At 32.0% G+C, this 57671-nt stretch carries 39 protein-coding genes and 1 riboswitch (1 of these 40 running past the window's edge); of the genes, 3 read left to right on the forward strand and 36 right to left on the reverse strand.

Going from position 1 to position 57671, the window contains the following annotated elements:
• Nucleotides 1-92 precede the first annotated feature (92 nt).
• The 15 genes from JHL18_RS07420 to JHL18_RS07490 all read right to left on the reverse strand — a co-directional run bounded on the left by JHL18_RS07420 (nucleotide 93) and on the right by JHL18_RS07490 (nucleotide 20766).
• Nucleotides 93-464: a transposase gene (locus JHL18_RS07420; protein WP_243277823.1), complete on the reverse strand. Its 372-nt coding sequence runs from the start codon at nucleotides 462-464 to the stop codon at nucleotides 93-95.
• 212 nt (nucleotides 465-676) lie between these two features.
• Complete coding sequence (locus JHL18_RS07425) at nucleotides 677-949, reverse strand: hypothetical protein (RefSeq protein ID WP_200267676.1); 273 nt, start codon at nucleotides 947-949, stop codon at nucleotides 677-679.
• Between the two features lies 1 nt (nucleotide 950).
• On the reverse strand, nucleotides 951-2945 hold the full coding sequence (gene ligA / locus JHL18_RS07430) for an NAD-dependent DNA ligase LigA (protein WP_200267678.1): 1995 nt from the start codon (nucleotides 2943-2945) through the stop codon (nucleotides 951-953).
• 110 nt (nucleotides 2946-3055) lie between these two features.
• Nucleotides 3056-5359, reverse strand: a complete 2304-nt coding sequence (gene pcrA, locus JHL18_RS07435) for a DNA helicase PcrA (protein WP_200267680.1) — start codon at nucleotides 5357-5359, stop codon at nucleotides 3056-3058.
• A gap of 829 nt (nucleotides 5360-6188) precedes the next feature.
• Nucleotides 6189-6905: a pseudouridine synthase gene (locus JHL18_RS07440; protein ID WP_200267682.1), complete on the reverse strand. Its 717-nt coding sequence runs from the start codon at nucleotides 6903-6905 to the stop codon at nucleotides 6189-6191.
• A 72-nt stretch (nucleotides 6906-6977) separates the two neighbouring features.
• Entirely contained in the window at nucleotides 6978-7733 is a 756-nt protein-coding gene (locus JHL18_RS07445) for a lytic transglycosylase domain-containing protein (RefSeq protein ID WP_243277824.1), read from the reverse strand.
• A gap of 438 nt (nucleotides 7734-8171) precedes the next feature.
• Nucleotides 8172-10178 carry a triple tyrosine motif-containing protein gene (locus JHL18_RS07450; RefSeq protein ID WP_200267685.1) on the reverse strand — a complete coding sequence of 669 codons (2007 nt, stop codon included), beginning with the start codon at nucleotides 10176-10178 and terminating at the stop codon, nucleotides 8172-8174.
• A 435-nt stretch (nucleotides 10179-10613) separates the two neighbouring features.
• Nucleotides 10614-11057, reverse strand: coding sequence for a YaiI/YqxD family protein (locus tag JHL18_RS07455; RefSeq protein ID WP_200267687.1), 444 nt, complete (start codon nucleotides 11055-11057; stop codon nucleotides 10614-10616).
• Between the two features lie 378 nt (nucleotides 11058-11435).
• Nucleotides 11436-12785, reverse strand: coding sequence for a glucose-6-phosphate isomerase (locus JHL18_RS07460; protein WP_200267689.1), 1350 nt, complete (start codon nucleotides 12783-12785; stop codon nucleotides 11436-11438).
• Nucleotides 12786-12958: 173 nt separating this feature from the next.
• Nucleotides 12959-13174: a hypothetical protein gene (locus JHL18_RS07465; protein WP_200267911.1), complete on the reverse strand. Its 216-nt coding sequence runs from the start codon at nucleotides 13172-13174 to the stop codon at nucleotides 12959-12961.
• Between the two features lie 190 nt (nucleotides 13175-13364).
• A complete protein-coding gene (locus JHL18_RS07470) occupies nucleotides 13365-14336 on the reverse strand; it encodes an ABC transporter ATP-binding protein (RefSeq protein WP_200267691.1) in 972 nt (323 codons plus the stop codon).
• Nucleotide 14337: 1 nt separating this feature from the next.
• Nucleotides 14338-15318, reverse strand: coding sequence for an ABC transporter ATP-binding protein (locus tag JHL18_RS07475; protein ID WP_200267693.1), 981 nt, complete (start codon nucleotides 15316-15318; stop codon nucleotides 14338-14340).
• Between the two features lie 12 nt (nucleotides 15319-15330).
• A complete protein-coding gene (gene opp4C / locus JHL18_RS07480) occupies nucleotides 15331-16275 on the reverse strand; it encodes an oligopeptide ABC transporter permease (RefSeq protein ID WP_200267695.1) in 945 nt (314 codons plus the stop codon).
• A gap of 12 nt (nucleotides 16276-16287) precedes the next feature.
• Nucleotides 16288-17253 (reverse strand): ABC transporter permease, encoded by a 966-nt coding sequence (locus JHL18_RS07485; RefSeq protein WP_200267697.1) that lies wholly within the window; start codon nucleotides 17251-17253, stop codon nucleotides 16288-16290.
• A 1518-nt stretch (nucleotides 17254-18771) separates the two neighbouring features.
• Nucleotides 18772-20766: an acyltransferase family protein gene (locus tag JHL18_RS07490; protein WP_200267699.1), complete on the reverse strand. Its 1995-nt coding sequence runs from the start codon at nucleotides 20764-20766 to the stop codon at nucleotides 18772-18774.
• Between the two features lie 196 nt (nucleotides 20767-20962).
• On the opposite strand from JHL18_RS07490, the gene JHL18_RS07495 reads away from it, so the two are divergent.
• Nucleotides 20963-22189, forward strand: a complete 1227-nt coding sequence (locus JHL18_RS07495; protein ID WP_200267701.1) for a glycosyl hydrolase family 8 — start codon at nucleotides 20963-20965, stop codon at nucleotides 22187-22189.
• Nucleotides 22190-22295: 106 nt separating this feature from the next.
• On the opposite strand, the gene JHL18_RS07500 is transcribed toward JHL18_RS07495, so the two are convergent.
• Genes JHL18_RS07500 through JHL18_RS07525 form a run of 6 tightly spaced genes read right to left on the reverse strand, consistent with a single transcriptional unit; the run spans nucleotide 22296 to nucleotide 28910 of the window.
• Nucleotides 22296-23315 carry a protein-glutamate methylesterase/protein-glutamine glutaminase gene (locus tag JHL18_RS07500; RefSeq protein ID WP_200267703.1) on the reverse strand — a complete coding sequence of 340 codons (1020 nt, stop codon included), beginning with the start codon at nucleotides 23313-23315 and terminating at the stop codon, nucleotides 22296-22298.
• Nucleotides 23316-23321: 6 nt separating this feature from the next.
• Entirely contained in the window at nucleotides 23322-24137 is an 816-nt protein-coding gene (locus JHL18_RS07505) for a CheR family methyltransferase (RefSeq protein WP_200267704.1), read from the reverse strand.
• 45 nt (nucleotides 24138-24182) lie between these two features.
• Nucleotides 24183-24671: a chemotaxis protein CheW gene (locus tag JHL18_RS07510; RefSeq protein ID WP_200267706.1), complete on the reverse strand. Its 489-nt coding sequence runs from the start codon at nucleotides 24669-24671 to the stop codon at nucleotides 24183-24185.
• Between the two features lie 14 nt (nucleotides 24672-24685).
• The gene (locus JHL18_RS07515) at nucleotides 24686-26773 is read right to left on the reverse strand and encodes a chemotaxis protein CheA (protein WP_200267708.1); all 2088 of its coding nucleotides are present in this window, start codon (nucleotides 26771-26773) and stop codon (nucleotides 24686-24688) included.
• Nucleotides 26774-26800: 27 nt separating this feature from the next.
• Nucleotides 26801-27163 (reverse strand): response regulator, encoded by a 363-nt coding sequence (locus JHL18_RS07520; protein ID WP_200267710.1) that lies wholly within the window; start codon nucleotides 27161-27163, stop codon nucleotides 26801-26803.
• 34 nt (nucleotides 27164-27197) lie between these two features.
• Nucleotides 27198-28910: a methyl-accepting chemotaxis protein gene (locus tag JHL18_RS07525; protein WP_200267712.1), complete on the reverse strand. Its 1713-nt coding sequence runs from the start codon at nucleotides 28908-28910 to the stop codon at nucleotides 27198-27200.
• A 788-nt stretch (nucleotides 28911-29698) separates the two neighbouring features.
• Between JHL18_RS07525 and JHL18_RS07530 the strand changes: the two genes are divergently transcribed.
• Entirely contained in the window at nucleotides 29699-30961 is a 1263-nt protein-coding gene (locus JHL18_RS07530) for a polysaccharide lyase family 7 protein (protein ID WP_200267714.1), read from the forward strand.
• Nucleotides 30962-31025: 64 nt separating this feature from the next.
• On the opposite strand, the gene JHL18_RS25715 is transcribed toward JHL18_RS07530, so the two are convergent.
• The 5 genes from JHL18_RS25715 to JHL18_RS07555 form a co-directional block, all read right to left on the reverse strand.
• Nucleotides 31026-33350 carry a DUF7743 domain-containing protein gene (locus tag JHL18_RS25715; protein ID WP_207752984.1) on the reverse strand — a complete coding sequence of 775 codons (2325 nt, stop codon included), beginning with the start codon at nucleotides 33348-33350 and terminating at the stop codon, nucleotides 31026-31028.
• A gap of 432 nt (nucleotides 33351-33782) precedes the next feature.
• A complete protein-coding gene (locus JHL18_RS07540) occupies nucleotides 33783-36536 on the reverse strand; it encodes a GH36-type glycosyl hydrolase domain-containing protein (protein WP_200267716.1) in 2754 nt (917 codons plus the stop codon).
• Nucleotides 36537-36560: 24 nt separating this feature from the next.
• Nucleotides 36561-37430, reverse strand: a complete 870-nt coding sequence (locus tag JHL18_RS07545; protein WP_338025455.1) for a glycoside hydrolase family 16 protein — start codon at nucleotides 37428-37430, stop codon at nucleotides 36561-36563.
• Nucleotides 37431-37814: 384 nt separating this feature from the next.
• A complete protein-coding gene (locus JHL18_RS07550; RefSeq protein WP_200267720.1) occupies nucleotides 37815-39584 on the reverse strand; it encodes an ABC transporter ATP-binding protein in 1770 nt (589 codons plus the stop codon).
• Nucleotides 39581-41311, reverse strand: a complete 1731-nt coding sequence (locus JHL18_RS07555) for an ABC transporter ATP-binding protein (protein WP_200267721.1) — start codon at nucleotides 41309-41311, stop codon at nucleotides 39581-39583. The genes JHL18_RS07550 and JHL18_RS07555 overlap by 4 nt, the downstream gene beginning before the upstream one ends.
• A gap of 111 nt (nucleotides 41312-41422) precedes the next feature.
• On the opposite strand from JHL18_RS07555, the gene JHL18_RS26450 reads away from it, so the two are divergent.
• On the forward strand, nucleotides 41423-42250 hold the full coding sequence (locus JHL18_RS26450; RefSeq protein ID WP_200267723.1) for a MerR family transcriptional regulator: 828 nt from the start codon (nucleotides 41423-41425) through the stop codon (nucleotides 42248-42250).
• 91 nt (nucleotides 42251-42341) lie between these two features.
• Here JHL18_RS26450 and JHL18_RS07565 read toward each other — a convergent pair whose 3' ends face one another.
• The 10 genes from JHL18_RS07565 to JHL18_RS07610 form a co-directional block, all read right to left on the reverse strand.
• Nucleotides 42342-42662, reverse strand: a complete 321-nt coding sequence (locus tag JHL18_RS07565) for a hypothetical protein (RefSeq protein ID WP_200267725.1) — start codon at nucleotides 42660-42662, stop codon at nucleotides 42342-42344.
• Between the two features lie 143 nt (nucleotides 42663-42805).
• Nucleotides 42806-44719 (reverse strand): dockerin type I domain-containing protein, encoded by a 1914-nt coding sequence (locus tag JHL18_RS07570; protein ID WP_207752985.1) that lies wholly within the window; start codon nucleotides 44717-44719, stop codon nucleotides 42806-42808.
• Nucleotides 44720-44973: 254 nt separating this feature from the next.
• Nucleotides 44974-46506 (reverse strand): glutamine-hydrolyzing GMP synthase, encoded by a 1533-nt coding sequence (gene guaA, locus JHL18_RS07575; RefSeq protein ID WP_200267729.1) that lies wholly within the window; start codon nucleotides 46504-46506, stop codon nucleotides 44974-44976.
• A 372-nt stretch (nucleotides 46507-46878) separates the two neighbouring features.
• Complete coding sequence (gene guaB, locus JHL18_RS07580; RefSeq protein ID WP_200267731.1) at nucleotides 46879-48333, reverse strand: IMP dehydrogenase; 1455 nt, start codon at nucleotides 48331-48333, stop codon at nucleotides 46879-46881.
• Between the two features lie 152 nt (nucleotides 48334-48485).
• A riboswitch (purine riboswitch) is annotated at nucleotides 48486-48583 on the reverse strand.
• Between the two features lie 324 nt (nucleotides 48584-48907).
• Nucleotides 48908-52252 (reverse strand): DUF5057 domain-containing protein, encoded by a 3345-nt coding sequence (locus JHL18_RS07585; RefSeq protein WP_200267733.1) that lies wholly within the window; start codon nucleotides 52250-52252, stop codon nucleotides 48908-48910.
• An 84-nt stretch (nucleotides 52253-52336) separates the two neighbouring features.
• Nucleotides 52337-52888, reverse strand: coding sequence for a PulJ/GspJ family protein (locus tag JHL18_RS07590; RefSeq protein WP_200267735.1), 552 nt, complete (start codon nucleotides 52886-52888; stop codon nucleotides 52337-52339).
• Between the two features lie 14 nt (nucleotides 52889-52902).
• The gene (locus JHL18_RS07595; RefSeq protein WP_200267737.1) at nucleotides 52903-55239 is read right to left on the reverse strand and encodes a hypothetical protein; all 2337 of its coding nucleotides are present in this window, start codon (nucleotides 55237-55239) and stop codon (nucleotides 52903-52905) included.
• A 13-nt stretch (nucleotides 55240-55252) separates the two neighbouring features.
• Nucleotides 55253-56113 carry a prepilin-type N-terminal cleavage/methylation domain-containing protein gene (locus JHL18_RS07600; protein WP_200267739.1) on the reverse strand — a complete coding sequence of 287 codons (861 nt, stop codon included), beginning with the start codon at nucleotides 56111-56113 and terminating at the stop codon, nucleotides 55253-55255.
• Between the two features lie 12 nt (nucleotides 56114-56125).
• Nucleotides 56126-57352 (reverse strand): hypothetical protein, encoded by a 1227-nt coding sequence (locus tag JHL18_RS07605; RefSeq protein WP_200267741.1) that lies wholly within the window; start codon nucleotides 57350-57352, stop codon nucleotides 56126-56128.
• Nucleotides 57339-57671, reverse strand: partial view of a PilN domain-containing protein gene (locus JHL18_RS07610; RefSeq protein ID WP_200267743.1) — the 3' portion only. Its footprint extends 237 nt past the window's final position; the window shows 333 of its 570 coding nt (coding positions 238-570); the start codon falls outside the window, past its right edge; it ends in the stop codon at nucleotides 57339-57341. The genes JHL18_RS07605 and JHL18_RS07610 overlap by 14 nt, the downstream gene beginning before the upstream one ends.

Here is a 57671-nt window from a genome sequence, read left to right on the forward strand (position 1 = left end):
CTGTCTTAATTTCCATTTATAGTACCCGGAACGGTTAACTTGCATTAATCTACAAAGATCCTTAAGAGAATATTTAGCTTTTAAGCTATCTATTATTTCGTACTCACATCTTTTGTAGTAACGAATTCCTTTTTTGCACCAACTCCTTTCACTATGTATCCTTTTTTTAATCTTTCAATTTCGATTTCTTGCTTTGCTACAATTAAACGAAGTCGGTCGAGTTCATTCATTGATTTGTTTGTATGCAATGCAGCAAACTTATTCCCTGGCTTCTTTTTGTTTTCTAAACCAGCTTCGCCGTCGTTTAAGTATTTGTGAATCCAAGTTGCAATCATACCACTTGAAATTCCTTCTTCCTTTGCTAGAGTTGGTCGGCCTATGCCTTCATCAAAATATTTACGAACAATACGGAGTTTTTCTTCCTTAGTCCATGTTCTATTTGAACCACCTTTTGTTCTACTCATCATAATCACATCCTTATATATAAATTCTAACACGAAAAAAGTAGACATGCTTTTTTTTATGTCTACTTTTATCTTACAACTTCAGGTGAAATCTAACCATCTGTTTTTTATTAAATCATCATACGAAATTAAGTGGTTATGCACCTTATGCTTTAATGAGCATCTCCTCCACAACCACTTAATTTCAATAATATTCTTAAACAAATACTTAATTATCTTACATACATACTCATAAAAAATATTGAAATTGAGGCAATCAAAAAACATATCGCAGGATAAGTTATCTTTTTGCTCCCTTTCTCAAACAGATAAAACCTTATACCCCATAAGATCATAGTTGCACATAGTCCTACCTGTATTGGATAATATGAGTTAAAAATCTCAGATATATAAATGAACTGATAGGTTGTAAGAAGAGTAAGAATTATATTTATGCTCGTAAATACTGCAGCCAAAGGGCTCAATATAGTTATAACTCTTTTCATCTTAGCCTCCTATAAGACCGTTAAAGTCGTCCTCTGATAATATAGCCAATCCTAATTCTAAAGCCTTGGTATACTTTGAACCAGCATCTTCTCCAACTATAACATAGTCGGTCTTTTTACTAACACTTCCTGAAACTTTTGCTCCTAGTGATTCTAATTTTTCTTTTATTTCTGTTCTGCTATATGAAGTTAGAGATCCGGTAACAACAACAGTTTTACCTTCAAAAGGATTTTCCTTGACTTCCGACTCCTCAAACCTAGGTTTTACACCTAGTGTAAGCAGCTCGTTTATAGTTGTTATAACCTTTTCTTCTGAAAAGAAATCTATTATGCTCTTAGCAACTATACCACCTATATCACTAACACTAATAAGATCTTCATAAGTTGCTTTCTCAATGTTTTCTATGTTTTTAAATCTCTTAACAAGATCCTTTGCAGTTTTAACCCCTACATTTGGTATACCTAATGCATATATGAATGAATGAAGCTTACAATCTTTACTTTTTTCCACAGCATTAAGTAAATTTTGAGCCTTTTTATCCCCAAACTTCTCTAGAGTTAGTAGACCTTCTTTTTCAAGCTTATATAAATCAGTTATAGCTTTTATATCAAGCTTTTCGAATAATTGCTCTGCTGTTTTTTCTGAAAATCCCTCAATATTCATTGCTTCTCTTGAAGCATAATGAACTATAGTCTTAACCATTTGTGGTTTGCAAGATAAAGTATTATCACAGAAATAATGCGCCCCATTAAGCATTATGTGACTTCCACAAGCAGGACAAGTAGTTGGAGGTATAATTTCTTTTGTATCTTCATTAAGCTCCCCAGCAACTCCCATTATCTCTGGAATTACATCATTAGATCTTCTAACAAATACTTCAGCTCCTATACGTACTCCTTTTCTTCTTACATCGTCCATATTATTAAGCGTGGCCCTCTTTACTGTAACTCCTGCTAATTCTACTGGTTCTAGCAGTGCAGTTGGACTAACTCTTCCACTTCTTCCTACATTCCATTCTACATCCAATAGCTTTGTTGTTGCTTCTTGTGCTTCAAACTTAAAAGCAATTGCCCACTTAGGAAACTTAATTGTATATCCAAGCAATTCTCTGGTCCTCATATCATCAATGGCAACAACTGCTCCATCTATATCATAATTAAGTTCAAATCTTATATCTTTTATATATTCTATTTCTTTTTCTATCTCCTCCATGTTATGACATATCTTCATATATTCATCCATAGGGAAACCTTTTTCTTTTATGAAGTTCATCATTTCCTCATATGTCTTGAAAGGATTTCCTTCTTTATAGCCTACATCATAGAAAAAAGCCGATAGATTTCTTTTTGCAGTTTCTTTTATATTAAGATTTCTAAGTGCTCCAGCTGCGCCATTTCTTAAATTCTTTAAAGGAACTTCTGATATTTGATTATACTTATCAAAAGCTTCTTTAGTCATTATTGCTTCGCCGTGAATCTCCAAAACATCATTACAGCTTATCTTAAGAGGAAGAGACTTTATGGTTTTTGTTTGTGCCGTAACATCCTCACCTATTTCTCCAGTACCTCTAGTAGCCGCCTTTATAAGAACACCATTGTTATCGTAAGTACAGTTTATGGTTAAACCATCAAACTTTTTTGTAACTATATATCTTATAGCTGGAAGTTTATCCTCATGGGTTCTATTATAATCCTCAATAAACTTAATATTTCTATTATTCCACTCTCTAAGTTCATCTACAGTTTGAGCTTTATCTAAGCTCCATAACCTTGCTTTATGAGTATATTTAGAAAACTCCGCAAGAGCAGTATCTCCAACTCTTTGGCTTGGAGAATATGGAAGTATATAAGAAGTTTCTTTTTCAAGAGTAACTAATTCATCATATTTTTTATCATAGTCTTTGTCTGATACAGAAGGATTACTTAAAGTATAGTATTCATATGCATACCTATTTAGCTCTTCTACTAGCTCATCTATTCTCTTTATTTTATCCATGTAAGCACCTCTCAATCTAACTGAGCTTTAAATTATAGGATTCTCTCGTTCAAAATTAATATCCTACAATCAAAAATTTATCTCATATTTAAATAACTTTTCAACTATTCTTATAAAAGTTCTAAAGGAGCGAAACTTAATAATAAAGTTTTTAAACCTTGGCTATCAAAAGCTATTGTAAGCTTAAGATCGTCACCTTCATTTATTGTTTTTATAATAGTTCCTATTCCAAACTTAGGATGCCTTATCTTTCTTCCCATAGTAGCTTCATTCTTTGTTAGCAAGCCCCCTGAGCTGCTATCTAGTGTTTCCTTTAATTTTCTAGCTGCATCAAGCATTGTTTCCTTTGAGCCGCCTCTATTTGAAGAATTGTTATTGCTATAATCACTTCTTAAGCTATGAGGATTTCTGTTAAAATCCCTTCCTCCATAGCTTGGTGAAGCCATCATTGAACTTCTTGTAGAAAGCCCTGCACTTGTATTACCTTTTACAAAATCCTTCAATTCTTTAGGAATCTCAGCTATAAAATCAGATTGCGGATATGCCACAGTTCTTCCGAAAACTTTTCTAACTTCTGCTGAAGTCATATAAAGCACATTTCTAGCTCTAGTTATTCCAACATAACATAACCTTCTTGATTCTTCCATTTCACTTTCTGAATCAAAAGATGCTGTACCCGGGAATATTCCATTTTCCATCCCAACCATAAATACTACTGGGAACTCTAACCCCTTTGCTGAGTGTACAGTCATCATAACCAAAGTGTCTGCATTTTCATCCATATTATCTACATCCTGAACTAATGCAACCTTTTCCAAAAATGCACTAAGAGATTTATCTTCTTCATTGCTCTTTTCAAAATCTACTGCTGCTGAAACTAATTCTTTTAAGTTTTCAACTCTGCTTTGATCTTCTGGCTCCTTAGAATCCTTAAGTTCTTTCATATATCCACTTTTATCTAAAATATATTCTATAAGCATTGAAACAGGAATCTGCTCAGACATATCCATTAAGTTTTCCATAAGATCTGTAAACTTTCTTATTGAGGATATATTTCTAGGTGATAAAGTTGATATATTTTCACAGTCTAGCAGAGAATTATAAAGACTATCATCAAACTCATTTGCAAAATCCATAACTTTAGATACAGTTGCATCACCTATATTTCTCTTAGGTACATTTACTATTCTTCTAAGACTTATTGAATCAGCTGGATTATTTATTACTTTAAGGTATCCCATTATATCTTTGATTTCTTTTCTATCGTAGAACTTAAGTCCTCCAATTATTCTATATGGAATATCTCTTTTGATAAAGCAATCTTCAAATATACGTGATTGAGCATTGGTTCTATATAAAATAGCAAAATCTTTATATTTTAAGTCTTTCTCTTCCATGAATTTCTTTATCTCTGAAGCTATAAATTGAGCTTCGTCATTATCAGAAAATGCTCTGTAAATTCTAATTTTTTCTCCATTTTCTGCTTCAGTTCTAAGTACTTTTGATTTTCTATTACTATTAAACTTAATGACATTGTTTGCAGCATCAAGTATATTAGCTTTTGATCTATAATTTTGTTCTAGTTTTACAACCTTAGCACCTGGATAATCTTTTTCGAAGTCTAATATATTTCTTATATCAGCACCTCTCCAAGCATAAATACACTGATCATCATCACCAACTACACATATGTTTTTATGTTTTGAAGCTAGAAGCTTTACAAACTCATACTGACATCTGTTAGTATCCTGATACTCATCTATCATTACATATTTAAATTTATTTTGATAAAAATCAAGTACTTCAGGATTGTTCTGAAATAACTCAACAGTTTTAAAAATTAGATCATCAAAGTCTAAAGCATTGTTATCTTTTAGCCTTTTTTGGTACATTATATATAAATCTGCAATTTTATTTCCTCGGAAATCACTCTCATTTTGTCTTTTATATTGAGCTGGAGTAATTAAGTTATCTTTTGCTTTACCAATCTTCGATATAACTTCTTGTTCTGTGATGTCTTTATCATTTATATTAAGTTGCTTAATACATTCTTTCACTAAAGCTTTTTGATCATAACTATCATATATGGTAAAGTCTTTTTTATAACCAAGCTTTTCTATCTCGCGTCTTAATATCTTTACACAAGATGAGTGAAATGTTGAAATCCACATACTATCTGCTCTATCTCCGATTAAGGATTTAACTCTTTCTCTCATTTCTTGAGCAGCTTTGTTAGTAAAAGTTATAGCCAAAATATTATATGGTTGTATAGCTTTTTCCTCTAACATATATGCTATTCTATAAGTTAAAACCCTCGTCTTACCAGAGCCTGCACCTGCAAGTATAAGTAACTGTCCATCTACAGTAGTAGCTGCTTCATATTGTTCCTTATTCAAAAGATTTTTCAAATCCATATAATCACTCCTTAAATATTAAAAATCGTTTAGGTTATAACCCCTTGATTTTCCCTGCATCTTACCCTCTAATCTTATGTGATTAAAAATTGACGGTATAATCAACTTTCGTTTTGTTTCCAGCTAAAAGTTATAGCAAAACTATAACATCTATAAGTTTCACCACCAAGATGTTATAGTTTTACAAATGCAAAAAGAGGAATATTATTCCTCTCTTTATTATAGTCAAGTATGGTTATATTATATCATAATTATCACTGTTATTGGTATATAAAGATATACCATTTAAAGATGTACCACTTCGCTCCGAAATCAAGTTGTGTAAGTCATTAGAATTTTTCAGATATACTTTATACATAAATAACAACTTAATGATATATACTATATATTGATTTATATTCAAAATGCAATTTTCCCGTAGCTACATGATTTATTTCTTGCATACATATTGTTACACAAATAAAAAAAATCGCTTAAGCGACCTTCTTAAGTGAGCTTTTTTACGCATCTGCTTTTCCGAATGTGTATGAGAAAAATCTGGCAGGAGAATAAGTTCTACTTTTTTATTATTTAATCTATATTATGTCTTAAGTCTGTTGGTATAACTAGCCACAGATCTCATTGAATTATAATTTTATAAAAAATAAAAAAACGCAACCCTTGGGGCTAGGTTGCGCTTCAGCAATAAGCAATAAATAAAAAGGGGGCTATTTATTCCTTTTATTTATCCTTGCAGAATTATTATATATAATTGTTTTTTAAAATGCAAGTCTATTTTGAAAAAAATATTGTAAATAATATATTACTATGAATGAAAAAAATTCATATTTTAGCAATTTATTAACACATTTAACTCTTCTTCTGTCAATTCTCTATATTCGCCTTCCTCTAAACTTTCATCCAATGGTAAGTTTCCAAACTTTATTCTTCTAAGATATACTACCTTTTTTCCTACTGCTTCAAACATTCTTTTAACTTGATGATACTTTCCTTCTTGCACAGTAACCAAAACCTTAGAGCCTTCTTCTGTAGCTTCCTGTATCTCAAGCTTAGCACTCATACATTCATAGCCGTCATCAAGTACTATACCTTTTTCAAAAGCTTTTATATCTTGTTCATTAACAGCTTTATCGATTTCAGCGTAATATACCTTATCAACATGCCATTTAGGGGATATCAGTTTGTGGTTTAGCTCCCCATCGTTAGTTATAAGTAATAACCCTACAGTATCTTTATCAAGTCTTCCTACCGGAAAAGGTTCAAAAACCTGATGTTCATGATAAAGAAGATCAATAACAGTTTCATCCCTATTATCAAAAGTCGCAGAGATTACACCATCTGGCTTGTTCATCATTAAATATATGTATTTTCTATAGAATATTTCTTCACCATTAATAACTATCTTAGATTTTTCTGGATCTAATTGTAATCCATTGTCCTTAACAACCTTATCATCTACAACCACTCCACCAGCTTTTACTAACGCCTTTATCTCTTTTCTTGAACCATAACCTAAATTTGAAAGAATTTTATCAAGTCTCTCCAAAATAACACTCCTTTTTAAATATATTGCAATTGGCTAACTTAAAAGACTGCACTCAAAAGTACAGCCTTCTTATTATACACCATTTTTAAAATAATTCATTACCTTACCTACATAATGTACTGTTTCACGAGGCATTTTATATATTTCACTTGGTGAACCTACACCTCTTCTTTGCATAGTTCCCGGACCACCATTATATGCAGCTAAAGCCATTTCTGTATTTCCATTATACTTATCCAAATATCCTTTTAGAAGCTTAGTACCACCGTTTATATTCTGCTCTATATTAAAAGGATCTGTAATTCCTAATGATTTAAAGTTTGCAGGCATAATCTGCATGATACCTGTAGCTCCAGCACTTGAAACAGAATAAGGATTAAATCCAGACTCTTGTTTTATTATAGATCTTATCAAATCTTGATTAACTCCATATTTTTGAGAGGCTGATGCTATAGCATTATCAATTCTAGCCATATCACTTCCACTTGTACTTGAACTTTTAGAGGTTAACTTTAAAACTGCATTTGAATAAGGATTTAACTTATTTAAATCCAGCTGCTTATCACCATCATAGCTATCAAGAGAAGTTTGCCCTAATTTACTAAGATCAGTTCCAGCTAAAACATTTTGATCTACTGTGGTGCCATCATCAGATGATCCCCCGCCAGTTAAAGCGCTTAATATATTACTCCCACTGTTATCCTCTGTCAGATTTTTCATAAGACTTTCCATAACCATATCAAAAGCTGGAGAATCGCCCATGGCCTGCTTCATATATGTAGAAAGCATCTGAATTCCTAACATCTGTTCTGTTTTATCTATTTTCATTAACTCACATCCTAAAGCTTAATTATACAACCAGTTTATATGTAAAAATTTTATGATAAAAACAAAAATATCCATCCTTCTTATTATCGCTATAATTATTTTATCACTTTAGAGATTTAATTGTATATTTATTATTTTTTATTTACTTTTGCAATAGCACTAGTATTTAATATAGTTCTACTTTCATTTATATTATTCACTTTTAATTCACAGTTATTCTTAATAAAGTATTCCTATATCGAAACTTAAGTTATACTTGTTCAATAATCCCTCACCTGTGTTTTTTAGTATTTATAAATTAATATTTGAGCATAAGACTTATATATTTTTTATATTTAATCAATATGTTTATAACAAGTTAGTTGCGATTATAATATCTATAAAGCTAAACAAATAAAGCTGCTATCAAAATCAAATGATAGCAGCCTCAATTAAATTCTATGCTTCAACTTTAAATTCTACAATATCATAATCTTCATAAGCACATTTCTTATAATAACTTTTTGCAAGAACCAATATTCTGTATGAACCTTCTATAAATGGCATCAAAGTGTAGTAACTTTTTCTTGAATACTTCTGTACCAATATCCAATTTCCTTTTTCCATTAGATAGAATTCATAACAAACCTCTTTTCCACCACAACTTTCCACATTGAAGTTTATTTCATCACTAATCTTATAAGAGGTCTTATTGCATAGTATCTTAGTTCCAGTTACCGGTGGCGCTTCATTTACATAAATGGTAATGGATTTTTTGCTATCAAACCCTTCGATGCATTTTTTATTTTTCGCATACATCTCTACCATATACTTACCAGCTCTTTTTGGCTTAAAAGTAAACTTTTTATTGGTTATAAAATCTGTCTCTTCAACTGTATGACCATCAATTGATATCTCATACTTTACTAAGGTATCCTTAGTATTTTGGCTTATTACCTCAAATTCAACATCATCATCTATAAGATAATACTCTTTAGATGGTAGAAGCACATAATCTATATTCCCTTCAACGTACTCTTTAACATTAAAATATATAAATTGATGGCTATCATATTCTTTATCTGAATATTTATCTTTCACCTTAATCTCAAGTTCGTATTCTCCAGAGATCTCAGGTGTAAAGTTAACCCAGTTAGCATTTCCATAGCTTACTCTTTCTTTTTCTTTTTTATCCTTATAAACTACAAAGCTATACTTTGGATCTATACCACCTTCAGTTATAACCTTTATATTTATTGGCTCATTTATTATATAGTGATTATTTCTATCCACAACTATATCAGTTATTTTTACAACCTTTTGTCTTTTTTTCTCCACAAAGAACTCTAGACTCTTCTTATCTTCATATTCACCTGTAAAAGATTCATCTCTAACAAACAAAGTAATTCTATATTGCCCTTCATATTTAGGTTCCCACAGAAAACTGCTTGTCCTTATATATCCTGAATCTTCACCATAATTACCATCAATTTTAAACTTGTATAACAAGTGCTTTCCACCTTCAACTACAGCTCTAAGTAAAATCTTACTTCCTTCTGCTTGAGGTGAGTTAAGATCAGTAGTAAAGCTCTTTATATTTATAGCATGATACGGCTTTACCTCATACACCATTACAGCCCTATCATCATATTCTCTCTCCGAATACATATCTCTTGCTAAACATAATATCTTATAACTTCCAGGTATCTTTTCACAAAAACTTACCATTCTCCTTGAAGAATAATCTTGTATACAAACCGTCTTACCCTCTGGATTGATCTTCAAAAACTTATATAAGGTTGTTCTAGTATCATCTTGCCTTGTATATACTTGAAATATCAGTTCTTCTTCAACTAGAAGATCACTAGTAAGACATTTAAAATCTACAATCTCAGGTCTTGCTATATCTTTAACTCTAAAAGATACTGTCTTAAAGTCATCAAAATTATCTTTTGACTCAGGAACCTTACATTCAACCAATATATCATGTTTGCCCACTTCAGTAGCAGTGAAAGACAAGGTATTTTCTGTGCAATAATCTTTTATTAGTTCCCAACCATCTTTTCCACTAATCCAATATTTATACATAGATGGAGCACTGTTAGTTTCAACCTGAATAGTTATCTTTTTTCCTATTTCAATTTCTTCACTTTCTATATATACCTCTTTAATGAGATTTTCCGGTTTTTCACCAATGAGAAAATCACTTCTTACTATAAAATCAAAAGGCTTTTTAGACCCTTCTTTTTTAACTTGTACCATTATAAAATACTTACCATCATTCTTTGGTATCCAAGTACAGCTAGTATCTTTTGAAAAGTCCTTAATCTCATCCCATATACCATCTTTCCCCACTAAAAACTTAAAAAAATACTCTTCCCCTGAATAATTACCTATACTTATACCTATTGATGTATCTTTTTCTTGAGGACTATTTTTGTCAAATACTAGAACTAACTCTTCCATAAAATCTCAGCACCTCTTGTTTATTATTTTCACCCTTTAGTACACAATCTAATTAAATGCTATATTTTCAGTAAAAGTTATTAATATATAAGTCTACATTAATAACTTTATCTATATTTGCCAACTACATATCAAAATAATTATATTACATTTCCCATTAATTGTAAAACCATTGTTTTATTTTTGCATACTTAATTTGTATCTTTCAGAAAACTCTTACTTTTCATGATAAGACATAGAGTATTAAATAACAAGCTAAAGATTCCAATATTATCTATAAGCGATATACTAATTATCAATTTAACAGTACTATTAAAGCTATGTTTTAGAATATTATTAAAATCATATTAATTCTTTGCATAAGCTCATTAAAGCATAGGATTCATAACCACTAAATTTCATAAAGTTAAAATAAAAGGCTTGAAAGATGTTTTATCATTCTTTCAAGCCTTTTTCTATTAACCTCTTTAAGGATGTATATAGCCTTACATCATCTTCTTCAGTTCTTTTCTTATGAGTTCCAGTCCTTCCACCACTTCTTCTAACTTTTTGAGATATATGCCTTTCAAAAAGCAATCTGTCAATATTTTTATCATCATATATACTACCTTTTGGATTTAATGCATAACAACCTCTTCCTAAAACCATGGCTGCCACCCCGTAATCTTGAGTTATTATTATATCACCTTTCTTAGCGTTGTTTATTATATACATATCTACACTTTGAAACCCACTCTCCACAATAACGACCCTGCTATAATCTGATGATATTAAATGATGCATATCACAATATATATCAACTTCTATATTATGTTCCTTAGCTGCTTTTTCTATATACAATTTACCGGGACAACCATCACCATCTACAATTATTTTCATACTTTTCTCCTTCTTAATTTTTAACTCCTTAATATATAGATACTTCACCTCTTATCAGTAAAACTTAGTTACTAATTCTACCAACCATTAATAAGAAATAATTACTTAGCCAAATTTTATTTGAAATTGATTTATACTAAGTCTTTCCTTTAATATCATACACAATTTAATATTATTATTTCAATTAAGATACTTCCATTATACTCTTTTGATACTCCTATAAAAAAATATGTGTAACAATATTGTTAAAATCATATTAATTCTTTGCGTAAGCTCATTAAAGCATTTGATGTATAACCATTTAATTTCAACACAGTGCTTTAACAAATACTGAAATTAATAGAAACTCAGCACTAATGCTGAGTTTCTTAAAAAGAATTATAATCTACCTTCAAGTTCTTTCTTTAAATCTTCAAAGCCTGGTTTTCCAAGTAGAGCAAACATGTTTTTCTTGTATGCTTCAACACCTGGTTGATCAAATGGGTTTATTCCTAATAAGTGACCACTGATACCACATGCTTTTTCAAAGAAATATACTAATTGTCCAAAGTAGTATGCTGAAAGTTCTGGAACATTAACTATAACGTTAGGAACTCCACCATCATTGTGAGCTAATACAGTACCTTGGAAAGCTTTCTTATTTACGAAATCCATAGTTTTTCCTGCTACGAAGTTTAATCCATCTACATTATCTTCAGTAGCTTCTATAGTTATTTCTTTCTTAGCTTTTTCTACGCTTATAACTGTTTCAAATATATCTCTTCTTCCATCTTGGATATATTGTCCCATGGAGTGAAGATCTGTTGAGAAGTCAACTGCTGCTGGGAATATTCCCTTGTTGTCTTTTCCTTCTGACTCTCCGTATAATTGTTTCCACCATTCATTGAAGAAATGAACTGATGGTTCGTAGTTAACTAGTATTTCTATTGATTTACCTTTATTGTAAAGAGCGTTTCTAACTGCTGCATATTTGTAGCAATCATTATCAGCTAAAGAAGTACTTGCATAAGCTTCTCTTGCATCTGCAGCTCCTTGCATTATTTCATCTATGCTGATTCCAGCTGCTGCTATTGGAAGAAGTCCAACTGCAGTTAAAACTGAGAATCTTCCACCAACATCGTCAGGAATAACGAAAGTTTCGTATCCTTCAGCATCAGCTAAAGACTTTAATGCGCCTCTGCTCTTATCAGTAGTAGCAAATATTCTTTCCTTTGCTCCATCTTTACCATATTTCTTTTCCATATAGTCTTTAAATACTCTGAACGCGATTGCAGGCTCAGTTGTAGTACCTGATTTAGATATTACATTTACACTTATATCAAGACCTTCAACAGCCTCAAGTAACTCTGCCATATATGTTGAACTTATGTTATTTCCTACATAAAATACAGCTGGTGCTTTTCTCTTACTAGCTGGTAAACAGTTGTGGAAGTTATTTGTAAGCATTTCAATCGCAGCTCTTGCACCAAGGTAAGAACCACCGATACCTATAACTATAAGCGCATCTGAATTAGATTTTATCTTCTCTGCAGCTTTCTTTATTCTTGCAAATTCATCTTTGTCATAATTTACAGGAAGATCAACCCATCCTAAGAAGTCTGAACCAGCTCCTGTTTTGTTGTGTAACTTATTATGAGCAGAAAGAACCATGTCTTCCATATATCCTACTTCGTACTCATGTAAGTAAGGTGCAACCTTTGATAGATCTAAAGTTAATCCCTTTTTCATATTACTACCTCCAAAATTTTAAGACTAATAGTATATTATATATTTTAATATTATAAGCAATTGAAAATCGCTAATGCGCCTTTAATTTGTGATGTTTTTGGGCATCTGCCTTTTCTAAACTAATATGAGAAGATTCTGGCAAGCGATAAAAAATAAAAATGTTATCGTATGGTTTATCTTAACCACACTCTTGTAATAAATAGCATTATAAAGGTAAAAATAATTATTGCGATTATTAGCATTGGTAGTATTATTATGTATTGAGCAATCATTATAGCTAAAAGATCTTTAAAAGTAGGCCTGTCCTGCTCTTGTTCCTGTTGCATTTCTTTTATAAACTGCTCTTCTTCACTAAGTATTTTCTCTTCTTTCTTCCCAACTTTGAACAATAATTTCACCTCATATTAATTTATCATTTTGTATTATACCACAATAAGCTAGTACAAGAAATCTTTTCTATAATATTTTTCACCTTTAGAAAAAGGTTGTAATATACTCTAATTTCCTGCTCCTGCTTTGTGCTTGTATATAAAATAAAGATGACAAAAGCCTAAGCTTTCGCCTAGACTTTTATTCTTATTAATCAACTAAGTGACAAGCAACCCAATGTTCATTTCCAACATTTTTATATACAGGAATCTGCTTAGAGCATTTTTCCATAGCATAAGGACATCTTGTATGGAACTTGCATCCTGATGGTGGATTTGCTGGTGAAGGTATATCACCTTTAAGCAGTATTCTGTCTCTCTTTAAAGTCGGATCTGGTACAGGCACTGCTGATAAAAGTGCCTTTGTATATGGGTGTAATGGATTGTCATATAACTCCTTTTTAGGAGCTAACTCAACCATGCTTCCAAGATACATAACTCCAACTCTATGAGATATATGTTTAACAACACTTAAATCATGAGATATGAAAAGGTAAGAAAATCCTCTTTCTTGTTGTAAATCAGTCATAAGATTTATAATCTGAGACTGTATTGAAACGTCAAGCGCAGAAACAGGCTCATCTGCAACTATAAAACTAGGATTTAATATGAGCGCTCTTGCGATACCTATTCTTTGTCTTTGTCCACCTGAAAATTCATGTGGATATCTCTTCATATGATATGCTGCAAGACCACTTCTCTCAAGAGTTTCTGCAACTAAATCTGCAATCTCATCCTTTTTAGCTATTCCATGATCAAGCAGAGATTCACCTACAAGCTCTCCAACAGACAATCTTGGATTTAAAGAACTATAAGGATCTTGGAATATCATCTGCATCTTTGGCCTTATGGATCTTAATTCACTCTTGCTTAACTCAAATATATCTTTACCTTCAAATATTACTTTTCCTTCTGATCTTTCAAGCAGTCTTAATATAGTTCTTCCAGTAGTTGATTTACCACAGCCTGACTCACCAACTAACCCTAAAGTTTCTCCCTTTTTTAATTCAAAGGATACATCATCCACAGCCTTAACATTTCCAACTGTTTTTTGCATTATTCCAGCTTTAATAGGGAAATACTTTTTTAGATTTTCAACTTTTAATAGTGCATTATCTTCCATATTATTTCCCCTCCTCATAAAGCCAGCATGAAACCTTGTGTATAGGGCTTACGTTTATCAAAGTTGGCTGCTTATCTTTACACTTATTCATACATTTATCACATCTTAAATTAAAATAACAGTTGTCAGGCATTCCTATCGGATTAGGAACTTGACCTGGTATTGAATAAAGCTTATCACCTGTTTCTTCAGTTAGAAGCGGTTTTGATTTAAGTAGTCCTTGAGTGTAAGGATGAAGCGGATTCTTAAATAATTCTTCAACTGGTGCTTCTTCTATAACCTTACCTGCATACATTACAACTACGTAATCAGCCATTTCAGCAACCACTCCAAGATCATGTGTTATAAGCATAATAGAAGTATTAAGCTTTTTCTTTATATCTCTCATAAGATCAAGAATTTGAGCTTGTATTGTAACATCTAAAGCTGTAGTAGGTTCATCAGCTATAAGAAGTTTAGGATTACAGCTAACAGCCATAGCTATCATAACTCTTTGTCTCATACCTCCCGAAAGTTCATGAGGATATGATTTCATTATTTGATCAGCTCTAGGAATTCCAGTGATTTTTAGAACATCTATTGCTTTTTCTTCAGCTTCCTGTTTTGAAAGTTTTTGATGAAGTATTATTGCCTCAGTTAATTGTTCTCCAATTTTAAAAACAGGGTTAAGAGATGTCATAGGTTCTTGGAATATTACTGAAACTTCATTACCTCTCATATTTCTTAATTCTTCTTCAGTAAACTTTAGTATATCTCTTCCATTGAATAGTATCTCTCCACCAACTATCTTTCCTGGAGGATTAGGGATTAGTTTCATTAGTGACATGGCTGTAACTGACTTACCGCAGCCTGACTCACCAACAACACATACGGTTTGCCCTTCTCTTATATTAAAGCTAACATCATTAACAGCTTTAACGATACCACCGCCAGTGTAGAAATAAGTCTTTAAGTTTTTAAATTCTACTAAATTTTTAGCCATAATTTTATCCTCCTACACTTTAAGCTTAGGATCTAAAGCATCTCTTAGTCCATCACCAAATAGGTTTATTGCCATAACCGTTAAGAATATGCATATTCCAGGTGGCATCCAAAGCCAAGGCTGAAATTGAAGTGCATATGAATCCTGTGCTGCTTGTATCATATTGCCCCAAGTAGGTGTTGGTGGCGTTACTCCAAGACCTAAGAAGCTTAGAGCTGATTCAGTAAGAATAGCACTACCAATTCCCAAAGTTGCAGTAACTATTATTGATGCTAAAGTATTTGGAAGTAAGTGTACAAACATCTTTCTTCTATCTTTTAAACCTAGAGCTTCTGCCGCTTGCATAAATTCTTGTTCTCTAAGAGATAATATTTGACCTCTTACTAAACGGGCAAGACTTGGCCAGCTCAAGACACCTATGACAATCATAACAACATATATCTTATATTTAGGATTAATTCCCATATCCATCATAACAGCACCAATCATTATTAAAAGTGGTAAGAATGGGAAACATAATAATATATCTACAAATCTCATTATTAAAGAATCAATAATCCCACCATAATAACCAGCCATTATACCAAGTGCTGTTCCAATAATAACTTCTATAGTTACAGCAACAACACCAACAGCAAGAGATATTCTTCCGCCATACATAAGTCTTGCAAGTACATCTCTACCGAGATTATCTGTTCCCAGTGGATGCTGTGCTGTAGGATCTGCTAATGCATTTAGAAGATCTGACTTTTCCCAGAGCATTGTAGTATCTCCGCCTCTTATAAGCTCATCTATCCATGGACCTATATACGAGAAGATAACTAATGCTAACAATATATATAAACCAGCCATTGCAAGTTTATTTTTTCTTAAATTCTTCCATGCTAAACTCCAAGGGCTTTCAATCTTTTCTTTCTTATTAATAATTTCTTTAGCCTTAGGTTCTTTTTTTATCATTTATTCCACCTCCTATTTCAATCTTATTCTTGGGTCAACCAAAGCATATGCCACGTCTGCAAGTAGATTTCCTAAAAGTGTCAAAATGGCAAGCATTAAGTTCGTACCCATTAGAAGGTAGTAATCTCTTGAGTTAACTGCAGCAAGCTGAACAGGTCCTATTCCAGGCCAGTTAAATATACTTTCTGTCAGTGTTGCTCCAGAAAATAAACCTGGGATTGAAAAACCTAACAATGTAATAACAGGGATAAGTGCATTTCTTAAAGCATGTTTGTAAATAACAACCTTTTCCTTAAGTCCCTTTGCTCTTGCAGTTCTTATAAAGTCTTGTCTTATAACTTCAAGCATACTTGAACGAGTATATCTCATCCAACCTGCCACTGAACCAAGTGTTAAAACTATAAGTGGTAAAAGCATATGTCTTATAACATCTAAAAAATATGCGAAGCCAGTGTAATGACTTCCTGCTGTTGTCATACCTGAGAATGGTAGTATTTTTAGATCTACACCAAACCATTTTATAAGTAGTAGTCCGAAAAAGAACGAAGGAATAGATATTCCTATAAGTGCGAAAATAGTAAACACTTTATCAAACAGTGAATATTGCTTTGTAGCTGAAACAACTCCTATTGGAACCGCTATTAAAACTCCTAACACAAGCGAAGCAAGTGATAAGTAAAAAGAATTAGGTATAAAATCCTTCATTACTTGTGCCACAGGTTTTTGATAATACATACTTTCCCCAAGGCTTCCTTTAGTTACAAGTTCCTTTACCCAATAATAGTATTGAGTAGGTTTTGATTGATCTAAATGATACATTGCTCTTAATTCATGTTTTCTCTCAGCACTCATATGTGGGTCCATATTAGCAGTAATTGGGTCACCTGGTGCTAAAGCAAAAATTAAGAAAATGATTAAAGATATACCAACTATTGTCGGTATCATTTGAAGTAGTCTTCTTATAATGTACTGTCTCATCGTACCCCCCCTAAACTTTTTATTTTGCCTAAGCAAATAGGCTATAACTTTTATATTTTGCCGATCTAAAAATTAAAATTTCCTACATCTATATAATGAAAAACTATGCTCAAATTAACGCAATTATGAGGTTACTTTTAAATATATAGAATAATTAGATAAAATTTTTAAGATTAGCATTTTAAGGACCATATATTGCAAGCAATTAAGAATTATTAGTTAAATATAGCATGTCCAAAGCATATTTTGTTAAAATTCCAACTAAATTGTAAGAATCATCAAAATATCAACCTACTTTTGTATAAATTGCATAATATTAGCTATATAGGATATTAATTCACCCTTGAAACAATATAAAAAAGTCGCTGAAGCGCTCTTCTTCAGTGAGCTTTTTTAACGCATCTGCCTTTCCGAATGTATATGAGGAAACTTACAGGCGAATAAATTTTATTTTTTTACTGCATAGTCATAAAAAGCTTCTAAAATCATTGAAATATCTAGGCTTAGCTAATTTTAAAATTTTATATTTTCCTATACAGTTAAATAGCTTACATGTCAGCGCTTTCATAGATTTATCTTAATCTATACAAGAGAGGTAATATTAAATTTAATTAGATTTCTAAAGAAGTTTATTTTTAAGATTTATAATTATGTAAGGGTGTGAATACATATGAGAACTTGAAGAATTTACTTTTACGAAAAGCTTCAATTACAGTTACCCCCTTATCATGGATACAGCCTATTATCTATATATTTCTAGGCTAAGTTAAGAAAACGGAATTGTTAAATTTCTTAATTGCTAGCTGTATAAGTGACAGAAAAGTTTTTTAAACTTTCATTAATAAGAAAAATATATAAAAAATATTTTCTCGTTAAAAATAATTTAAGTTTTTTTCTTATCACAGATTGTTATTAAATATTATATTACTTAATAAATATTTTGTAAATACATATATTTTATTGATAACTTGCTAAATTTTTCTTGTAAAATCATAAAAAGAATAATAGTTCAATTTGTATTTTTAAAACTTTCTTCGCACTTAATATTTAAAGATATCTACCAAATTTCTGAATATACAAATTACTTCTACTTCATTTCTATTTTTATTGAACTTATTATTTTAACGTTAAATAACTCTAAATATTTTTGTATTTTTATTACATTTATAAGGTATTCTGTCTTACATGTTTACAAAAAATTAACCACACATATATCAATTCTTGTGGTTTCCCTATAGATCAGTTAACTAACCTTTGCACACTTTACATTTTTTTATATTAATTTAAATGTGATTCAATATTAAGTGATATTATTTATGCAGGCGAAGAAAGACTGTTGAAAACTGATAAATGCTACTTATAAAAGTAAAAGCCTTGTATATATGACTTTTATTCATAAAGCATTATAATCATCAGTTTTACAACAGTCCTTCATCCTTTTTATAATTCTAGTTTAACTGTACTGTATATGGATATACCCCTTCATAGTAAACTTGTTATTTTAAAATAGCTTCTCAGTTATCTTATCTGCTCTATATTATATCCTTTTTCCTTCAAGGATTTTATTATACCTTCATCACCACCTAAGTAATTAGTTGGTATAACTACAAAATAATTTTTCTTATCCTTAAGGTAACCGTCAATCTTTTCAGTATATTCCTTAATATATTTATTCTTTATACCAGCATTATATTTATTTACTATGATATTTAACTTATCAAAGGTTTCTTTTTCTCCAGACGGCACAATGTATATGTTATTCATCTTATTATCTGCCTCATCAATATTTCCCTTTTTCCATTCTTCTAATGCTTCTTCAGTTTTAGCTACACTTTCCCTATTAAAGTATTTGAGCAGTTTTACTTGTGCATCTACAACTTCATCAGGGAAATTAATTTGATCTTCAAAATTTTTATACATATCCCCAATTAGAATTATATTCTTCTTGCCCTTCCTAGCTTCATCAAAAAAATATAAATCAGGAGTATATTTAAGTCCATCCTTTCCATAGGTAGCATTATATGCAGCTACCATATCTTGAGGCAAATATCCAGCTTTCAATTGTTTATTAATTTTGCTATAGTCTGCTTTAAATTCTTTAAGCTTTCCTTTATATATGTCTATTGCTTCTTTTGAGAGATGTTTCTCAAAGGAATCTCCAGCCTTGAGCATAAATATTCGGTTTCTCTCTGAGCCATCTATCTTATCATATTCAAATTCTAATACTATCCCTTCAGACTGTTTAACTGCATCTTCAACCTTAGGGCTTAGTGGATACATATCTTTAGTACCTATTCCAATTCCAAGAGATCCATAAATATATAAATTACTACCTCCGTTAGATACCTTCCACATTGGTCCAACTATATTTGATGATGGAGCCTTTTCATCTATCTTAAGATCAAGAGCTGCATTTATTTGTCCACTTGTCTCAGTTGCTGCCGGCTTTCCATTTGTCACAATTATAAATATTATGGAACATATAAGTATTGCTACTATTTTTGTTGTCTCTTTTTTCTTATAAGTTTCGTATTCTGGAGCTTTCTTTCTCACTGCTATATATGCTGTTACTATACTTAAACCTGTCACTATGATGAACATAATCACAGTACTAGTGGCAGCCTTTGGAAGATTCATGATTATAAACATCATAAAAAGTTCATGTATGCAATATATCCAAAGACTCATATCTCTATAAAGCTTTGATTTTCTCTGACTTATCATCTTTTTATGATTTAAAAGTCCTATAAATAAAAACGGAACCAACACCACTAATGAAATATACATATTGTTATCTCTAGGGATATTATTAGTTATTAGGTAATAGGCCTCTAAAGCAAAAACTATTGAAAATAAGCCTACCCACATTCCAGCTTTCTTTATTCTGTCATTTAATTTATATTTATTGATTAGTATACCTAAGGTTATAAAAGGTACTCCAAAGCATATTCCATTTCTTGTGTATACAAAGATACTATTATATGCATTAACAATACTCTCTAGTGGTGTTCCAGTTATGAATCCATTATAACTATCTCCTAGAAGTCCTAATACATAAGCTAATATACTCAAAATCACTAAAGCTTTTATCCAATTCTTCTTTAGTAAAAGTGTAACCACTAAAATAGATAGCATCAGCGCAGGTAAATACCATAAAGCTCCCGAAACTCCATTGAACAATATGTTTTTTATTGCTATTTCTATGGTATTATTTCTCTGTTTTATATAGTTAAATACAAACACCGTATATGCCACAGAAAAACCTAAATAATAAATTAATATTCTTTTAATGTAGCTCTTTACATACCCTTCCCTATTATATTTCTCATAAAAAAAATATCCAGTTGTTATGAAAAAAAATGGTACTGCAATCCTTGCGATTACATTGCTAAAAATTGCACCTGGTACTTTACCTAAAGAATAAAATGCTGAGGTGTGTATAACAATTACTAAAATAGCACATACCATCCTCATTATATTTACACTGTCATAAGTTTTTTTAGTATTTTCCATTACTCTCTCCCCCTTACACCTTATATACGTATGCTATATAAACTTTCTGTCATAAAAAGTAATTTATTTTATAATATGGCATCTAAATATATGAAAACATAACCCTTGGATATTTCTATAGATATTTTAATTTAAGTACTTCTTTTAAATATCTTCATATAATAGCATTGTATTTATTTTTATAGAGGAGTTATCAATGATTTACAACAAAGCTTTAGTCAATCTATATACTCAAGAAAAGCTAAATGATGCCTTAATTTATTTTTATAGTTTATGGAAGAAACGTTATTTAAGAACTGTAGAAAACGTACCTATTAAAATGGAATATTTGTTTTACGCTTTAGACCAACCAACCACAAACAATGCTGTCACTGTTTCGGAAGCCATGGGATATGCAATGGTCATATTTCCACTTATGAGCAGATTTGATGCCGAGGCTAAAGATACTTTCACAAACATCTATAACTATATAAAAAACTATCCAAGTGTGTTCAATAAAAACTTAATGGCCTGGCAACAAATTAAAACTGCAGATGGAAAAATTGTAAATGCAGAGAAGCAAACAGATTCTGCTACAGATGGAGACATGGATATTAGCTATGGGCTTCTTCTTGCTCAAAAACTTTGGGGAGCTATTGATAAAATCAATTATAGACAAGAGGCTATTAATAGAATCAATGCTTTAATGGATAGTTGCGTTGATAAAACTGATTATACTCTCACATTAGGAGATTGGGTTCAAGGCATACCAAGCACTACCTTTAAAGGAGTTACAAGAAGCTCAGATTTTATGCTTCATCACTTAATCGAATTCAGTAAAGTAAATACACAAAATGCAGATAGATGGAAAAGAGTAATAGGTAGGATTGTTTCTATAATCGATGATCAAATGACAAGGGAAAGTAAAAACACAGGACTTATGCCAGATTTCTTTATAAAATCTGATGGTATCTTCATCGCCCCAAAAACTAAAATATTAGAGAGCCCTCATGATGGCGATTACTTTACTAACAGCTGTAGAACCCCTTGGCGCTACTCAATGCCTATATTATTTAATAACAGCCAAGTTACAAATCAAATTAGTACATTAAATAAGTGGATAAGACAGACAACAGCTCAAAACCCAAAGAATATAAAATCAGGGTACTATATCGCAAACGGTACTCCTGGTGCAAGCTTCGGCGAGACTAATAACTTAGCCTTCATAGCTCCGTTTCTGGTTAGCTCACTCACACAAGAAGGTAACGACAAGTGGACTTTGGACATATGGAATACTCTAATGGAAAAACCTATAGAAAAATGTACCTTCTACGAAAATACCCTTAAGCTTATGGCTATGATCATAGCTACTGGCAATTGGTTCACTCCTAGTAGTACAGATAACCTATTAAAGAGACAATGTCAGTATAGGATTTATGTTTAAATATTGTCTATTTTATGCAGAATAAAATATACATCATTTCTAATTCAACCAAAGATACTCCAATAAAATTTATAAAAATTTTATTGGAGTATCTTAAATTGTATATTCACTTTAAAAAAGAATATAATATTTGAGGAATATTACTTAAATTAGCCTGCTTCTCTACAGAGCCTATCTCAAAAGCAGCCTTAGGCATGCCATAAACAATCGATGATTTTTCATCCTGCCCTATTGTTCTTGCCCCATTCCTTTTCATAGAAAGAAGTCCTTTTGCCCCATCGTATCCCATGCCAGTTAGTATTATTCCAACAGCATTATTCTTTGAAGCCTCTGCCACCGATTCGAAAAGTATATCAACAGATGGACAATGTCCATTGACTTTATTACCTTTAAAACATTCAACTTTATACTGACTTCCAACTTTTTTAATTTTCATATGCTTATCACCTGGAGCAATTAAAATCTTCCCTTGTTGTATAAAATCTCCTGTCTCAGCTTCTTTTACTTCAAACGCCGTTGTAGCATTAAGTCTTTCCGCAAACATTTTTGAAAATACTGGAGGTATATGTTGAACTATTACTATTCCAGGTATATTGTTTGCTAACCCTTTTATCAAAGTATAAATCGCTTCGGTTCCACCAGTAGAGGCACCTATTGCAATAAGATCTTTACTATATCCTTTTTTAGTACTTTCAGTAATATTACTATAATAAACATCACTATTTATATGTGGAATTTTCGCCACAGCTGCTATCTTTATTTTTACAATCAAACTTTTAATGAATGCTTCTACATTTGTAACCGACTGCACATCTGGCTTTGTCACAAAGTCAACAGCTCCAGCATTCATAGCATCAAAAACCGCATTACTTATAGTACTTACTACAACAACAGGGATAGGATATTGCGGTATTAGCCTTCTTATGAACTCAATTCCATTCATTTTAGGCATTTCCACATCACAAGTCATAACATCAGGATTAAATTCAAGTATCTTGTCCCTAGCATCAAAGGGATCTTTTGCTTTAGCTACTACTTCAATATATGGATCAGAAGCTATTCCCATTGCCAATACTTCCCTAAAAACAATGGAATCGTCAACTACTAATACTCTAATCTTCTTCATAATCCATTATTCCTTTCTATACACCGCTGGTTTTATATATTTAAATTTAGTTTTGTCTCGGTTAAGTGATTCAGAATGACCGATAAAAAGATAACCGCCATACTCCAACGAATTATAAAACTTATCTACCAAAGCATTTTTTGTATCATTATCAAAATATATCATTACATTCCTACAAAATATAACATGAAATTTCTTTTTGAACGGAAACACTTCCTCCATTAGATTGAATCTTCTATATATAACTTCTTTTCTAATTTTATCTTTAATAGAATACTTCTGATTATCCAACTTATCAAAATAATTAATCCGCCAAGTTACTGGCAGCATTTCAACCTCTTCATTATTATATTTCCCCTCAACCGCTAGTCCAAGTGATTTAGTGGAAATGTCAGTTGCGAGTATTTTAGCATCCCATATAGCCTTCTCATTTCCTAAATACTCGTCAGTAATCATAGCCAAAGTATAAGGTTCTTCTCCACTAGAACACCCTGCACTCCAAATTCTTAAATCCTTTTTGAAAGAAGCTTTAGTCCAAAAAGGAAGTACTATTTCTTTAAAATAATTAAAATGATTTGATTCTCTCATAAAAAAAGTATGATTTGTGGTTATCTTATTTAAAAGGATAATGGCTGCCTTCCCAGTTTTATCTGTCATTACATAATCAATATATTGAGAAAAACTTTTAAAGTTATTCTCTACTAATACATTATTAAGTCTTCCTGTAACAAGTGTTTTTTTCTCATCTTTTAGATTTATTCCATAGTTACATTTAATAAAGTTAGCCAGCTGATTGAACTCTTTATCTGAAATTCCAATCATTTAACTCACCTACTCTCAGTAAGTAAATTTATTAATAATAAAGTGTTATAACCCATATATTGTTTCTGCCTCTTCATCATTTAGAAGCTTATTACAATCCAGAATAAGCTTCACATCACTTCCTGCTTTTCCAATTGCTTTTATATATCTATTGCTGTATTTATTCAATTCTGGTGGAGGGATGATGTCTTCTTCCTGTATAGAAATGACTTCCGAAACACTATCCACTATAAGGCCAACAGATATTTCTTTCATATCAACAACTATTATACAAGTCCTATCATTATATTCTTTAGGTTTTTTGTTAAAACGAAGTCTCACGTCCATTACAGGAATAATCTTACCTCTCAAATTTATAATTCCTCTAATATAATCTGGAAGTTGCGGAACTTCCGTAATCATTTGAATACCAATTATCTCAGTTACAAACATTATTTCAATACCATAGACTTCATTCCCTAGTGTAAAAGTCAAGAATCTCCCTTTTTGAGTATCTTCTTCTTCAAAAGTCTCATCTATTATTATATCTTGCATAATCTATCCTCCTCCTAGCAATTGTATTTGATTAATCCTGCAACATCTAAAATAAGACTAATGCTACCATCTCCTAGTAGAGCACAACCTGTCAATCCTTTAATCTTCTTAATATTAGTAATATATTTTGGCAATGCTTTTACTACTACCTGCTGCTCACCAATAAGCCCATCAACAAAAATACAGATGGTTTTCCCTTCACTTTCTATCATAAGCACTATACCTTCTAAAATATTTGTTATCTCAGTCTTTACCTTATATATCTCATGAATCCTCATTATAGGATAACATTCACCTCTAACCATAATCATTTCATTACCGTCAGGATCCGTGATTAAATCTTTTTCCTTTGCTCTAAAGGATTCTTTTATACTTGCCGTAGGAATAGTATATTGTGCTTTTCCAACTACTACATTCATCCCATCAATAATTGCTAATGTAAGCGGAATCTTAAGGATAATGATTGTCCCTAGTCCTTGGGTACTTTCAATTGTGATTGAACCCCCTATAGCTTCAATATTTTTTGAAACTACGTCCATCCCAACTCCACGACCTGAAAATTCGCTTACACTCTCTTTTGTTGAGAATCCTGGTAATAAAATAAGGCCATAAATCTCTTTTTCAGTCATTTCATTTGCATTCTTATATAAGATACCACTTTTTTTAGCCTTTTCTAGTATCTTATCCTTGTCCAATCCTCTGCCGTTATCCTTAACCAGTATTAAAACATCTCCACCTAGGTTTTTAGCCTCTAATGTAACCTTGGCTGACTCAGTTTTCCCTTTTTCTTTCCTTTCATCATCAGTTTCTATACCGTGATCAATCGAATTTCTAATAAGGTGCATAATTGGATCAGATATATGTTCTATAATATTTTTATCTACTTCTGTTTCTTCTCCAAGGACTTCTAATTGAACTTGTTTGTTCAATTTTTTATTCATATCTCTTACAACTCTATACATCTTTTGGAATGTGCTAGCAAGAGGAAGCATTCGGATAGACATCACCGTATCCTGTAGTTCGCTAGTTATTTTATGGAGCTGTCTTGCTGCTTTTTTGAAATTATCAAGCTGCAAGTCCTTTAAATCAGGATTTTGAGTAACCATTGCTTCTGCAATTACCATCTCACCAATTAAATCCATTAACTTATCTAGTTTACTTACATTAACACTAATCATGTTTTGACTTGATACAACCTGATTATCCTTATTAGTCTCTTTCTTACTTTTAGATTTCATTCCACTTTCTTGCTGAATTAAATTACTTGTATTTTCTATAACTATCTCTTTTAATGTTTCTTCCTTACCAAAATTATTATCTTGCTCAATTTCATTATTTATCTGCGTTAATTCTAAACTCTTAAGCAATATAGTTTTCATAAAGAAATTCTTCATTTCATCATAACAGTTATCTGTTGTAAAAATAACCGTAAATCCTTGTTCTCTAATTATAGCTGAAGCATCAGGATTTTCATCTATATTTTCAGGGACAGTATGATATTCTTCAGTGATTTGCTTTAAATCATCTATAACCATACTGGCTCTAAAGTCTTCCATCTCACAACCTTCTTCGAAGTTTAAGATAGCTTTAAATTTATTCTTACCACTCAAATTAATAATTACTTTTTCTTCAATTTTAGCTTGTATATTTTGATCTTTACTCTTTTGTTGTTCATTTTTAGGGGAACAGCCATCTTGCTTTAGTATATATAGAAAATTTTCTACCTTTTCTATAAGCTCATTCGCTAGACCATCTGCCGTATCTCCGTTCTTAACTTTTTCAAGTTCTACTTTTATAAAGTCAACTCCATCTAATACAATGTTAGATAGCATATCAAAATCAATATTTCCATTCTTTTCTTCGCGTATAAAATAAAATAGATCTTCTATTGCGTGTGCAACTCTAGATATATCATCATATAACATCATTGCTGAAGAACCTTTAATTGTGTGCATTATACGAAATATCTCATTTATATCATTTTTAGAATATGTACTATTTCTCTCACTGTATATCACTAACTGCTCCAGTTGTTCCATCAATTGAGATGTCTCAAAGAGATAAAGCTCTATCATAGATTCATTTGTATTTAAATCTGACATTCCCATCCCCCTTATCTTGCCTTTATATTAAACCCCTGCAATCTTATTTAGAGTTTTTATTACATGCTCATTTTTATAAGGTTTAACAATAAAGGACTTAGCACCACATATAATTGCTTTCTTTACAGCAGCTTCCTGTCCTAATGCAGAAATCATAACAACTTTAGCTTGAGGATCGAACTCCAATATGCCTTTTAGCCCTTCAATCCCATCCATTCCCTTCATAGTTATATCCATTGTTACTAAATCTGGTTTCAGCTCTTTATATTTTTTTATAGCTTCTTCACCATCTGCAGCCTCTCCCACAACATTAAAATCATTACTGCTAAGTAAAGCTTTTAATGCCCCTCTCATAAATACAGCATCATCAACTATTAATACATTTTTCATCTTCACTCTCTCCTAATCATAAAAAGCTTCCAATTTAATATTTCCCGAAATCTGTATCACTTAAATTTATTTTATTAGTTTTAATTGTATTAGTTTTCTTACTCACATTTTGATTTTCATTATACATTTGCTCAAGCATCTTTATTACTTCTGGATTTAAACTATTCAATTCTGTAAGGTTAGTATTTGAATATTGAGTTTTTTTAAGTTTAAATTTTTCAACTTGCTTTCTAAGTAATTCTGCTTGAGTAGAAAGCTCTTCGCTAGCAGCAGCGCTTTCTTCCGAAGTTGCAGAATTGTTCTGTACTACAGTAGAGACCTGTAATATTCCTTGATTTATCTGATCTATCCCTGAAGCTTGCTCATTTGATGCGATTGCTATTTCATTTACTAAATTGCTTACTTTTGAAATACCTTCAACTATACTATTTAGTGCATTAGCAGTTTCATTTGCAATCTTTGTTCCATCTTGTACCTTTTGAATAGAACCTTCTATCATAACGGTTGTTTCCTTTGCTGCATTTGCTGATCTTGCTGCAAGATTTCTTACTTCTTCAGCTACAACTGCAAAGCCTTTTCCATGCTGTCCTGCTCTCGCCGCTTCTACTGCAGCATTTAGTGCTAGAATATTGGTTTGAAATGCAATTTCATCAATAACCTTAATGATCTTATATATATTACTAGAATCTGAATTAATCTCCTCCATTGCTTTCAACATCCCGTTCATATGAGTATCACCTTGTAGCGCATTATTTTTCACTCGCTCAGATAAATCATTTGCTTTATTTGCGTTTTCAGCATTTTGTCTAGTTTGTGCAGCTATCTCTTCTAAAGACGAAGTTAACTCTTCTACCGAACTAGCTTGTTCTGTTGAAGCTTGGGAAAGGTTTGTACTAGAATCTGAAACTTGTTTTGATCCTGACGCTACTTGTATTGATGCAATACTTATATTTGTCATCACATCATTTATGTTCTCACTCATAGTTCTGAAAGCTTTTGTAAGTTGTCCTATTTCATCTTCACCAGCTTCATGTAAAGTTACATTTAAATCACCTTCAGCGATATTATTGGCTGCAAATAATAATTGTTGCAGCGGTTTATTAATGAAATTAGATATTATTAATCCTATTACAATAGCAAGAATTGTTCCTAATCCCACAATTACTGCCATTAAAATCAATTGACTATTAAAAGTTTTATTATTTTCATTATTAGCTTTTTCAGCTTCAGCTTTATTTAGCTGAATTAACTTACTAATATCAGCCTCCACCTTTTCCCTTGAAGCTGTTACTTCAGGAACCATAGCACTTGCCTGATCAAATTTGCCTTCTTGCACTAATTTTATTATTCCAGAACGTCCTTCTGCATATTTAGGAATATATGTTGACTCTAAACCATTAAATATATTTTGCTGCTCTGAATTATTTGTACTTGTTTTGTAGCTATTAAGTAATTTGGTGTTTTCATCAGATAAACTACTAATTTCGCTTACCCTTTGCTCTAATTTAGAGGTGCTTTTCTCATAAATCATTAATAACAAGTCTGAACGTATAAGTAATAGATTTTTTTGCACTTGAGCCAAGTCTGATGAAGGAATTAGATTTTTTGAATACATATCTCCAGTCCTATTATTTATTGAGTTCATATTTACAGCTGCAATCGTTCCCAAAGCAGTAATAAATAATGACACAATAATAAACCCACTTATTAGCTTAGTCTTAATTTTCATATTCTTGATGCTCTTCATAAAATACGCCTCCTTAGTAATTGGGTAAGTTTATATTTATAAAATGTAGAGTTAACTAAATAATGAAAATAGGACATGAAACATCCACATTCTTTATATGACTTCATAATCAGAATTTCACATATACTACTTCTATTCTTAAGTAGAGCTTTTATCTTATTTTTCAATAAAACTTTTATCAGGGTGGATAACACAGAAATGAATAAGATTTTTATTAGATATACAAATCTAAAAGACTTTATTTTTAGGAAAATAAAGACTATTTTCCATTGGCAGTTCGAAAATATAAGAATATGCTCATAATTTGATTTTCAAAGATGCTATTATTACTATACCGTCAATTTACTACATTTTTCATATTCCTATCAATTATTTACCAATTATAGTATTTTTTCTTTGCTTTATTATAATTATAATAATTTTTACATTAAATTGTCAAGCAAAACATCGAAGCATGTTGCATTATGTAATATTAAGGAAGATAATAGGAGTTAAGTTTTTAAAAAAACATTTTTTCCCAATACCATCGTTAATAATGCTTATATCTATAAATTTCATTTATTTACAAACCAATCATGTTACTGTATCACTTTAGTTCACATCCTGGTACATTATTCCAAAATTCTGAAAATTACATTTACTTACACAATTAGTTACAGTAGAATATAGATATGTACTAAATAAAACAAACTATAGTAACTTAACTTTAATAATTCACAATATATTACACTTTTAATATGAACATAATAAATTCACATAAATATAAATTAAAGAGAGGTGTAAAAAACATGATTAAAAGTTTTAAAAAAAGATTTGCAGTAGTACTTACAATGACAGCACTAATGGCAACTTCAGCTTTTGCTGGAATAAGTGCACGTGCAGCAGGACTAAGCTTTAATTCAACGATGGATTACGCTGCTGGAACTACTAGTTTAGGATCCGGAAACCTAGGAACAGTGACAGTAAATTATGACATAACACCTACTACTAATTTAATTGATGGGCTTGTAGGTTATGCAGATTCATCAACTACCGTGACTGATGCTACAAGCTTGGCTTTGGTAATCAGAACAAATACAAGTGGATACTTTGATGTAAGAAATGGTGATGCATATCAAGCAATGACTAATGTAACCTACAGCGCAAACAACACATATCATGTGAAGATAACAGCAAACATGAGTGGAAAAACCTACAGTGTATGGGTAACTCCTCCAAATGGCTCAACTACTCAAATAGCTCAAAATTATACCTTCAGATCTGATGCACCTTCAACGGATGATTTAGGCCAAATTTGTGTAAGAAGTAAAACTTCTGATAATCAATTCACAGTTCAAAATCACGTTATAACTACTACAAACACTCCTGTACTTAATCCTAACTATGCACCTGGTGGAAATTTTGATCTTTCTAAATGGTTTCTACAGTTGCCAACAGGCTCTAGCGGAAATATTAACACAGTTTCCTCCTCTGCTCTTCAAGGACAGAACGGTTACACCAATCAATATTATTTCTATACCGATAGAAATGACGGTTCAATGGTAATGATGGATCCTAGAACTGGTTGGACTACCTCTGGCTCTCAGCATCCAAGAACTGAACTACATGAAAATACTAGCGGATGGTCTACAAGTGGGACAAACATTCTAAGCGCCACTGTAAAAGTAACTCAAGTACCTGGCAATACTTGCATCGCTCAGATTTTCCAAGCTGCTCCTGCTCCAAGTAAACCACTTTGCGAATTACAATATAAGAGTGATGGTACCATAAATCTTTTCCTTGAAAACACAAATCAAGGCGGAGGAGGAACAACCACTAAAGTTGGCTCAGTACCTGTAGGAACAAAGTTCACATATGATCTTAAGCTTCAAGGTACTACTATAACCGTTAAGATAAACGGAACTGCTTCAACCTTTGCTTTACCATCAACCTTCATTGGTGAAAACTTCTACTTTAAAGCAGGAAACTATGACCAAACTGCAACTTCTGGTACTCCTTCAACTACCCCTGGCACTGTTGTTAAATTCTATACTTTAACTATAGCTCATTAATAATTGATTATAAAAAAAGAGCATCAAAACTACTTTGTAAATTAGTTTTGATGCTCGTTCTTTTTTACTTTTTAGTTATTATAATTCTTAATGCTTCAATTCTTTGCGATTTTCCAAAAGTACCAGTTATTTGTCCGTCTTGAACCCAATTCTGCCAGCCTACATTTTGTACATGTGCTTGATACTTAATGGTATACTTATCAGCATCAGCTCCTTCTAATGCTATTTGTAGCGCCTCTACTCTTAGCGACTTACCTTGCGTTCCAGCTAATGCTCCATCATATACCCAGTCTTGCCAGCCTATATTTTGTACATGAGCTTTATATTTTACTCTCAAGCCTGCTGGTGCATTTTCTAACTTTATCTTGAAGCCTTCTATACGTAAGGATTTTCCTTGTGTTCCTGATAAATCACCATTTTTTACATAATCTTGCCAACCTATATTTTGTACATGTCCTTGATATAGCACTGAAGGTGATACTGATGATTTTTCAACTATTTTTATCCTTAAGGCTTCTATTCTTTGCGACTTTCCAAAGCTTCCAGAAACCTGTCCGTCTTGAACCCAATTTTGCCATCCTTCATTCTCAACATGAGCCTGATATACAACACTATACTTGTCAGCATCAGTTCCTTCTAATGCTATTTGTAAAGCTTCCACTCTTAATGACCTTCCTTGCGTTCCAGCCATAGCTCCATCATATACCCAATCCTGCCAACCTATATTTTGCACATGGGTTTTATATTTTATTTTCAAACCTGCTGGTGCATTTTCTAACTTTATCTTGAAGCCTTCTACACGTAAGGATCTTCCTTCTGTTCCAGATAAAGCACCATCTCTTACGTAATCTTGCCAACCTATATTTTGTACATGTCCTTGGTATGCAACTGATGGTAATCCATTTACTTCATTTACTGGATTTGCAACTGTTACTTTACTACTTGCAGTCTTTGCACCATCAACAGTTGTAGCTGTTATTGTGGCTACGCCAGCTCCTGTCGCAGTTACATTTCCACCATTATCTACCGTAGCAACCTTTGCATCACTAGTTGTCCATGTCACCGATTTGTTAGTTGCATCTTGAGGACTTACAGCAGAAGTAATAGTTGATTTTCCACCAACATTCAAATTTATATTTGTTTTATCTACTGTTATTCCAGTAACGGCAATAATTCTCTTAACTTCAAAATCCCCTGCACTTAAGTCCTGTAATTTTCCATCATCCCCTGGAGCTGAATAGACCTCTGAATTAAATAAATCAATAGAATTCAATATGTTATCTACTAATGATATAAAATTAACCTTCCATATTCCCTCAGCGTCATCTGAGTTTATAGGTATTTGTCCTCTGTACTTTCCATCATTATCTCTTTTTAATTCTACGTGTTTTATCGAGTTACCTTTTGGTGCCTCATAGTTTAACTCTATACTCTGTATTCCAGATATATCATCACTTGCATCTGCAGTTATTATTATTTTTTCACCACTAACTCCTGCTTTTTTATCTACACTTATATTATTCAATACAGGTGGAGTTATATCTGAAGCTGTTCCTACTACTTCGAAATCTCCAGCACTTAAATCCTGCAGTATACCATCTGTTCCAGGACTTTCATAGACTTCTGAATTGAATATGTCAGTTGAATTCCATGTGTTATCCTCTAATGATATAAAGCTTACTTTCCATATACCGACAGCATCATTTTTATTTATATCTACGCTTCCTCTATATTTACCATCAAGACCTTTTTCTAACTCTGCTCTCTTAACTGCATTACCAGCTGGTGCATCATAGTAAACATATATACTTTGAATTCCAGATATATCATCACTTGCATCTAAAGTTACTGTTATATTTTCATTATTAGTTCCAGTTTTCCTATCTACACTTATCTTACTTACTACAGGCGGAGTTACATCAGGATTTGTTCCAAAAACCTGAAAATCTCCTCCACTTAAATTTTGAGTTTTAACATTTCCATTGCTCGGAAAAACTTCACTGTTATATACATTAATAGAATTGTAGGAATTATCTATTAATGCTATGAAGCTTACTTTCCATGTCCCAATAGCGTCATTAATCCCTACAGGTACTGTTCCTGTGTATTTGCCGTTAGTACCTTTTGATAATTCAGCAAATTTAAATGAATTTCCTTGTGGTGCTTCATAAAAAACTTCTATACTTTTTACACCTGATATATCATCACTTGCATCAACAGATACAGTTATATTTTCACCGTTAGTCCCAGAGTGCTTGTCCACACTTATACTATTTAGAACTGGTGGTGTTGTATCCGAAGCTGCTCTCACGCTAGTCGCAGGTAATAATACGTTTACAAGTATAAAAAACATACACATTACTGCTGCTAAAACTCTTTTATTAATCATATTAATCCCCCCTCTTGTTCATTATCTTACATGATTTTACAAGAGTCAATATCTTCCTTTACATGTATAACTCATTTTTCTATACCTTACTTAATAAAAACATATAAAAATACAGAATAACCACACAAATTAATACAAAGTTATTATCATAGTTGCTCCAGTACCTATTAGAATAAAGTTCACATAAGAGCTTAAACTTCAACTTCCATAATCATTTAGCAAAAAATCACGGAGCTTATGTAATAACCACTTCAAGAAAAAGATTATTGCTTTTCCTTCATACTTTTCAACATATATCAGTCAATAAAGATGTACCAGTTCGAACCGAAACCTACTTTTTAAATTCTCATAGATTATGAAGCGAGAATTTAAAAATAATAGATTTTATTACGAACTGGTACATCCCATGTATTGTAATATTACACTGTTATTTTAAGAATCAATACCTACTAAATATACAACTAATTTGTGTTCTTCATTTATCAAAAGCTTATCTATGATCTTCTTATCCAAAATGAATGAACCATTATCTAACTTTAGCTCTAAGTTCTCTCCATTTAAGGTAACTGCACCAATTCTATATTCACCATACTCTAATCCACTTTCGTTCTTATATTCTACATGTATCTTTTTGCCATCAAATATAGTAAAAGCTGATGCAGTACTATTAGAACCAAATTGTGCTTTTACTAATTTAGGTTCAAGCATAAGATCACCTAAAAATCCTTTTACTCCATATACTTCATTAAGCATTGTAAGTAGTAGCCAACTTGCTGAACCTGTAAGATAGTTGTACATTCCTCTACCACGCTGGCTAATGTACTCAGGTATACCTGGTAAAATCCTACTCTTCTCAAAGTCATTGCAATGGTTATATATCATATCTAAAATCTCAAAACCTTCCTTTGCAAATCCTCTTTTATAAAGAGCGTTTATATACATGATTGTCATATGACTAAACATAGCACCATTTTCTTTATGTCCATAGGCAAAGCCAAAACCTCTACCCATATTCAATTTAACTTCCTTAAAATCAGTATTTAATCTTATACCGCCAACCTTTGGATCTTTTAGATATCTATTTACAGACTTAATAACCTTCTCAGTCAATTCTTTGTCGGCTACACCTCCCATTATCGGGAACACTTGACCTGTAAGTGTCATTCTCGTACCTGTTTCAAAGTCTCCTTCTAATGCTTTTCCATCATTATCATAGTAGCCATTAAACCATTCAAAGCCTTCAGAATTCTTTATTAATTCCTTAGCTTTAATATGTTCCATTATCCATTCAGCTTTTTTCTTAATATCAGAGGAAAGTTTGTCTATATCAATTTTTATCTTTTCCCCTGAAACATCATGAGTACAAAGCTCAAAATAATTTCTTAATAACTTATTTTTTTCATCAACTGAGTTATAATCTATTGATCCATTAATAGTATCTATCAAAATTGACATTTCCTTGGCAATTTCTACTGATTCTATATTCAACTTATCTTTTAATTTTAAAAGCAATTCACTTAATTCCAATAGATTGCTTCCATATAAAGCAGTAAATGCAACACTTTCTCCCTTTTCGTCTGCCATATCAAAGGCATCATTCCAATCAGCACCTTCAAGTCTCATATTATTATGAATTCCTACATTATAGAAAGCTGTTAAATGCTGAATTAAAATGTGTTCAAGGATACTACCTTTATATATTTTTCCTGAATGGTCTTTTTGTTTATTTCCATAGTTATCGTTCCATTCATGATCTACAGCCTTTGAACGGAAACATTGCTTGTCTTTAAAATAATCTTGTTCTTCAAGTAAAAATTCTAATTCACCACTCAAATCTAAATACAATTTTGTAGTGATAAATGGCCATGCGCCGTGATCCATCCAAGTTCTAGAGATGTTGTTTCTATCTGCAATAAACTCTCCTGGTTTTGTTCCTATAATGGTTGCATTACTTCCATCAAATCTAACTCCAATATAGTTGTTGTATAATAAGTCTCTTACAGGTGCAGGTTCAAGAAGCAATAGAGCTAAACAGTCCTGCCATAAATCTCTCCAGCCTCTTCCCCCTCTTCCATAATCATGGTGAGGTAAAAATGAACATCCATATATTCTTCTCATAATAGGTTGTAGCTCTACCCATTTCATCCATGAGTCAAAAGCTTCATTAGCGGATGAAAAGTTTAAATTAGATAACTTTCTTTCCCAGTATTCTTTGTTATTATCCAATTCACTTTCAAACTTAGACACGCTTCCATATGCCTTTATAAATTCCTCTGAATCAGAATTATCTTCACTAATCCCCATAATCACTATATAGGAACTGCTTTCTCCAGGTTTTAGTTCACATTCCTTAAATCTTATTGCTCCTATTGCATCATATCCGTCTATCTTTTCTCCCTTTTTGCAATAGTTTGTTAGATTCTTTATAACAGCCTCAGGATACTGAAGACTTCCGCCTTCTCCAATAAAATCTTCTTCTACTGGGAAAAATCCTTCTGGTATTATTCCGTCTCCTTGCACAGCTTGTACTGAATATGAAATTGTATTAATCCTATGTCCTCTTTCATCAAAAGTAAGAGTTGGCGTAACACGAACTCCATACTCATCGGTATATATTCTATGAAGCAAAGATGTTACGTGTCTATGATCTCTTATATTATCTGCTGAACGTCCATAAATTGGTACAGCAGCAGTAGGTGTAAATCTTAAATTTTCTGACTTAAGATTTGTTATTGTTATCTTCATTAATTCAACATTATGCTTAGTAACTGGTACAAAGTTTGTTATCTCTGATCTTACTCCAAGCTTTGCATTTTCTCTTGTTACCTTTTGCCAAAGGAAGCCTGCATGTAGCTGCACACTTTCTTCGCTATCCTCTTTAAAGCTAAGACTCATTTGGTCAGACGAATTTCCTGCCGCTGACCATGAAGTGTCTTTATCAATATATAGCCAAAAGTTTCTTGAATTTGCTGAAAAGTTTAAGTTTCTTACCGATACCGGTTCCATTAGGAAAGCATTTTGATTAATTTTAATATCTCCTGCAAGTAATGGGGTTATTGAACTCATCATCCCATTTTCATTTGCCAAAGGAAAATACAACCCACTAGTTTTGTGGGGATTATCTAATGTAAACTCACCACTTTTCCCAATAAAGTTCCATGATGATTTTCTTATTTTTTCTACCATAATATCCTCCAATAAAATTAATAATTATTTTTTTATTCCAAGATCATAAACTCTCACATAATCTATTTCCATCGCTTGTGGAAAAACACTGTCATCAATGCCTTTTTGACCACCCCAGCTACCACCAACTGCAATGTTTAATATTAAATGAAAAGGTTTGTCATACGGCCAAGCTTTCCACTTTTCTTCCTTGTCAGTTACAGGATCATATTCTGTAGTAAAATATTTTTGGTTGTCCACAAAAAAATCTATTTTATTAGGTCTCCACTCCATAGCATATACATGGAATTCAGTGTCGACATTATCAACCTTTATTTGTGCAGTTTTTTGTGTATTTGCTTTCCAATAATATTTTAGTGAATGTGCTGTAGCATGTATCATACCGTGATCAAACCCTACATGCTCCATTATGTCTAGCTCTCCACTTTTCGGCCAAGTTCCATAGTCACTATTTTCAGGCATCATCCATATTGCCGGCCAAGTACCTACCCCTTTAGGTAACTTTGCCCTAATTTCAAATCTTCCATAGCACCAAGATTCTTTACTTAAAAGCCTTGCAGAAGTGTATTCATTAATTTGATATTTTTCTTTATTTGCAGTAATTATTAGCTTTCCATCCTGAACCTTAGCATTTGAGAGTTCATCAGTATAACACTGCTTTTCATCGTTTCCCCAACCTGATCCACCAATATCATATCTCCATTTTTCTTTGCTTGGAGCACCATCTTCATTGAAATCGTCTTCAAACACCAGCTTCATATTCTCATTATTTTTTCCATCAATCTTCATATCTCCCCACTTTCTATCACTTCTAATTACATTTATTCCAATAACTATCACTAAGGTAATGCTTAACACTATGCCTACCCCTAAATATAGCCTTTTATTTTTCACCCATTTACACCCCTTGTATTTTAAAAACATATATTAACATTATGCTTTTTATCATTCTAAAAGAACACACCCTACACCACTTTCTATTTTCCCATATAATACCTTTAGGGTCAATATTACAAACCATCCTATTTATTTATTTTAAGGTAATATATTTCAAGTTTTTATAGCTCGTATACTCTTCCACCAACACTGTTTACTCTTATTAGATTGTATGAATCTATCTGATATGACTTACTAATTCTTTGCTCATATTGTTATATATTTCATTTTAAGCTGCTGAGTTTTTAATCCTCAAAATATAAATTTGAGCATCAAACATTTTATTTTTAGCAAAAGAACCACAAAACTAAGCTATTACTTAGTTTTATGGCTCTCTAATTTTTATCCTACTACTTTATCAAAGTCTGCAAATTGAGCATGATAAAGTTGCTCATAATATCCTTTTTGCTTTAAAAGCTCCTCATGAGTACCTTGTTCAACTATTCCTCCGTTACTCATAACCAGTATTAGATCTGCATTCTTAATCGTTGATAATCTATGTGCTATAACAAAGGATGTCCTATCTTTCATAATATTTCTCATAGCCGCTTGTAATTTTTGCTCTAGCCTTGTATCTACTGAGCTAGTAGCCTCATCTAATATCAAAATGGGAGGATCACAAAGTACAGTCCTTGCTATGGTCATAAGTTGTTTTTCGCCTTGTGAAATATTATTTGCCTCTTCATTTAGTATCATGTCATAACCTTCAGGCAAAGTGGTAATAAAATGATGAACATTTGCAACCTTTGCGGCCCTGACTATTTCTTCCTCTGTAGCACCTTCTTTTCCATACCCGATATTTTCTTTTATGCTTCCATTAAACAACCAAGTATCTTGAAGCACCATCCCAAACTTTTCTCTTAAACTTTCTCTTTTCATATTCTTTATATCTACACCATTAATCTTTATGGAACCAGCAGTGACATCATAAAATCTCATTAATATATTAATCAATGTAGTCTTTCCTACTCCAGTTGGCCCTACAATTGCCACCATTTGGCCACTTTTCACCTTGAAGCTAACATTATTAAGTAAAGGCTTATCCTTTGTATATGAAAAAGCTACATTTTCAAAATATACTTCTCCACAACCATTTTCATTAGTTTTTTCTGCTTCAGCTTTTTCTAACTCCTCTTCTTCATTCAAAAACTCAAACACTCTATGAACTGCAGCTATTGAGGACTGAATTGCCCCAGCTAATTGAGTGACTTGTGACATCGGCTGATTAACTTGCCATATATAACGAATAAAGGCTTGCAGTTGCCCCACTGCAATTGCTCCAGAAATTACATAAAAAGAACCTAGAATAGCTACTGTCCCTATTCCTATATAGGTTATAAAACTTACAAGAGGCATCATCAACCCGCTTATAAACTGAGCTCTAAATCCTTCTTTGCACAATTCTTCATTGGCATCAGTAAATTCCTCTATAGAGTCTTTCTGTTTACCAAATAGCTTGATTTCATTAAAACCAGTAAATTTCTCCTGCACAACAGCATTTAGCTTTCCTAATGCAGCCTGTTGCTTTTCAAAAATAGGCTGAGATCTCTTTGTAATTATCTTAGAAATAATAACTGAACTGACTATAATTGCAAGTGAAATCATAGCCATTCCACTGTGAATCTTAAGCATCATATATACAGCGAAGCTTAACCCCAATATAGCATTAAGAATCTGTGCAAAGCTTTGTTGAAGTGCATTTGAAATAGTATCTACATCATTGGAAACTCTGCTCAAGGTATCCCCTAAAGAGTTTTTATCAAAATACGAAATCGGTAGTCTTGCAATCTTCTTTTGAACATCTCTTCTCAAATCCTCCATGGCATTTTGAATAGCGTCGGTTAAAAAAATTTGATAAAAATAACTACTTAAGTTTCCTACTATATAAATAAAAATCAAGGTTAGTATAATCTGAGTTATCTTCGCAAACTCAACTGGTCGTTCTGCCCTAACATCAGAAAATAATTGTGTTGTAATCATACCTTCAAAGGTTGGACTTAACGCAGCAAGATATGCCGCTACAATAATCAGTAGTATTGATGCTATTATCTTTAGCTTATATTTTTTCAAATACGGAATTAAATACTTAACTCCATTATTTTTACCTTTCATATTGCTAATTCCTCCTTTGACAATTGACTAGAAGCTATCTCATAATAAACTGTAGACTCCTTCAATAGCTGATCATGAGTTCCCATACCAACTATCTTTCCTTCATCCAATACTATAATTTGATTAGCATCCATTATTGAAGACACTCTCTGAGCTACAATTAAGGTAATCGCTTCTGTTGTCTCACTTTTTAACCTCTTTCTTAATTCTGCATCTGTTTTAAAATCCAATGCAGAAAAAGAGTCATCAAAAATATATATATCAGGTTTTCTTATAACTGCTCTAGAAATACTTACCCTTTGCTTTTGTCCTCCAGACAAGTTACTTCCACTCTCTTCTACTTTATCTTCAAACTGTTCAGGTTTGTCTACAATAAAATCATAGGCTTGTGCTATTCTTGCACTAGCTTCTATTTCAGACTGATTAGCATCATGCTTTCCATACTTTATATTTTCACTTATACTACCTGAAAAAAGCACAGCCTTTTGAGGTATGAAACCTATCTTTTTCCTTAAAGTTCTTAAATCATATTGTCTTACATCTACACCATCTATTTTTATACTTCCACTACTAACGTCATATGCTCTAGGAATAAGGTTAACTAGAGTACTTTTTCCACTTCCAGTACTTCCAATAAAAGCGACAACATCACCTTTTTTAGCTTTGAAACTGATGTTTTCTAATACTGGAGCTTGACTACCAGGATATTTGAAACTAACATCATCAAACTCCAAGGTGACACTTTCATCACCATTGAATACTGGGTTCTCTGGATTCTTAATAGATGGCTCTTCATCTAATATTTCCTGAATACGTCTAGCACTTATTGATGCACGAGGATACATAACAAATACCAAACAGAATAACATGATAGAAAACATAGCATGAAACATGTATTCTTGAAAAGCTACTAAGCTTCCAATCTGAAGCACACCTTGGTCAACCATCTTGCTAGAAAGAATAAACACAATTACAAGTCCAACATTTAGAAGGAAGAAAAATGCAGGTTGCGGCACTGCCATAAGCTTAAATAGTTTCTTTGAGTTATATGCATAATCCTTATTCGCTTTAGAAAATCTTTCACTCTCATATTTATCCTTTCTAAAAGCACGAATTACTCTAACTCCAGTTAAGTTTTCTCTAATAATCTTATTTATCTTATCCATGCCACTTTGTTGCTTTGTACTGATTGGCTCGCTGATTTTAGCTATGATAAATACACCTAAGCATATAATAGGAATGAAAGCTCCAATTATCATAGACAGCGTTACATTCGTTTTTATTACCATAACCACACTTATTACTATCATCACTGGAGTTAATAATGCTGTCCTAAGAATCACATTAATAAACTGCATCAAAATGAAAGCATCGTTAGTGGTTCTAGTTATCATACTTGATACTCCGAATTTATTGTACTCAGTATGCGAAAATTCCTGTGCCTTCTTGAATATATCATTTCTTATATCCCTTGTAATAGAAGTACTAATCTTAGAACTACAGTAAGCTAACAATATGTTACCTATACCCCCTATAATCGCTACTACAAGAATTATTACTCCCAATTTATATATATAATATTTATCACTTAACACAATACCTCTATCTATCATCCTAGACACAATTGTAGGAATCCCAAGCTCTGCTACTGCAAAGCCTAACACAGCTAAAACATTTAAAAATACATATAATTTATAATTTTTCAAGTGCTGCAAAATCAGCTTCATTATTAAACACCTCTCCTATCTGCATATTCCTAAAATCTATACTTGATTAGTATACCGATAGGTATTATCATAAACTATAAGGTTACCTTATAGTCAAGAGGAGAAGATGGCGTGTATAAAAAATATTTTACTACTGGAAAGTTTGCTAAGCTGTGCAATATAGATAAACATGTTCTATTTCACTATGATGATATAGGTTTGTTTAAACCTGAAGTCATAAATGAAAAAGGCTATCGCTACTACTCCTATGAGCAGTACTTTACCTTGTACGTTATACTAAATCTTAAAAATCTAGGAATGTCTTTAATGGATATAAAAAGCTATCTTGAACACCGCAATCCTGAGATGCTCTTATCCTTACTAGAGGAGAAAACCAAAGATATATCCGAGAAAATAAAGTGGCTTCAAGAAGTTCAAAGAAGCATAGAAAATTTGAAAGAGTTAACTACGGAAGGGATGCATAGCACCTATGATATACAGGTAGAAGTACTTCCAGAAGCCACCATCATCCCTTCACATAATATCGAAAATGAATCCAACAGTGATTTTGCCACCTTCATGCAGGAGTATATTAAATTTTGCAAAAGTCTAGGAGTGACTATTAACGAGTATGTTGGAACCATGATATCCGTAAATAATATTAGAAAAAACAACTTTTTAAATTTCTCTTATTTATATGTAAAGTCAGATAATCCTATAGAAGGGCAAACCATTACTAGAAAAAAAGGCCTATATTTATGTGGGTACTTTAAAGGTAAATACGAAGATTTTCATAAGCTTTATGAAAAAATGTTAGCTTATGCTGATGAAAATAATATTGCTTTAGGAGAGTACTCTTATGAAGAATATCTAATTTCAGATATAGCTGAGAAAAATCAGGATAACTATGTGTCGAAGCTTATGATTGAAATAGCTAACAATTCCTTTCTTGAAGATTGATAAAAAATAAAGTAGGCTTTGATAGACGGAACTTTTTCCTAAAATCAAAGCCTACTTTGCAGTGCAAAAACAATCTAAGACCTATAGTCTTTCATCCCCTTTTCGCCGTAAGCACTAAAAAGAGTGCAGCAGCAATAACAAACAACACATATAAAGAAGATAGAACAAGTGATATAATAGAAAGGGTTTTCTTTCTATTTTTCTTTGTCAAATCTATAATTGATAAAATAATTGCCCCTACTAAAGATACCATTATTATTGAAGGAGTCAAACTAACAAGTAAAGGAAATAAAATTCGATTTCTTGCAACGAATAAAGGAAAAACATATCCAATTGAAGTTAAACAAATAGAAACCTTCGAAATTTTTGAAACTAATAACTTATCTTTAGGATTTACGTTAGGAACATTCATAGCTTAATCTCCTTATACTAAAATTGATTGAAGTATTATTTATACGTACTTTACCAATACTATTTATTCTATTCATATTTTTTTACCACTTCTGTTTACTCCTTTAACTTCGTTAACAATTCTTCTTGAAATCTTATCTAATTTTAACTAATCTTTTTTGCGATGCTAACCAAATCAAATATATCTATAATTCCATCGCAGTTGTAATCATATTGAGCTTGCCAGTTAGAACTTGATTTATTTGATTCATAACTCTGCGCCACATTTGCTAAATCTATTAAATTGATTTCACTATCCTTATTTGTGTCATAATATTTGTTAAATATCTTATATGATATTATTTTCTCATTACCATAAACATCAACTGTCTTAACGTCAAGCTGCTGCTTATTTGTAGTATCTACATCTAATTTAAATGTACCATTATAATAATAATTAACCTTACTACTATCTACATACAAATCAGCTACTGGAACAACTGCTCCCGTTACACTTAACTTATTATCAAAAGCAGTTAATGTATTATCCCTTGTTGCTTCATATAATTTAAAAGGTATACTTATAGGATCACTCGATGCTACAATCGAACTAATAGAATTAATTCCGCCTAACATAAGAACAGTTCCATTATATAAAGTAGAATTTCCCCAATTAAACTGTCTTGCATATATTCCTCCAGTAACGGTTAGATTACCGTAGTTTTTAATAGCTCCCAAAACATAAATATTGCCATTAACTGTGACCTGCCCACTTATAGTGAGTACTGCTTGAGGTCCAACATATAAATCACCATTTATTGTATTACTTGTCCACGTTTCACTTTGAGTAACTGCTTTTTGTGGTAATGGATCTACATTGTTGTTTAAATCTTTTAATTGGAAATTACAGTTGCTAAAATCCTGGCTAGGATTTGAGATTGAAATATTAGAATTGTATATATTAATATAATTACCCGATCTGTCATCAATAGTAACATATTTTATTTTCCATATACCAGCTTCATCTGTATCGCTTAAACTTATACTATCTACATTTTTTCCTTCCTGAGGGCTATACATAGATATGTATCTTGTTTTCTTTGTTATTGGACTTTCATAACATAAATATATGCTTTTAAGTCCACTACCCCCATTATCAGTTGCATCCACAGTTACTTGTACACTCTCGCCTGGCATGACTGTTGCTTTATCTATACTTATACTCTTTAATACTGGTGGTGTTATATCCGCACTTGTTCCTTTTAATTCAAAATTGCAGTTACTAAAATCTTGATTAGGTTTTGAGATTGAAATATTAGAATTGTATATATTAATATAGTTATCCGATTGATCATCAATAGTGATATATTTTATTTTCCATATACCAGCTTCATCTGTATCACTTAAACTTATACTATCTACATTTTTTCCTTCCTGAGGGCTATACATAGATATGTATCTTGTTTTCTTTGTTATTGGACTTTCATAACATAAATATATGCTTTTAAGTCCACTACCCCCATTATCAGTTGCATCCACAGTTACTTGTACACTCTCGCCTGGCATGACTGTTGCTTTATCTATACTTATACTCTTTAATACTGGTGGTGTTATATCCGCACTTGTTCCTTTTAATTCAAAATTGCAGTTACTAAAATCTTGATTAGGTTTTGAGATTGAAATATTAGAATTGTATATATTAATATAGTTGCTCGACTGATCATCAATAGTAATATATTTTATTTTCCATATACCCGCCTCATCTTTATCACTTAAACTTATACTACTTACGTTTTTTCCTTCCTGAGGGCTATATATAGATATGTATCTTGTTTTCTTTGTTATTGGACTTTCATAACATAAATATATGCTCTTAAGTCCACTCCCCCCATTATCAGTTGCATCCACAGTTACTTGTACACTCTCGCCTGCTACTACTGAGGTTTTATCTATAATTATACTCTTTAATACGGGTGGTGTTATATCACTTACTGCTTTTACCACCGTCTTAGGTATAATTACATAACCTAAGATTATACAAAAACTGATTAAACCTGCTATTATTCTTTTAATGGTCAACTTTATCCCCATCCTTATTCATAAAATTTCACTTTTTTACACATTTTACACATTTATATTTTACTTGCTTCTTAAACATGTATCAATAAAAATATAACATCCAAAAAAATTTATAAAACTCTTCTCCAAATCACTATTCTAGAATTGAAAAAAAATCGCAGAAAGTGCTTACAATATCTGCAAAATAACAGAATATTGTAAGCACTTACTTAACTATGCTTTATTTATATTTCAATCACTTAATTAAAGTTATTCTATTCCCACTCAATAGTTGCTGGTGGTTTTGAAGTTATGTCATAAACAATTCTGTTTACTCCTTGAACTTCGTTAACTATTCTTCTTGATACCTTATCTAAAACTTCATATGGTATATGAGCCCAGTTTGAAGTCATTCCGTCTGAAGATGTGACTGCTCTAAGTGCTATAGTATGACAGTAAGTTCTTTCGTCTCCCATAACCCCTACACTTCTTATGTCAGGTAGAACGGCAAAGTATTGCCATATCTTGCCTTCAAGACCGTTTAGAGCGATTTCTTCTCTGTATATTGCATCAGCTTCTCTTACTATATGAAGCTTTTCTTCTGTTACTTCACCTAAAACTCTTATTGCAAGTCCTGGTCCTGGGAATGGCTGTCTCCATACTAAGTTATGAGGTATTCCAAGTTCTTCTCCAACAGCTCTAACTTCATCTTTAAATAATTCTCTTAATGGTTCGATAAGTTCAAAATCTATATCTTCTGGAAGGCCTCCAACATTGTGGTGACTCTTTATAACTGCTGAAGTTCCTGTACCACTTTCAACAACGTCTGGATATATAGTTCCTTGCACTAAGAACTTAGCATCACCGATCTTGTTTGCTTCTTCTTCGAATACTCTTATGAATTCTTCTCCGATGATCTTTCTCTTAGTTTCAGGATCTGCTTGACCTGCAAGCTTTGATAAAAATCTTTCTTGAGCATTAACTCTTATAAGGTTCATATCAAATTGTTCGCTGAAGATCTTTTCAACTTGATCGCCTTCATCTTTTCTAAGTAGGCCGTGATCAACAAAGATACAAGTTAATTGCTTACCAACTGCTTTATGTACCATAACCGCTGCAACTGATGAATCAACACCACCAGAAAGTGCACAGATAAGCTTCTTATCTCCAACTAATTCTTTTATTTCTTTTATCTTCTCTTCCGCAAAGGAAGCCATAGACCATGTTCTTGAAAGTCCACATATATCATAAAGGAAGTTTTCAAGCATTTTCTTACCAAATGGAGTGTGTTCTACTTCTGGGTGGAATTGAACTCCATAAAGCTTCTTTTCTTCATTTTCCATAGCAGCTATTGGGCAAACATCAGTATGACCAGTTATCTTAAAGCCCTTTGGAGCTTCAGCTATGTAGTCAGTATGACTCATCCAGCATGTTTCAGTACTTTCTATATCTTTAAACAGCTTTGAAGTACTATCTAAGTTTACATTTGTCTTTCCATATTCTCTAACTGGAGCTGTAGCAACCTTTCCTCCAAGAATATGAGCCATTAATTGATCTCCGTAGCATATTCCTAGAACAGGTATACCAAGATCGAATATTTCGCTATCGATTGATGGAGAATCTTCTCCATAAACACTATTAGGACCACCAGTGAATATTACAGCACTTGGGTTCTTTGCTTTTATTTTTTCAACTCCGTAAGTGAAAGGAATGATTTCACAATATACTCCGCATTCTCTTACTCTTCTAGCTATAAGCTGATTATACTGTCCACCAAAGTCAACTACTAATACAATTTCCTTATTCATTTGTACCCTCCATTTAGGTATAAAATTAGATATCAGTATTAAAAATACAATTATTGGTACTAATTATTTAAAGCAACTATAGATACCAAGCATTAGATAAACTAAGTCATTAATATGCTTGATATTAAAGCTTCCATCTAAAACACGGTATCTATATTGCATTTCAGTCTTTTAGTACGTACCAGTACGAATTATTTATATGATACACATAAATTCTTTCGTGCATCCACTACTCATTATATTAGAACATAAACTATATATCAAGTTATTTGTGATGTAGCACTTCATTTATAATCTATATTTTCAAAAGATCCTGTAAGAACCCAGAACAGTTTTGAAAATAGTTTTAAGAGTGAAGTGGTACAACTTTATTTATTGATTTACGCTATAGTTTGGAGCTTCCTTAGTGATGTTTATATCGTGTGGGTGACTTTCTCTAAGACCAGCTGAAGTTTGAACTACAAATCTTGCATTTTCAAATAAATCTTCTAAAGTCCTAGCACCAAGGTATCCCATACCAGATCTTATTCCACCAACTATTTGGAATACTGTTTCTGATAAATATCCCTTATATGCAACTCTTCCTTCTACTCCTTCTGGAACAAGCTTCTTGCTTCCTTCTTGGAAGTATCTGTCCTTGCTTCCTGCAGCCATAGCTGAAAGTGAGCCCATTCCTCTATAGACCTTGTAGTTTCTTCCTTGGTATATTTCCATTTCTCCTGGAGCTTCTTCACAACCAGCAAGAAGTGAACCCATCATAACACTACCAGCACCAGCAGCTAAAGCCTTAACTACATCTCCTGAGTACTTTATTCCACCATCAGCTATAACTGGAACTCCATACTTCCTTCCTTCTTCTGCACAGTCCATAACCGCTGTAAGTTGTGGTACACCAACACCTGCAACAACTCTTGTAGTGCAGATTGATCCAGGTCCTATACCTATCTTAACGCAATCAGCACCAGCTTCTATAAGATCTCTTGTAGCTTCTGCAGTAGCTACATTACCAGCTATGATTTGTAGTTCTGGGTAAAGGCCTTTTATCTTGCTTACTGCATCTATAACACCTTTTGAATGTCCATGTGCTGTATCTATTGTTATAACATCAACTTGAGCTTTAACTAAAGCTTCAACTCTTTCTACCATGTCTCCAGTAACCCCTACAGCTGCTCCGCATAAAAGTCTACCCTTTTCATCCTTTGCTGCATTTGGGAATACTCTTGCTTTTTCAATATCTTTTATAGTTATAAGACCCTTTAAGAAACCTTCACTATCAACTAAAGGAAGCTTTTCTATCTTATGTTTCTTAAGGATTTCCTTTGCTTCATCTATTGTAGTGTTTTCTGACGCAGTTATTAAGTTTTCCTTAGTCATAACTTCATCTATTGGTCTTTCAAAGTTTGTCTCAAATAATATATCTCTATTAGTTATTATTCCGATTAGTCTTCCATCTTCAGTTATTGGCACTCCAGAGATTCTGTATTGAGCCATAAGTTCATTAGCTTCTCTTATGGTATGATTTTTTGAAAGGAATATAGGATTTGTTATTACTCCATTTTCCTGTCTCTTAACTCTATCAACCTCTTTTGCTTGTTCCTCTATGGACATATTCTTATGAATAATACCTATGCCACCTTCTCTTGCCATTGCAATAGCCATCTTTGCTTCAGTTACAGTATCCATACCTGCACTTATTAGCGGTATATTAAGTTTTATCTTTCTTGTAAGTTGTGATTTTGTTTCAACCTGATTAGGTAGTATTTCTGATTTGTGCGGTACAAGAAGTACGTCATCAAAGGTATATCCAGTTTTCCATATTGTAGCCATTACTGATCCTCCTAATTTAAATAATAAATTTCATTTATGTATTTTGTTGCAAGTTAACTTGCATATCATGCACTAAATTTGAGTAACTATATAAATATAAACAAAAAAAAGCCTATTAACTCAAAGTGAAGTTAATACGCTATAAAAAACTATAGAATACCAATTTCACTCATAGTCGGGAATTTACGGTTTCCGGTAGAGACTCCTTGCCTTATCCAAGGGATATACGAGTAATTTAGTTCGTTTTTATTAAATTTATTTAATTATAGATTATGAAGCTGGGCTTGTCAATTATTATCGATAGAAATGTTTTTGGAAAATTTGATTGATGTTTTTATTGCATTTATAGATATATGTGATGTTTTTATTGCATTATTATGTAAATGTTTAACTTGGTTTAGTTTTCATATTATTGATTTATGAATATACACTTACCATACATCTCCCGTTATAAATTCTATCCATTATAAATCCACAGCTAACTGATTTATGCTCAACTTATAAATTAAAATAAGTTTAATTAGCATTAAAAATTATACATAAAAAATAGCACCTCAATTTGAGGTGCTACTTTTTAAAATAAATCTTGCAAGTCTTGACATGTAATTGTAATCGGCCTGCTTGTACCATTTAATGTAACATTATTAGTGTACGAATCATTATTACCTAACTTTACATTATACTGTATTAGATAATTACTATCTATATTACTATTTGCAAACTGAATCGTAAACTTATTTTCATTTCCATTAAACCTAGTTATATTGAAATTCGTTAGCTCTGTAAGCGTATCATTAGCCTCTTTCCTATACAACTTAAATTTATCAGTAGTCACATTTGCTATATTATCATCTAAATCAATCGTAACCAATGGATTTAAGTCTTTAGTAGTAAAACTAATTCCAAAAGTTGCACCAGAATTTTTAGTCAGTTCAACATTTCCTGTACTTAAATTACCATTAGTATATAAACCATGAGAAATCGTAGCAGTTGGACTTACTGAAAAGTCTATACTTTGATTGTTATGAGCGTAGTCAAATGTCTTCGTAATACTTTTTGTAGTAACACTATAACCATTAGGACAAGTAACCAAATCAAATCTATACACTCCTGTCGTTATACCACTTATAAATTTACTTCCATTAAAATCAACAGTATTAACAAGAACATTGTCTTTGTTATATACTTCAACTTTGGCAGTCCCTAGGGCTATGCTATTAATTCCTGTATAAATATTTATTGTAGCTTTACCTTCATTTACTGGAATATTAAGAGTATAATCACTTGTCTGAGGAGTTGAAATGTCTTTAACATTATAGCTTAACTTCCCATTTATTGCTATCTGTCCACTTTTATTCAACTTAAACTTGAATTCTTTAGATTGCTGTTTATTGTTTGCATCAGGTGAAAATATTACATTGTTATACTGAAGATAATTTCCTCCACTAGTAACCTGTACTTGGTCTTGATCATACTTTCCGGTTATATCATACTTTATATTTGATATCGTTGTATTTATGTCTTGACTTGATTTATTTGCTGTAGCAGTAACAGCAACAGTTGCTTCATCTCCAACTAAATATCCCGTAGGGTCATAGGATGCCGACAATGATATTGTAGGATCATCAATGATATAAACTGTTCTTGTTTCGGGAATAGGAGATGCGCCCTGAGGATCCGATACTTCAACTACTACAGTAAGGGTATTAACTCCTGGCTTAATATACTGTTCTTTTGTAAAGCTAATTGGAATGCTTTCACCTTGTTTTTTATTTGCTCCATCTGTTGAGCAAAGTACAGTATTTCCACTCTTCACAGTAACTTTATAGTTTATTGGATCATTATCTCTATCTCTCGGAATGAATGAAAATGATAAATTTTCTTGATTCCTTGATAATTTCACCCCTTCTTCAGATAAGTTACTCACTTCTATTGTTGGTGCATGGTTTGCCCCTCTTTCAGCTTTAACCATGGTATTTACAAAAAGCTTCTTTTCATCATCCGCATAGCCGCTCTTATGTCCAGTACCTGAATAAGTTATATTACCCTTCGAATAGGTATAATAATAATTTCTAGCATCATACTGATTATATCCATTTCCATTAGGTTTAAGTGTATACCATGGAACAATATCCGGATCTTCAAGATTTAATTGATACCATTGATAGTGCGTAGGCGCAACCCCAATATCCCCTAAGGTAAATGGGTATTGGTTAACAAGCCCATCATTTATCTTATAAACACTACTAGATTCCACAGTATATGATCCTGCTGTAGCAGAAGTATCATATTGTTTTAAGATTCCTTGTGTTAATCCAAGAGACACTTTTCCTGCATTGGCATCAGTACTGTTAAGTGAATCATGAGGAATTGTTCTATTTTCATAAGTACCAGTACTAATATTAAAGTTCTGATAAATATCTAACTGGCTAGTATTGTCAGGATCAATAAATCTAGATTGTCCAATTATATCCTTAAAGGCATGGGTTATGTTTTTAGAATTCTTATCAGTTACATCAACAGTTTTAAAATATCTATAAGTCAATGTATCATGTGTAAACATAACACTTTGTCCTGTTTTTATAAACGACTTTATTTTTCCTATACTTTCTGCTGGTAAATCATCATTTCCATAACTATCTGCAAAACCAAGTATAAGCATATCATAATTACCATTTAAGTCATGAGTAGTTAAATAAGTATTAAAATCTGTAGTGGAAATTGATTTAATAGTCAATGTGTAGTCCCTTAGATTTTTAATTAACCCTTGTATTCCAGAGTCTGTTGACAAGTTTAAATTATTATTACTTTTTGGGTAAACTTGTAGTACTCTAACAATTGGCTTTTTATTTGAGGGTGCTTGATAGTCTAGCACACCAGTTTTATAAACCTTCACATTATTAGAGTTTACTATCTCTAACTTCCAGGTCAATCTTCCTACAAATTGATCGTCTAAAGTATACTGAATATTTCCATTGTTATATTCACCATTACTTGTACTAATGTTAGTTATAGATTTTACTAGTTCCTTGTCTTTAAACAATCCATCACCATTTAGATCTAGATAAAGATTAGCTTTCATTCCACTTTCATTATTATCTGTATTTAGACTGAATGTAAGGTTTATGAGTCTATCACTATTAGTCTCAGCTGGTATACTATTTAAGGTTAATATTGGTCTTTTCTTCATAGTTGTATCTTTATACTTAGTTACTATACTATCTAGTGTTATTGAGGTTTGACTTACATTTTTAATAAGATTATTTGTACTCAAGCTATTAAAATTTGAATATAACTTAGAGTTATTAGTTGCACTTTGAGTAAATATCTCTTTAGCTATATATACTAACTGCCCTGAATTTATGTTCTGCATTATTTCGTTAGCTCTCTTATTAGTAATATCATTTTCACTATAATATTCCACATAAGTTTTATTATCCCCAGTATTCCCTACTCTAGCAACGCCTGTCCACTTTGTGTCATTCAACATTCCCAGCACATTATTTCCTCTATTATCTTTTAACCCATTGTATACTTCTCTACCATAAGGTAAGTATCTTGTTTTCGTGCCTGAAAATGGCGATGAGTACGCAGCAGAACTTGTGGTATCATTATTTCCTATTACAATAACATCATACTTTCCATTAATCTGCTCTACGCTAGATATATATTCAGCCATTGTCATATGTCTTACTGTAACACTCATGTTCTGAATTTTAGTGGATATTGTCTCAGTACCAGAAGTTGCTGTACTTCGACTAGTAAGACTAAATTTGTCCCCCGGCTCAATTTCAAGTATTGATATTGATGTCCTACTAATACTTGCTTTAGTAATAAATCTAGTAGTTAGAAATATACCTGAAATAATAAAAATAATTGCAAAAACTAATGCTGTCTTTTTAATAATACCTTTTTTCACAAAATCACCACCTTATAACCTTAATAAATGTAAGATTTTACGACTTTATATTTCTCTTCATAACATATAGAAACTTTTACTTAACTAACTATGATTTCTAAAATTTATAGTTGTGCGTACTGTATAAGTATAAGTTCGTCCAGAATAATTCTTAGCCAAACTTATTGATATATTAATACCTCTGCATGTACTGTGACCATCCACAAGTGGAACAGCATTATCGATAGAATTTACTGTTATTGATTGGATATCTTGTCCTACCTGTGTTCGAGTGGTTGTTCCATCTTGATTCACTACGGTTTCAGTTAGCACATGGTTTCTAAGCTCATAATTAATATTACCATTTTGCTGTAGAGTTTGAAATGTAATACTAAAAATATTACATGTAGTCAATCCTACAACAGGAGTACCATTATCTGAAATGATCCCTACTATGGATCTAGCTTCCATAATCTTTTTAGATATCTTTGATAGCGAATCTTCTCCACTCTTTTGGAGATCTAAATTTATCTGAGTTTCATTTATAGTTCTAGTATTGGTTAGAAAAAAAGAATATACTACCCCTAGCACCAACACAGTAATACCTAAAGCCAATATTAACTCTAATACAGTAAATCCTTTTCGCTTACTTTTCATCTCCAACCCCTCAGTTATCTATTGATTCTCCAGTAATCGCTTCTTATACAAGAACTGTAATCTATGTTCTCAGTCGCCTCTCCTGCTCTAGTGATTCCAGTGATTCCAGTTATTTGTGAGTTAATTGTTTTACCGCTGTTAAATAGCGCTTGTAAATTATACGTACTAATTAATTTCTGAACTAGTTTTCCATCATAATCTATTTGAACATGAGAACCTTGTAAAAAACTAATATTCTTTGTTGTTATAATTGTACCAGTAAAATTTAAATTTTTATTATCAAAAACAACATCACAGTTTGTTATTATTATACCTCTTTTATTATTTATATTAATTACTTTGCTATATTGATTTAATGAATTAATTGAAGTGGGATCACCTAGCAATATAGGTCTAGTTACTCCAGAGTGAATATACTCTTCTTCGATTATACCATTAACATCATCTGAATGCTCTGCATTGTCTGGAAAATTAGTTAAATTACTAACAGTTTTATCAACTATCATAGCATTGTACTTTTGCAAAAGTGGATCATTTGCTTGATCAGTACCTATTATATCGCTATTATTAAAACTCCCCATTTCATATGCTTGATTGGCATATTCTTTTCTTTTATTAATTAACTTAGCAGTCTTATCGACACTTTCAGGAACAGGAGCTCTAGCTTGTCCATCACTTATATATGCTCCAGATATATAAAGTTTATCCACACCGCCTTGTAAATGGATTGAGCCTTGATTTTGCTGTATCTCTGTTCGATTGGCTGTTAATAAAAAATAATCTTTTTTGTGAGCCATAAGCATATCAGCACCATTTCTTCTACTTACCAATTGCAATGGGGCTAGGTATTGAAACTGATAATCATCAGGAGTATTCGTGATTGGAGAAGTATACGCTAAATAATTGCCCTTAACTGCAATAGATTCACCGGTTTGATAATTTTCATTATTTTCTCCCACTCTTATATATGCAGAACCCAAGATATATGCATCATTATTAATTGTTATACTACTAGTTCCCAGTGCTCTGTTTACTATTATACTACTAGATGATTTTGATTTTCTCGATACATCAACACTATCATCAGTTAGATCGTTAACTGCATAGAGGTTATTTATACCTACAGTAGTGTTATCAGCATTGAAAGTAAAATCGTTATAAACTACCATATCTGTGTTAACATTCAGTGTATTATTAGAAATATAGCTATCGGTCCTCTTTATTTTACCTAAATTAACATTGTTCGCGTAGAGATTACCGCCGTTAACATTAACATTACTATTCTGCTTCACATTAAAAGTACTAGGGGTGACTACATTACCATTGAAATTCACTTCAACTCGATTCAATGTTGTCATCTCTGTTGACCCAGTAATTTCTGTAGGATCTATATTTATATTTATCCCTCCATCATATTTTGTATATACGATTCCATTATCATTATTCCGTTGTTCCTCACCTTTTACAAACACATCCCCATTTACTGTAAGATTTCCTTTAACATACATATTACCATCAGCTACAATAGATTTTTGGAGCAATGGATTGTTAACAACGTTATGGTTAGTTAAATCCGGTGCACTAATATTATATCTCGCTTCAATTTCTCTTCTTACTCCATCAGTAGAGGTAAATACTGATGCTAAAGTAACAGGCAAAACTGCTGTTGTACCATTGATCTGAGCTGAAATCTCAGTGGCAGTTAATGGAGTGTAGTTAAGACTTACAACAGCAGTACTGTTAAGTTCAAAATTAGATCTCACCACACTATTAGTACCATCAAGTAATAAATAATTGTAATTACGAGTTCCATCAGGATTTGTGATAACGCAGTATGATAAATTGACATTCAAAAACTCAAAGTATGATTTATCAAATACTGCTTTAAGTTTAGTGTTAATATCAGCTAAATTGATGGTTCCATCTTCATTTACATAATGTAATGTGTTTGCAGGAGTGTTATCCCCATTCTCATCTTTCTTCCAAAGCAAATAGTTAATATTATTGGTATTCTGTTGGTCCCTAACAGCATCATTTATATAGTCATAGTAATTGGAATTATTAGGTGGATGTGCTTTTAGATCTTCAATTTGATTATTTATGTTATTATTGGCTTTTATAACATCCGAATTAGCCTTTTTTATAGCCGTATTTACAGCCACTTGTATTATTTTCTTTGCCGCATCTATACCTGATTCTGAACCATAAAGATTCTCTATCTTTTTACTTTCTACTTTTCTAAGCTTATAACTAGATAGAGATAATGATAATATTGCAGTTCCAACAGTGAACAATATTGCAAAAACTGCAACAACGGTTACTAATGTAGATCCTTTTTTTTTCATAACCATGCATCATCTCCCCCTATTCTCCAAGATTTTTATATTGCTCTAGATGTGCTATTTGCTGCCCATCTGAGTTGTAAACGGTCATATCTAGCCTAACTGAATTTTCTACTGCTACATACTTTCTATTATCTTCATAACTTGTAAAGGTATTTACTCTGCCTAAACTATTAATTATCGTGTATCTAGCTTGGGTTGTTTCAGGCTTATTGATATAAAGATTAAAGTCACTATCTGTATTGTTTTCCACCTTAATTTTAAGTATACTATCCTCAGTATAATGTCCATCTATATCTATAACTATATTATTGTTTTGCAGAAAATCCGCTTGAGGAAAATCCCATAAAGCCCTATTATCCCCCTCAGTATAGATGTAATACTGCCCTTCTGAAAAGTTAATTTGCAGTGAAATCTGTTCTTCATTAATTGTATACTCATTTCCATTGGCATGCATTTGCTCGATACTGTTAACAGTAATTATATTGTTAAACACAGAACCTCCATTAACATTGGCAGAGTCATGATTGACTGCAGTAATTCTCACACCTACTCTATACTTATAATTATGAGCATCAGCAACATTACCGTTAGAATCATAATATATGACCCCTTCACTTGGTGCAGCTACTGCAACAAATGAAGGAAATTTAGTACTTAACTGATTAAATAGATTAGCTGTATCTGTAGCATTAATAGGTTTTATGGTTTCTAGTACCTTTTGCACTAAATAAGTCCCTTGCTGCTTCTCTTTTCCTTCCACACTGTTTTTTACAGCAGATAAGCCAAGATATCCTATTGGAGCTATTATTATTCCTAATATAGCTATGCTTACTAAAACTTCTATTAAGGTAAGGCCTTTTTTCTTATTTCTAATCTTCATAAGCCTTCTCCTTTACTTAATGTTATTTACACTCACTGTTTTTCCTTGAGAAGATACACTGACTCTTGGCCTTACTGCATCATCTCCTCTTATATCAACATATACATTCTTATCAGTATTATTTATTACCTTTAGATTAACACCTGAAGTATCTTTTGAATCTAATCTAATATTAGATAAGATATCTAATACAATATCATCAGATAATGGAGTAAATTTCACTCCCAGAGATGAATAATCCTTCGGATAACTTTGTTTACTTGTCTTATATTTATAATAATATTTTCCATCTTTTTGAGTCAGAGTTATTTCAACATTTTCGTTTGAAGCATTATCTGCATACACGCTAGTTTCAAGCTTGTTGTCACTTCCATACCTTAAACTTACAGTTGCTAAATCTGACTTTATAGGTCTTGAGGAAAGTAAAAAGTCATATTTTGCATTTTTACTATTATTATTTTCTACTATTCCTGATGAGTCAAAAGGATTTTTCTTGCCATAATCATTATTTATCGTCCACTTAAAATATTCTTCATCTGCTTTTCCTATTTTAGGTACACTATAGTAGTTTAGGTTTAGCGATCCACTTACTTGTTGATTTCCACTATAGGACATAGTAACATTGGATAAGACTATCTTCTTAGGATTTTGTTCAATATTGCTGATTAAACTTCTTAGATTATCATAGCTTCCTCTGTAGTTAAGGGTAATTTTCATCTGATTAACATTCAACGCATTAGCTTGTTGAGGTTGAGAATTAGCCTGACTATTGCTATTTGCCGTAGTCCCAGAGTCATTTGCTTTAGTACTGCTTTTTTCTCCATTGTATTGATCCACATAAGTTTTCAGTGAATTTTCAGTCTTTTTATCTTTAACCTTATTTCCATCGCTTATAGCTTTCGTATCTTCATTACCAAAGGATAAATTACCTTTTACATTTGACTTTTTCATCAAATCATCTATCTCAACTATTAACTTTTCTTGTATTATTGATGGATATAAACCGCTTGACTTGTCATATATCTTAGAATTTAAGATCTTTAAATCAGATTTTTTACCGTCTAATTGATTTACTGTATCCATAAGCACATCATATTGGGCTTTTAACTGCTGTTTTTCAGTATTTAACTTATTTAATTTATCCAACTGTTTTATATAAATAAATTGATAATATAAAACAACTACCAATACAGTAGCTAATACCCCTAATAAAGCTTTCTCCCTGCTACTTATTTTCATTGATTTCCACATCCTTTAGTGTGCATTTTAAATCAAATTTATAATTACTATCAGCTTCATCTCCAGTTATACTATTAACTTGGACCACTTCAAAAATATCCAACCCTTTAAGATTGTGTTGTAATTCTCCAATAGCTTGTCTATTTTTGGATTGACCATTAAAACTAATGTTACTTTCATCTAAAGAAATGTTATTAAAGCTCACTTCTTTAGGAACCGCTAAATTTATTTTATCTAATATATCAGAAGAAACAACATTTTTCTTAGCTATATCATTGTTTATGCTGTCAATAGCAACATCATATTTGCTTAGTATTTG

The sequence above is a fragment of the Clostridium yunnanense genome (assembly GCF_016595795.1).
Classification (GTDB): domain Bacteria; phylum Bacillota; class Clostridia; order Clostridiales; family Clostridiaceae; genus Clostridium_AR; species Clostridium_AR yunnanense.

Bases quoted from the DNA above. Each gene is read 5' to 3' on its own strand.
- JHL18_RS07555 (WP_200267721.1), bottom strand. From the start codon at position 41,311: ATGAAGCTGATTTTGCAGCACTTGAAAAATTATAAATTATATGTATTT.
- JHL18_RS07590 (WP_200267735.1), bottom strand. From the start codon at position 52,888: ATGAAAAGTAAGCGAAAAGGATTTACTGTATTAGAGTTAATATTGGCT.
- JHL18_RS25715 (WP_207752984.1), bottom strand. From the start codon at position 33,350: ATGATTAATAAAAGAGTTTTAGCAGCAGTAATGTGTATGTTTTTTATA.
- JHL18_RS07515 (WP_200267708.1), bottom strand. From the start codon at position 26,773: ATGTCAGATTTAAATACAAATGAATCTATGATAGAGCTTTATCTCTTT.
- JHL18_RS07450 (WP_200267685.1), bottom strand. From the start codon at position 10,178: ATGGAAGAGTTAGTTCTAGTATTTGACAAAAATAGTCCTCAAGAAAAA.
- JHL18_RS07500 (WP_200267703.1), bottom strand. From the start codon at position 23,315: ATGAAGAAGATTAGAGTATTAGTAGTTGACGATTCCATTGTTTTTAGG.
- JHL18_RS07520 (WP_200267710.1), bottom strand. From the start codon at position 27,163: ATGAAAAATGTATTAATAGTTGATGATGCTGTATTTATGAGAGGGGCA.
- JHL18_RS07600 (WP_200267739.1), bottom strand. From the start codon at position 56,113: ATGAAGATTAGAAATAAGAAAAAAGGCCTTACCTTAATAGAAGTTTTA.
- opp4C (WP_200267695.1), bottom strand. From the start codon at position 16,275: ATGATAAAAAAAGAACCTAAGGCTAAAGAAATTATTAATAAGAAAGAA.
- JHL18_RS07485 (WP_200267697.1), bottom strand. From the start codon at position 17,253: ATGAGACAGTACATTATAAGAAGACTACTTCAAATGATACCGACAATA.
- guaB (WP_200267731.1), bottom strand. From the start codon at position 48,333: ATGGCTACAATATGGAAAACTGGATATACCTTTGATGACGTACTTCTT.
- JHL18_RS07530 (WP_200267714.1), top strand. From the start codon at position 29,699: ATGATTAAAAGTTTTAAAAAAAGATTTGCAGTAGTACTTACAATGACA.
- JHL18_RS07510 (WP_200267706.1), bottom strand. From the start codon at position 24,671: ATGCAAGATATAATAATAGATGAGACTTTTGAAGAAGAAGATACTCAA.
- JHL18_RS07540 (WP_200267716.1), bottom strand. From the start codon at position 36,536: ATGGTAGAAAAAATAAGAAAATCATCATGGAACTTTATTGGGAAAAGT.
- JHL18_RS07525 (WP_200267712.1), bottom strand. From the start codon at position 28,910: ATGAAGAGCATCAAGAATATGAAAATTAAGACTAAGCTAATAAGTGGG.
- JHL18_RS07420 (WP_243277823.1), bottom strand. From the start codon at position 464: ATGAGTAGAACAAAAGGTGGTTCAAATAGAACATGGACTAAGGAAGAA.
- JHL18_RS07475 (WP_200267693.1), bottom strand. From the start codon at position 15,318: ATGGCTAAAAATTTAGTAGAATTTAAAAACTTAAAGACTTATTTCTAC.
- ligA (WP_200267678.1), bottom strand. From the start codon at position 2,945: ATGGATAAAATAAAGAGAATAGATGAGCTAGTAGAAGAGCTAAATAGG.
- guaA (WP_200267729.1), bottom strand. From the start codon at position 46,506: ATGAATAAGGAAATTGTATTAGTAGTTGACTTTGGTGGACAGTATAAT.
- JHL18_RS07470 (WP_200267691.1), bottom strand. From the start codon at position 14,336: ATGGAAGATAATGCACTATTAAAAGTTGAAAATCTAAAAAAGTATTTC.
- JHL18_RS07550 (WP_200267720.1), bottom strand. From the start codon at position 39,584: ATGAAAGGTAAAAATAATGGAGTTAAGTATTTAATTCCGTATTTGAAA.
- JHL18_RS07505 (WP_200267704.1), bottom strand. From the start codon at position 24,137: ATGATTGGAATTTCAGATAAAGAGTTCAATCAGCTGGCTAACTTTATT.
- JHL18_RS07460 (WP_200267689.1), bottom strand. From the start codon at position 12,785: ATGAAAAAGGGATTAACTTTAGATCTATCAAAGGTTGCACCTTACTTA.
- pcrA (WP_200267680.1), bottom strand. From the start codon at position 5,359: ATGGATTTGAAAAATCTTTTGAATAAGGAACAATATGAAGCAGCTACT.
- JHL18_RS07455 (WP_200267687.1), bottom strand. From the start codon at position 11,057: ATGAAAATAATTGTAGATGGTGATGGTTGTCCCGGTAAATTGTATATA.
- JHL18_RS07425 (WP_200267676.1), bottom strand. From the start codon at position 949: ATGAAAAGAGTTATAACTATATTGAGCCCTTTGGCTGCAGTATTTACG.
- JHL18_RS07595 (WP_200267737.1), bottom strand. From the start codon at position 55,239: ATGGTTATGAAAAAAAAAGGATCTACATTAGTAACCGTTGTTGCAGTT.
- JHL18_RS07605 (WP_200267741.1), bottom strand. From the start codon at position 57,352: ATGAAAATAAGTAGCAGGGAGAAAGCTTTATTAGGGGTATTAGCTACT.
- JHL18_RS07490 (WP_200267699.1), bottom strand. From the start codon at position 20,766: ATGGAAAATACTAAAAAAACTTATGACAGTGTAAATATAATGAGGATG.
- JHL18_RS07445 (WP_243277824.1), bottom strand. From the start codon at position 7,733: ATGAAAATAGATAAAACAGAACAGATGTTAGGAATTCAGATGCTTTCT.
- JHL18_RS07565 (WP_200267725.1), bottom strand. From the start codon at position 42,662: ATGAATGTTCCTAACGTAAATCCTAAAGATAAGTTATTAGTTTCAAAA.
- JHL18_RS07495 (WP_200267701.1), top strand. From the start codon at position 20,963: ATGATTTACAACAAAGCTTTAGTCAATCTATATACTCAAGAAAAGCTA.